The 41,388-nt window shown below is 65.1% G+C and carries 37 protein-coding genes and 1 pseudogene (1 of these 38 cut by a window edge); 21 read left to right on the forward strand and 17 right to left on the reverse strand.

Annotated features, from left to right (window positions below; all coding sequences use genetic code 11):
- From E5X34_RS14930 to E5X34_RS14970, 9 genes are all read left to right on the forward strand, one after another.
- Positions 1 to 1,009, forward strand: the 3' portion of a protein-coding gene (locus tag E5X34_RS14930) for a sugar ABC transporter ATP-binding protein (protein WP_292565875.1). Its footprint begins 572 nt before the window's first position; the window shows 1,009 of its 1,581 coding nt (coding positions 573–1,581); its start codon lies beyond the left edge, outside the window; it ends in the stop codon at positions 1,007 to 1,009.
- A complete protein-coding gene (locus E5X34_RS14935) occupies positions 1,006 to 2,301 on the forward strand; it encodes an ABC transporter permease (RefSeq protein WP_292565878.1) in 1,296 nt (431 codons plus the stop codon). The genes E5X34_RS14930 and E5X34_RS14935 overlap by 4 nt, the downstream gene beginning before the upstream one ends.
- 18 nt (positions 2,302 to 2,319) lie before the next feature.
- Positions 2,320 to 3,288 (forward strand): substrate-binding domain-containing protein, encoded by a 969-nt coding sequence (locus E5X34_RS14940; RefSeq protein WP_042647345.1) that lies wholly within the window; start codon positions 2,320 to 2,322, stop codon positions 3,286 to 3,288.
- Positions 3,289 to 3,751: 463 nt separating this feature from the next.
- Positions 3,752 to 5,668 (forward strand): molecular chaperone DnaK, encoded by a 1,917-nt coding sequence (gene dnaK / locus E5X34_RS14945; RefSeq protein ID WP_292565881.1) that lies wholly within the window; start codon positions 3,752 to 3,754, stop codon positions 5,666 to 5,668.
- A 202-nt stretch (positions 5,669 to 5,870) separates the two neighbouring features.
- Complete coding sequence (dnaJ, locus tag E5X34_RS14950) at positions 5,871 to 6,998, forward strand: molecular chaperone DnaJ (protein ID WP_042647343.1); 1,128 nt, start codon at positions 5,871 to 5,873, stop codon at positions 6,996 to 6,998.
- 144 nt (positions 6,999 to 7,142) lie between these two features.
- On the forward strand, positions 7,143 to 7,748 hold the full coding sequence (pmtA, locus tag E5X34_RS14955) for a phospholipid N-methyltransferase PmtA (protein WP_140544800.1): 606 nt from the start codon (positions 7,143 to 7,145) through the stop codon (positions 7,746 to 7,748).
- Positions 7,749 to 7,864: 116 nt separating this feature from the next.
- Positions 7,865 to 8,461: an NADPH-dependent FMN reductase gene (locus tag E5X34_RS14960; protein WP_292565888.1), complete on the forward strand. Its 597-nt coding sequence runs from the start codon at positions 7,865 to 7,867 to the stop codon at positions 8,459 to 8,461.
- 23 nt (positions 8,462 to 8,484) lie between these two features.
- A complete protein-coding gene (pyrF, locus tag E5X34_RS14965) occupies positions 8,485 to 9,168 on the forward strand; it encodes an orotidine-5'-phosphate decarboxylase (RefSeq protein WP_292565987.1) in 684 nt (227 codons plus the stop codon).
- Positions 9,169 to 9,342: 174 nt separating this feature from the next.
- Positions 9,343 to 9,630: a DUF1330 domain-containing protein gene (locus E5X34_RS14970; protein ID WP_292565890.1), complete on the forward strand. Its 288-nt coding sequence runs from the start codon at positions 9,343 to 9,345 to the stop codon at positions 9,628 to 9,630.
- On the opposite strand, the gene E5X34_RS14975 is transcribed toward E5X34_RS14970, so the two are convergent.
- The 7 genes from E5X34_RS14975 to E5X34_RS15005 all read right to left on the reverse strand — a co-directional run bounded on the left by E5X34_RS14975 (position 9,627) and on the right by E5X34_RS15005 (position 17,689).
- On the reverse strand, positions 9,627 to 10,679 hold the full coding sequence (locus tag E5X34_RS14975) for a D-alanine:D-lactate ligase-like protein (protein ID WP_292565893.1): 1,053 nt from the start codon (positions 10,677 to 10,679) through the stop codon (positions 9,627 to 9,629). The genes E5X34_RS14970 and E5X34_RS14975 overlap by 4 nt on opposite strands.
- A gap of 107 nt (positions 10,680 to 10,786) precedes the next feature.
- Positions 10,787 to 11,665, reverse strand: a complete 879-nt coding sequence (locus E5X34_RS14980) for an SMP-30/gluconolactonase/LRE family protein (RefSeq protein ID WP_292565894.1) — start codon at positions 11,663 to 11,665, stop codon at positions 10,787 to 10,789.
- On the reverse strand, positions 11,662 to 12,297 hold the full coding sequence (locus E5X34_RS14985; RefSeq protein WP_292565896.1) for a 2-dehydro-3-deoxy-6-phosphogalactonate aldolase: 636 nt from the start codon (positions 12,295 to 12,297) through the stop codon (positions 11,662 to 11,664). Before E5X34_RS14985 ends, E5X34_RS14980 begins: the two co-directional genes overlap by 4 nt.
- Positions 12,297 to 13,229, reverse strand: a complete 933-nt coding sequence (locus tag E5X34_RS14990; protein WP_292565899.1) for a 2-dehydro-3-deoxygalactonokinase — start codon at positions 13,227 to 13,229, stop codon at positions 12,297 to 12,299. Before E5X34_RS14990 ends, E5X34_RS14985 begins: the two co-directional genes overlap by 1 nt.
- A complete protein-coding gene (locus tag E5X34_RS14995; protein ID WP_292565902.1) occupies positions 13,226 to 13,993 on the reverse strand; it encodes an SDR family oxidoreductase in 768 nt (255 codons plus the stop codon). Before E5X34_RS14995 ends, E5X34_RS14990 begins: the two co-directional genes overlap by 4 nt.
- Before the next feature lie 300 nt (positions 13,994 to 14,293).
- The gene (locus tag E5X34_RS15000; RefSeq protein ID WP_292565990.1) at positions 14,294 to 15,643 is read right to left on the reverse strand and encodes an EAL domain-containing protein; all 1,350 of its coding nucleotides are present in this window, start codon (positions 15,641 to 15,643) and stop codon (positions 14,294 to 14,296) included.
- 246 nt (positions 15,644 to 15,889) lie between these two features.
- Positions 15,890 to 17,689, reverse strand: coding sequence for a GtrA family protein (locus tag E5X34_RS15005; RefSeq protein WP_292565905.1), 1,800 nt, complete (start codon positions 17,687 to 17,689; stop codon positions 15,890 to 15,892).
- A 125-nt stretch (positions 17,690 to 17,814) separates the two neighbouring features.
- Between E5X34_RS15005 and E5X34_RS15010 the strand changes: the two genes are divergently transcribed.
- The 5 genes from E5X34_RS15010 to E5X34_RS15030 all read left to right on the forward strand — a co-directional run bounded on the left by E5X34_RS15010 (position 17,815) and on the right by E5X34_RS15030 (position 23,268).
- A complete protein-coding gene (locus E5X34_RS15010; protein WP_292565907.1) occupies positions 17,815 to 18,819 on the forward strand; it encodes a glycosyltransferase in 1,005 nt (334 codons plus the stop codon).
- Positions 18,819 to 19,193: a GtrA family protein gene (locus E5X34_RS15015; protein WP_292565910.1), complete on the forward strand. Its 375-nt coding sequence runs from the start codon at positions 18,819 to 18,821 to the stop codon at positions 19,191 to 19,193. The genes E5X34_RS15010 and E5X34_RS15015 overlap by 1 nt, the downstream gene beginning before the upstream one ends.
- 217 nt (positions 19,194 to 19,410) lie before the next feature.
- Positions 19,411 to 20,364, forward strand: a complete 954-nt coding sequence (gene gshB / locus E5X34_RS15020; protein WP_292565913.1) for a glutathione synthase — start codon at positions 19,411 to 19,413, stop codon at positions 20,362 to 20,364.
- Between the two features lie 7 nt (positions 20,365 to 20,371).
- Positions 20,372 to 21,493, forward strand: a complete 1,122-nt coding sequence (locus E5X34_RS15025; protein WP_292565916.1) for a hypothetical protein — start codon at positions 20,372 to 20,374, stop codon at positions 21,491 to 21,493.
- Between the two features lie 245 nt (positions 21,494 to 21,738).
- Positions 21,739 to 23,268, forward strand: coding sequence for a YifB family Mg chelatase-like AAA ATPase (locus E5X34_RS15030; RefSeq protein WP_292565919.1), 1,530 nt, complete (start codon positions 21,739 to 21,741; stop codon positions 23,266 to 23,268).
- A 52-nt stretch (positions 23,269 to 23,320) separates the two neighbouring features.
- Here the strand turns inward: E5X34_RS15030 and E5X34_RS15035 are convergent, their stop codons facing one another.
- From E5X34_RS15035 to E5X34_RS15065, 7 genes are all read right to left on the reverse strand, one after another.
- Complete coding sequence (locus E5X34_RS15035; RefSeq protein WP_292565921.1) at positions 23,321 to 23,908, reverse strand: TetR/AcrR family transcriptional regulator; 588 nt, start codon at positions 23,906 to 23,908, stop codon at positions 23,321 to 23,323.
- A gap of 155 nt (positions 23,909 to 24,063) precedes the next feature.
- Positions 24,064 to 24,651: a DUF308 domain-containing protein gene (locus E5X34_RS15040; protein ID WP_292565925.1), complete on the reverse strand. Its 588-nt coding sequence runs from the start codon at positions 24,649 to 24,651 to the stop codon at positions 24,064 to 24,066.
- 620 nt (positions 24,652 to 25,271) lie between these two features.
- Complete coding sequence (locus E5X34_RS15045) at positions 25,272 to 25,787, reverse strand: OmpA family protein (protein WP_042647319.1); 516 nt, start codon at positions 25,785 to 25,787, stop codon at positions 25,272 to 25,274.
- 10 nt (positions 25,788 to 25,797) lie between these two features.
- Positions 25,798 to 26,457, reverse strand: coding sequence for a L,D-transpeptidase (locus E5X34_RS15050; RefSeq protein WP_292565930.1), 660 nt, complete (start codon positions 26,455 to 26,457; stop codon positions 25,798 to 25,800).
- A 256-nt stretch (positions 26,458 to 26,713) separates the two neighbouring features.
- Positions 26,714 to 28,879, reverse strand: coding sequence for a malate synthase G (locus tag E5X34_RS15055; protein ID WP_292565932.1), 2,166 nt, complete (start codon positions 28,877 to 28,879; stop codon positions 26,714 to 26,716).
- 250 nt (positions 28,880 to 29,129) lie between these two features.
- Positions 29,130 to 31,151, reverse strand: a complete 2,022-nt coding sequence (locus tag E5X34_RS15060; RefSeq protein WP_292565934.1) for a hydantoinase/oxoprolinase family protein — start codon at positions 31,149 to 31,151, stop codon at positions 29,130 to 29,132.
- Between the two features lie 105 nt (positions 31,152 to 31,256).
- On the reverse strand, positions 31,257 to 31,883 hold the full coding sequence (locus E5X34_RS15065) for a CDGSH iron-sulfur domain-containing protein (RefSeq protein ID WP_292565936.1): 627 nt from the start codon (positions 31,881 to 31,883) through the stop codon (positions 31,257 to 31,259).
- Positions 31,884 to 32,233: 350 nt separating this feature from the next.
- Here E5X34_RS15065 and E5X34_RS15070 point away from each other — a divergent pair, with 350 nt between their 5' ends.
- Entirely contained in the window at positions 32,234 to 33,160 is a 927-nt protein-coding gene (locus E5X34_RS15070; protein WP_292565939.1) for an ABC transporter ATP-binding protein, read from the forward strand.
- Complete coding sequence (locus tag E5X34_RS15075; protein WP_042637317.1) at positions 33,157 to 33,918, forward strand: ABC transporter permease; 762 nt, start codon at positions 33,157 to 33,159, stop codon at positions 33,916 to 33,918. The genes E5X34_RS15070 and E5X34_RS15075 overlap by 4 nt, the downstream gene beginning before the upstream one ends.
- Before the next feature lie 4 nt (positions 33,919 to 33,922).
- Here the strand turns inward: E5X34_RS15075 and E5X34_RS15080 are convergent, their stop codons facing one another.
- Complete coding sequence (locus E5X34_RS15080) at positions 33,923 to 34,960, reverse strand: phosphatidylglycerol lysyltransferase domain-containing protein (protein ID WP_292565943.1); 1,038 nt, start codon at positions 34,958 to 34,960, stop codon at positions 33,923 to 33,925.
- A gap of 231 nt (positions 34,961 to 35,191) precedes the next feature.
- On the opposite strand from E5X34_RS15080, the gene E5X34_RS15085 reads away from it, so the two are divergent.
- A complete protein-coding gene (locus E5X34_RS15085; protein ID WP_292565946.1) occupies positions 35,192 to 35,677 on the forward strand; it encodes a MarR family transcriptional regulator in 486 nt (161 codons plus the stop codon).
- Positions 35,674 to 36,354 (forward strand): GNAT family N-acetyltransferase, encoded by a 681-nt coding sequence (locus E5X34_RS15090; protein ID WP_292565949.1) that lies wholly within the window; start codon positions 35,674 to 35,676, stop codon positions 36,352 to 36,354. The genes E5X34_RS15085 and E5X34_RS15090 overlap by 4 nt, the downstream gene beginning before the upstream one ends.
- A gap of 243 nt (positions 36,355 to 36,597) precedes the next feature.
- On the opposite strand, the gene E5X34_RS15095 is transcribed toward E5X34_RS15090, so the two are convergent.
- On the reverse strand, positions 36,598 to 38,595 hold the full coding sequence (locus E5X34_RS15095) for a PhoX family phosphatase (RefSeq protein WP_292565952.1): 1,998 nt from the start codon (positions 38,593 to 38,595) through the stop codon (positions 36,598 to 36,600).
- A gap of 249 nt (positions 38,596 to 38,844) precedes the next feature.
- Here E5X34_RS15095 and E5X34_RS15100 point away from each other — a divergent pair, with 249 nt between their 5' ends.
- From E5X34_RS15100 to E5X34_RS15110, 3 genes are all read left to right on the forward strand, one after another.
- Positions 38,845 to 39,183, forward strand: coding sequence for a hypothetical protein (locus E5X34_RS15100; protein ID WP_042637321.1), 339 nt, complete (start codon positions 38,845 to 38,847; stop codon positions 39,181 to 39,183).
- A 13-nt stretch (positions 39,184 to 39,196) separates the two neighbouring features.
- On the forward strand, positions 39,197 to 39,907 hold the full coding sequence (locus tag E5X34_RS15105) for a phosphatase PAP2 family protein (protein ID WP_292565955.1): 711 nt from the start codon (positions 39,197 to 39,199) through the stop codon (positions 39,905 to 39,907).
- Positions 39,908 to 39,985: 78 nt separating this feature from the next.
- Positions 39,986 to 40,255: a helix-turn-helix transcriptional regulator gene (locus E5X34_RS15110; RefSeq protein ID WP_292565958.1), complete on the forward strand. Its 270-nt coding sequence runs from the start codon at positions 39,986 to 39,988 to the stop codon at positions 40,253 to 40,255.
- Positions 40,256 to 40,277: 22 nt separating this feature from the next.
- On the opposite strand, the pseudogene E5X34_RS15115 reads toward E5X34_RS15110, so the two are convergent.
- Positions 40,278 to 41,203 (reverse strand): annotated as a pseudogene (locus E5X34_RS15115) (DMT family transporter).
- Positions 41,204 to 41,388: the final 185 nt, after the last annotated feature.

Raw genomic sequence — 41,388 nt, forward strand, 5'->3', positions numbered from 1 at the left:
CGAGTGCGAGCGACTGTTCCGCATCATCCGCCAGCTTGCGGCAAGCAGCGTCGCCATCGTCTACATCTCGCACCGCATCGACGAGGTCATGCATCTGGCGAGCCGGGTGACGGTGCTGCGCGACGGGCGTCACGTGCTGACCAACGACATGGCGGCGCTGAACGAAGACGCCATTATCTCGGCCATGGTCGGCCGCGATCTTATGGCGTCCTCCGATCATCAGCGCGGCGCCGGCGGTAAGGCGGTGCTGTCGGTCAGCGACCTGTCGCTGTCGAAGCCGGACCGGCATGGCTGGCGCAGCGTGATCGAGGGCGTGAGCTTCGATCTTTCGGCGGGCGAAATCCTCGGCATAGGCGGGCTGCTGGGTTCCGGCCGCACCGAAATCCTGGAAGCGATCTTCGGCTCCAGCGACGGCCGCACGGGCGGCGAGATCAAGCTCGACGGCGCGCCGGTCGAGATCGGCTCGCCGCGCGAGGCGCGCCGGCTGGGCATTGCCTTGGTCACCGAGGACCGCAAGACGCAAGGCCTGCATCTCACGGCCTCGATCACCGACAATGTCGCGCTGCCGCTGGTCGGCGCGCTGGCGCGCTTCGGCCTGCGCTCGCGCTCGGGCGAGCAAGGCCTGGCGCGCGAAGCGGTGAGCGCGCTCGGCATACGCTGCGAGAGCATCGAGCAGGCCGCCGGCACGCTGTCGGGCGGCAACCAGCAGAAGGTGGTGATCGGCAAATGGCTGGCGACGCGGCCGCGCGTGCTCCTGCTCGACGAGCCGACGCGCGGCATCGATGTCGGCGCCAAGCGCGAAATCTACGACCTCATCTTCAAGCTCGCCGGCGACGGTCTGGCGATCGCCGTGATCAGCTCGGAACTCCCCGAGCTCCTGCATCTGGCCGACCGCATCCTGGTCATGGCGGAGGGCCGCCAGCGCGGCATCCTGTCCCGGACCGAAGCCAGCGAGGAGGCGATCATGCGGCTTGCCGCGCCCAGAAGGACCGCGAGACCTGCCGCATGAACCTCATCAGCCTTGTCTCCCGCACCAAGCTTTACTGGGGGCTGATCGCCATCTTCCTGATCGGCGTGTTCGGCTCGCCGATCAGTTCCAAGGGCAACAACATCTTCCTGTCCTACGGCAACCTGCTCGACGTGCTGCGCCAGGTGTCGACCACCGGCCTCATCGCCACAGGGATGACGGCGGTGATCCTGACCGGCGGCATCGATCTGTCCGTCGGCTCGCTGATGGCGATCTGCTCGGTGGTCTGCGCCATGCTGCTCACGGTGCCCGGTGTCACGCCGTCGGCGGCGCTCGGCGTGCCGACGACCGCGCTGGTGGCTCTCTGCCTCGGCGCGCTCGTCGCCCGGTTCATCCTGCTCAACATCCAGAAATCCCGCGCCGGCGGGGACGCCGGGCGCGACGCGCGGCTGGACACGACGCGCGGGCTGATCATCCCGGGCGTGGTCGGCGTGATCCTTTGCTGCCTCTCGCTGTGGTACCTGCTGCCGCAGGTCGAGACCAAGTTCGGCGTGCTCGGCGTGCTTCTGGTGGCGCCTTGCGTCGGCCTTCTGTTCGGCACCATCAACGGCTTCATCATCGTCGCCGGGCGGCTGCAGCCTTTCATCGTCACGCTGGCGATGATGGTGACCGCGCTCGGCATCGCCAGGCTGACGGCCGGCCAGAACAACGCGGTGCTGCCGGTCTATACCGGCTCCAACGCCACCGAGGAGTTCGAGATCCTGCGCTCGCTGGTGTTCGGCGTCGTGCCGATGCCGGGCCTGTTCTTCCTCGGCGCGGTCGTGATCTACGGCGCGGTGCTACGCTTCACGCCCTTCGGCCGCTATGTCTACGCCATTGGCGGCAATGAGGAGGCGGCGCGGCTTTCGGGCATCGCCGCCGGGCGCGTCAAGATCGCCACCTATGCGGTGTCCGGCCTGCTCGCCGGTATCGCGGCGGTGCTTTACGTGGCGCAATACCGGCAGGGCAAGCCGGATGCCGGCGCCGGGCTCGAGCTCGACGCCATCGCCGCCGTGGTCATCGGCGGCACCAGCCTGATGGGCGGGCGCGGCAGCCTGGTCGGCACCTTCTGCGGCGTGCTGATCTTCGGCCTGCTGTCCAACATCCTGCAGCTGCACAACATCAATTCGAACCTTCAGCTGGTGCTGAAGGGGGCGATCATCATCGGCACCGTGCTCGTGCAGGAGCGCAACGCCGGCGACATCTTAAGCTATCTGCGCCTGCCCGGCAGACGGGCGGCGCAAAAGGAAACGGCCGCGGCCAAGCGGCCGTCACAGGAGACCTCGTCTCTATAATCCGGAGGAAACAGGACCATGAAACGACGTGAAATGCTGAAGCTCGCCACTTTCGCGGCGGCACTTCTGACGACCACCGCTCTTCTGTCTGGCAACCATGCCTTTGCCCAGGACAAGAAGTGGAAGATCGGCTTCTCGCAGGTGACGACCATCGAACCCTGGCGCGCCCAGTTCAACAAGGACATCATCGCCGAGGCCGCCAAGCATCCGGAAGTCGAGCTGATCATCACCGACGGCGAGGACAAGACCGAGAAGCAGGTCGCCGACGTCGAGAACCTGATCCGCCAGGAGGTCGACGCGCTGCTGGTGTCGCCGAAGGAATCGGCCGGCCTCACCGGCGTCGTGCAGCAGGCGATCGACGCCAAGATCCCGGTCTTCGTGCTCGACCGCAACGTCGACACCAAGGACTACACGCAGTTCGTCGGCGGCGACAACAAGCTGATCGGCCGGGCTGCCGGCGAATATGCCGTCGAGCTCCTAGGCGGCAAGGGCAAGGCCGCCGGCAACGTCGTGGAGATCTGGGGCGGCATGGGCACCCAACCGGCGCATGACCGCCATGACGGTTTCCATGAGTTCACCGACAAGGAGCCGGGCATCAAGTATCTGCTCGACCAGCAGTCGGGCGACTGGAAGCAGGACCAGGCCTACAACATCATGGCCAACGCGCTGAAGACCAACGAGAAGATCGACCTCGTCTACGGCCACAACGACCCGATGGCCTATGGCGCCTATCTCGCGGCCAAGGATGTCGGGCGCGAGAAGGACATAAAGTTCATCGGCATCGACGGCCTGCCCAACGAAGGCGTGCAGATGGTGAACAAGGGCGAGCTGACGGCGACCTTCACCTATGTCACGCCGGGCGCCGAGGGCCTGCGCCAGGCGATCAAGTTCCTCAACGGCGAGAAGGTCGAGAAGACCATCACGCTGCCGACGGAAAGGATCACCAAGGAGAACGCCGCCAAGATCCTCAAGGACAACGGGCTCTAAGTCCGGAACCCTGCCGGGCCACGCGCCCGGCAGGGTTTTGCCCGAGCGCGAGGCGCTCCCCATTCCTTGCCGGCGGATGCGCGTAGCGTCGCCGAGACGCCGATTTTCCGGCCTTTCGCGACCGAAAGTCACGCCCGCCGAGGCAAGCGTTGCCCTCGCCGGATGACGGCTGCACGCACCGCCAGCGGCGCCACGTCCAAAAAAGCCAGCCGGAACAATGCAATAGCGCGGGCTCGCGCCCATCGCGCCGCTAAGCGCGGCGGATCGCCTCCCAAACCTTGCCCGAGACAATGAACAGCTTGCGCAGAATGCTTGCGCCCCGTATCGGCTGTTCTTATATACGCCCCAGCCGTCCCGGCCCCCGAAAACCGGTGACCAAGACGGGATTTCTTGTGAACAGGGGCTTTCGTCGGAACGCCTTTTGAAGGGTCCTGAGAGCCTGCTTAGAGGAGAGACTAGAACAATGGCAAAAGTTATCGGTATCGATCTCGGCACCACCAACTCCTGCATCGCCATCATGGATGGCAAGGACCCCAAGGTGATCGAGAATGCTGAGGGCGCGCGCACGACGCCTTCGATCGTCGCCATCTCGAATGACGGCGAACGTCTCGTCGGCCAGCCGGCCAAGCGCCAGGCGGTCACCAATCCTGAAAACACCATCTTCGCGGTCAAGCGCCTGATCGGCCGCCGCTATGACGACCCGGTGACGGAGAAGGACAAGAAGCTTGTCCCCTACAAGATCGTCAAGGGCGACAATGGCGACGCCTGGGTCGAGGCCGGCGGCAAGAAGCAGTCGCCCAGCCAGATCTCGGCCATGATCCTGCAGAAGATGAAGGAGACGGCGGAAGCCTATCTCGGCGAGAAGGTCGAGAAGGCGGTCATCACCGTACCAGCCTATTTCAACGACGCCCAGCGCCAGGCGACCAAGGACGCCGGCAGGATCGCCGGCCTCGAGGTGTTGCGCATCATCAACGAGCCGACGGCCGCAGCCCTTGCCTACGGCCTGGAAAAGAAGGACGGCAAGACCATCGCCGTCTATGACCTTGGCGGCGGCACGTTCGATATTTCCGTGCTCGAGATCGGCGACGGCGTCTTCGAGGTGAAGTCGACCAATGGCGACACCTTCCTCGGCGGCGAGGACTTCGACATGCGGCTCGTCGAATATCTGGCGGCCGAGTTCAAGAAGGAACAGGGCATCGACCTCAAGGCCGACAAGCTCGCGTTGCAGCGCCTGAAGGAAGCGGCCGAAAAGGCCAAGATCGAGCTGTCGTCGACGACGCAGACCGAGATCAACCTGCCCTTCATCACCGCCGACGCCACTGGCCCGAAGCACCTGACGATGAAGCTCACCCGGGCGAAGTTCGAAAGCCTGGTCGAGGACCTCGTGCAGCGCACGATCGAGCCCTGCAAGGCGGCGCTCAAGGACGCCGGCCTGAAGGCCGGCGAGATCGACGAAGTGGTCCTGGTCGGCGGCATGACCCGCATGCCCAAGATCCAGGAGATCGTGAAGCAGTTCTTCGGCAAGGAACCGCACAAGGGCGTCAACCCCGATGAGGTCGTCGCGCTCGGCGCCGCCATCCAGGCCGGCGTGCTGCAGGGCGACGTCAAGGACGTGCTGTTGCTCGACGTGACGCCGCTGTCGCTGGGCATCGAGACGCTGGGTGGCGTGTTCACCCGACTGATCGAGCGCAACACGACGATCCCGACCAAGAAGAGCCAGACTTTCTCGACCGCCGAGGACTCGCAGTCGGCTGTGACGATCCGGGTCTTCCAGGGCGAGCGCGAAATGGCGGCGGACAACAAGCTGCTCGGCCAGTTCGACCTGGTCGGCATCCCGCCGGCGCCGCGCGGCGTGCCGCAGATCGAGGTCACCTTCGACATCGACGCCAACGGCATCGTCAACGTCTCGGCCAAGGACAAGGGCACCGGCAAGGAGCACCAGATCCGCATCCAGGCTTCGGGCGGTCTGTCCGACGCCGACATCGAGAAGATGGTGAAGGACGCCGAGGCCAATGCCGACGCCGACAAGAAGCGCCGTGCCCTGGTCGAGGCCCGCAACCAGGCCGAAGCGCTGGTGCATTCGTCCGAGAAGTCGCTGAAGGATTATGGCGACAAGGTCTCGGATGCCGACCGCACCGCGATCTCCGACGCCATCGCCGCGCTGAAGACCGCTGCCGAAGGCGACGATCCGGCCGATATCGAGGCCAAGTCGCAGTCGCTCGCCGAGGCTTCGATGAAGCTCGGTCAGGCCATGTACGAGGCCTCGCAGAAGGAAGCGGCCGAAGCCGACGCCAAGGCGGATGCCGCCAAGGATTCGGACGTGGTCGACGCCGACTTCGAGGAAATCAACGAAGACGACGACAAGAAGAAGTCGGCCTGAGCCGGCTGATGGCGAATAAGTGCAAAAGCCCGGCGCAAAGCCGGGCTTTTTTGCAACCCCAATCGAAAAAGTGACGGAAAAACCCGGAGCGACCCTGGCTTGGCTCTAGCATCCGGGAAACATCGCTCCTAAATCCAAGGCCATGCCGGCAAACGTCGCCAACAATGCTTGAAGACATTGAGCATCCGGACAGCGGGAAAAAATGAAAGCTGATTTCTACGAAACGCTGGGCGTGCAAAAAGGCGCCGACGAGAAGGAACTCAAGAGCGCTTTTCGCAAGCTCGCCATGCAGTTCCATCCCGACCGCAACCCCGGCGACCATGCCTGCGAGCACAAGTTCAAGGAAATCAACGAAGCCTACGAGACGCTGAAGGATCCGCAGAAGCGCGCCGCCTATGACCGCTTCGGCCACGCCGCCTTCGAGGGCGGCATGAACGGCGCCGCGCACGGCTTCGGTGCCGGCGGCTTCGCCGACATCTTCGAGGATATTTTCGGCGACATGATGGGCGGCCGCCAGCGCCGCTCGTCGGGTGGCCGCGAACGCGGCGCCGACCTGCGCTACAACATGGAAATCACGCTGGAAGAGGCCTTTTCCGGCAAGACCGCGCAGATCCACGTGCCGGCTTCCATTTCCTGCTCGGAATGCTCCGGCAGCGGCGCCAAGCCCGGCACGCAGCCGGTGACCTGCTCGATGTGCCACGGCCACGGCAAGGTGCGCGCCACGCAAGGCTTCTTCTCGATCGAGCGCACCTGCCCGCAATGCCAGGGCCGCGGCCAGACGATCAAGGACCCCTGCCCGAAATGCGCTGGACAGGGCCGCGTCACCGAGGAGCGTTCGCTGTCGGTCAACATCCCGGCCGGCATCGAGGACGGCACCCGCATCCGGCTTGCCAATGAGGGCGAGGCCGGCCTGCGCGGCGGACCGTCCGGCGACCTTTACATTTTCCTGGCGGTGAAGCCGCACGAATTCTTCCAGCGCGACGGCGCCGACCTCTATTGCAAAGTGCCGATCTCGATGACGACGGCCGCCCTTGGCGGCTCGTTCGAGGTCACCACGCTGGACGGCACGCAGACCAAGGTCAAAGTGCCGGAAGGCACCCAGAACGGCCGCCAGTTCCGCTTGAAGGGCAAGGGCATGCCGGTGCTGCGCCAGCCCAATGTCGGCGACCTCTACATCCAGACGGCGGTCGAGACGCCGCAGAATCTTTCGCGCCGCCAGCGCGAATTGCTGGAAGAATTCGAGCAGCTCTCCTCGAAGGACAACTCGCCTCAGTCGAGCGGCTTCTTCGCCCGCATGAAGGACTTCTTCGAGTCGTTCGGCGAAAACTGATCGTCACGCCCCGCATTGCGCACGGCTTGGGAGGGGCGATCCGCTTCCCAAGCGTCATCAACATCTTATGCCAGCTTGACGCCTTGCCTTGTCCCCCCCACCTGCTAAGTAGCGGATCGGGGGCGAGCATTGAGGAGAGCTCTGATGGCACGTAGTCCCGGATTGCGCAAAGCGCTGGCGGAAAAATTCGACGACGAGCTGAAGTTCTTCAAAGGCTGGATCGACAAGCCGAAAACGGTCGGCTCGATCGTTCCGACCAGTTCCATCACCGCCCGCAAGATGGCCTCGATCGTCAATCCGAGATCTGGCCTGCCCGTGCTTGAAGTGGGGCCCGGCACCGGCGTCATCACCCGCGCCATCCTCGCGCAGGGCGTGAAGCCGGAAAACCTCTACGCCGTCGAGTATTCGACCGATTTCGTGCGCCACCTGCGCGGACTCTATCCCGGCGTCAACGTGATCGAGGGCGACGCCTTCAATCTCAATGCCACGCTCGGCGACAAGCGCGACATGGTGTTCGATTCGGTCGTCTCCGGCGTGCCGCTGCTCAATTTCCCGGTCGCCCAGCGCATCGCCTATATCGAAAGCCTGCTCGACCGCATTCCCGCCGGACGGCCGATCGTGCAGCTGACTTACGGTCCGCTGTCGCCGATCCCCGCCGGCCGCGGCGACTACACGGTCGAGCATTTCGATTTCATCTTCCGCAACATCCCGCCGACGCAGCTGTGGATTTATCGGCGCGCGGCGCATTAGGGATAAGGGAGCAGGGGAGTAAGGCAGTAGGGGAGTAGGGGAATGAACGTTCAGCTTCCGCACTTTCCCTACTGCGCTATTCCCTTACTCCCCTACTCCCTTAGCGAAGCAGGCCAATGGCAGTGATCCCACGAATCCTGGTCTTCGCCGGCTCGGTCCGGATCGGCGCCTATAGCGGCCGGACCGCCGATGTGGCGCAGAAGGAATTGGCCGTGCAGGGCGCGGAAGTGACTCGCATCTCGCTTGGCGACTATCCGCTGCCGATCATGGACGAGGACCTCGAAAAGGAAAAAGGCATCCCCGAGAACGCGCTCAGGCTCGGGCGTCAGATCGCCATGCATGATGGGCTTTTGATCGCGACGCCCGAATATAACGGCTCGATCCCGCCATTGCTCAAGAACGCGATCGACTGGGTGAGTCGGATACGGCGCGATGGCGGGCGTACGTCGAGGCCTTTGGCCGGCAAGCCGGTCGGGCTGTGCTCGTCGTCGGAGGGCAAGTTCGCCGGCATACGCTGCATCAACCATCTGCGCGCGGTGCTGGTGCGCTGCCAGATGGAGGTGATCACGCCGGAATGCTCGGTCTCCGAGGCTGACGAAGCCTTCGCCGAGGACGGACAGTTCAGGGACGCCAGACTACACCAATCGATGGAGCGCCTATGCCGTACACTGATGGAAACCTCGCGCATGCTGTCGACCCGGATCGAGGCGTGATCAATTTCGCGGAGGCCAACACGATGCGAGACAGGCTGATCGTCGGGCTCGACCTGCCGACGCTGAGCGAGGCCGAGAAGGCGGTGCGCGAGCTCGAAGGCGCCGTTTCCTTCTACAAGATCGGCTACCAGCTGGCCTTTGCCGGCGGGCTGGACTTCGCGCGGGAGCTCGCCAGCGGCGGCACAAAAGTGTTCCTCGACATGAAGCTGCTCGACATCGACAACACGGTCGCCAAGGGCGTCGAGAACATCGTCAAGATGGGCATGACGATGCTGACGCTGCACGCCTATCCCAAAACCATGAGAGCGGCTGTCGAAGCGGCCAAGGGCAGCGAGCTCTGCCTGCTCGGGGTGACGGTGCTGACCTCGATGGACGAGCAGGACATGATCGATGCCGGCTATGAATACGACCCGCACACCCTGGTGCTCAGGCGCTCCGAACAGGCGCTGCATGCCGGCATGGGCGGCGTCGTCTGCTCGGCGGAGGAGGCCGAAGCGGTGCGCCGGATCGTCGGACCCGACATGGCGGTGGTGACCCCGGGCATCCGCCCGTCGGGCAGCGACCATGGCGACCAGAAGCGCGTGGTGACGCCGGCGCAGGCGATCCGCAACGGCTCCAGCCACCTCGTCGTCGGCCGGCCGATCATCAAGGCGCCGGACCGCCGCGCCGCGGCCGAGGCGATAATCGCCGAGATGCAGTCGGCCTGAGGACCGGTTCTGAAACTCTACTCCGGCGGTCATCCGGCGGCGTTTTCTTCGCTTCCGGTGCTCACGTACTTTAAGTACGCTCCGCTTCGGTTCTCGAAAACACCACCAGCTGCCTCACCGGAGCGACTTTCGGAACCGGTCCTCGCTCCGGGCGCGCGCAAACAGGAGGAACGCATGCCCAAGGGTTATTGGATCGCTCGCGTCGATGTGCGCGACGCGGAGGGATACAAGGATTATGTCGCCGCCGCGAAGCTCGCCTTCGACCGCTTCGGGGCGAAATTCCTGGCGCGCGGCGGCGAGCACGAAAAGGCGGAAGGGCCGGGGCGCGCCCGCAACGTCATCATCGAGTTCGAAACGCTGGCCGTGGCGCATGACTGCTACCACTCACCGGAATACCAGCGCGCCGCCGCCATCCGCCAGAAAGTCGCCGATGGCGAGATCGTGCTGGTGGAGGGCGTTTAGCGAAAGAGCCTGTTGGCGGCTGCCTCCGCCATCGCATCGGCAAGGGTCATGCCCCATTGTCTGCGGCAGTAGTCGCGAAAATCGAAGCAGGGCAGGCCGGGGCAGACCTCGAACTCGATGAGGTGCACGGTGTCGTCGGCCTCGACCCTGAAGTCGACGGAAAAGACATCTTCAAGGCCGAGACCGCTTATCAGCCTCTGCGCGATGGCGCGGATTTTCCGATCCGCCTCCGGCTGGCTGGCGCCGACAGCCTCCAGCTCCGGCTCGACATAGGTGCCCGCATCCTTCGCGGCCTGGCCGGTCTCGCCATAAAGCGCCATCGAGTCGGCCATGGTCTGAAAATCGCCGCCGGAATCGACGAAGAAGATGCCAAGCGCTTCGATGCCGGTTTCGGGCTTCAGCCCAAGGAAGCTCGCGCGCACGTTGCGGCCGGCGACATAGGGCTGGACGACGACGTCGTCGCGATAATGGGAAAAGACGCGCCGGCTAAGCTCCAGCGCATGGCCGAGATCAGTGATGCGCGAATCCGGCCAGATGCCGATCTTGGCGCCGAGCCGATTCGGCTTGACGAACCAGCCCTTGGGCGAGGCCGGCGGCTCGACCAGCCATTCGCCATTGCGCGCCAGGCCGGCCTGCGGCGCCGGCAGACCGAGCGCGCCGAGCACGGCGCCGCAGCGCAGCTTGTCCTGGCAGAGCGCGAACAGCGAATCGTCGGCGCCGACGGTGCGCAGCCCGTTCAGCCGCGCCAGCGCCGGCGAAGCGCCGCCACGGAAATAGGCAATGCCGTCGGTCAGCGTCCAGACCAGCGTTGTGGCGGGATCGGCCTTTGCCAGAACCGGCGCCGCATCGTCGAGCTCGACAGGCTTGAAAGCGAGACCGCGCTTCTCGCAGGCGGCGGCGAGCAGGTTGAATTCGGGCGCAAGGTCGGTCGACTGCGCCAGATAGGAGGAGATTTCCAGGGCACGATCCGCCGGGTATCCGTCGGCGGACAGGCGGGCGAGACAGGCCTTTTCCGGCTCGTAGACGAGGATGAGGGTCGGCTGTGGCATCGAATGCTCCGGGCGAAATCAGGCGCTACCATCGCATGGCCGCAGCGGCCGGCTTGCGGGAAACCGACCGGCCTAAGGCGATTGCCTGATAGTAGTGTTCAACCGCCTTATGCGATCAGCACGCGCGGCTCGAAGCGGCCGTTGACCGGGATATCGAGCAGGAAGGTCATGCCGGCTTGCGGATCGAGCGCGCGCTGTTTTTCGTCCTTGCCGCTCCAGGCCGAGGTCACAGCGAGGCGGTCGGCTTTCGCGCCGACAAAGGCGGGGCAGGAAGCCTGCGTCACCGGCATGTCGATCTCGCGCAGCAGCGTGCCGTCCGGCGCATAGGCCTTCACCGCGCTGCCGCCCCAGACGGCGTTCCACAGCACGCCGTCGCGGTCGACGACCGAACCGTCGATATAGCCTTTCGAGGAGCGATGATCGACGAACACCTTCACTTCGCCGGCCGGCAGGCCTGTCGTCGGATCGCAGGCGACGCGCATCAGCAGCCCGGTCGCGGTGTCGGTGTAGTAGGCGATCGTGCCGTCCTGCGAAAAACAGATCGAGTTCGAGACGGTGATGCCGGAAAACAGCCGGCGCAATTCGCCCTTGAAGAACCAGTAGATCGAGCCCGCGCCCTTCTCCTCGCCCTTGCCCATCGTGCCTGTCCACAGCGCGCCGCAGGGATGGACGCGGGAATCGTTGGAGCGCGTCACCGAATTATCGGCTTCGATCGGCGTGTGCAGCGTCAGCCTGCCGGTTTTCACGTCCCTCACCTGCAGGCCGATCTCGGTGGCGATGAGCTGGCGGCCGGCGTCGATGACGGCGATGGCGCTGGCCATGACGCCGAGGTCATGCACCTTCAGGGCGCCGGCGATCGGCTTTTCCAGGAGCTTGCCGTTGACGATGTCGAACCAGAACAGCGTGTCGATGGCGGGATCGTAGCTCGGGCCTTCGCCGAGCTCGCAGATATGGTCGGAAAAAACCGAAACGCCTTCCATTGTCATCCTCCGAAAGCTTCATCCCAGGCGGCGACCGCGGCGCTGGCGCGCCGCGCCACCTCCTCGACCGTCGCGCCCGGCTTGTAGAGACTGGATCCCAGGCCGAAGACGCTGACGCCGACCGCCTTGTAGCTGGCAAAGTCCTTGTCCGAGACGCCGCCGACGGCGCCGATCAACGTCGTTGCCGGCAGCACAGCGCGGATCGCTGCGATGCCGCTCGCTCCAAGCACGCTTGCCGGGAAAAACTTCAGCGCCGAAGCGCCGAGCCGGATCGCCTGGAAAGCTTCCGTGGGCGTGAACACGCCAGGCATCGTCACCATGCCATGATGCATGGCGCGGCCCATGACCTCCGCATCGATGTTGGGGCTGACCAGTAGCCTGCCGCCGGCCTTGTGCAGGTCGTCGACGTCCGCCGCCGTCAGCACCGTGCCGGCACCGATCAGCGCGCTTTGCGGCAGCGCCTTGACCAGATCGGCGATGGAGACGAACGGCTCCGGCGAATTGAGCGGCACTTCGATCGCCTCGATACCGGCGTCATGGATCGCCTTGCCGATCGCCACCGCCTCGGACGGCTTCAAGCCGCGCAGAATGGCGACAAGGCCGCGCTTGAGCTTCGGGAAGGGTGCGGTCTCAATCATCAAGCGCCTCCAATCATGCCGTTCTCGCGCGCGGCCTCGACAAGGCCGGCACGCACCGCTTCATCGGCGTCGACGCTGCGGAAGGCAAGGCCGGCAAAGCCGAGCGCCGTGCCATAAAGCGTGGCCAGCGCGCCCGAGGCGACCAGCACCACCGGCGCTTCGCCGGCGCCATAGCGGCGCCTCGCCGAGGCGATCTCGCCGCCGATCAGCAGTCCGGACAGGCATGCCGCCGCGTCGGCGGGCTGCAGGTCTTGCAGAAGCCCCGCGGCGCGGATGGCGAACAGCTTCGAGGTGACATCGCCGTCCTCGGCCAAGGCGCGCTCGCACCATTGCCGGAAGAACGGACTGTCTGGGGCGACCGGAGCGGGATGCTCGCCCAGCGAATGTTTCAGGATCGAGTGCCTGGCCAGGACGGAGAACAGTTCGCCGGTCGGCCAGGTGCCGAAACCTTCGACGGCGCCGTCCTCGACCGCGACCCATTTCGAATGGGTGCCCGGCATGCAGACCAGATGCCTTCCCTTTGCCGGCAAACCGGCGCCGGCAAGCTGGGTCTCCTCGCCGCGCATGACATCCGGCGCGTCGGCCAGGCGCTGCGCGAGGCCAGGCACGATGCGGATGTCGCGGCGCGTGCCCTCGATGCGGGCGGCGCCGCGCAGGATCGCGCCGATCGGCGCCGGCACGGTGACATAGGGTGCCTCGATCCAGCCCTGCCGGGAGCCGGCCATGCCGCAGATGATGACCGGCAGCGCCTCCGGCGCGCCCATGGCGGCAAGGTGGCCTTCCAGCACCTTGGCAAAACCTTTTTCGCGGGCGGTGATCAGCCCGTCGTCGCCGCGCCGCTCGGCAAGCACCTTGCCGGAGCCGTCAAGCAGCCAGGCGCGCAGCCTGGTGGTGCCCCAGTCGAGCGCTGCAACCGCCGGTGCCGAACTCACAGGAAGCCCCCGTCGACAATCAGCATCTGGGCCGTCAGCATGCGCGAGGCGTCGGATGCCAGGAACAGCACCGTGCCCACCATGTCGTCGGGCTGCATCACGTCCTTGATGCACTGCTTGGCGACATGGGCCGCGAGGCCCGCATCGGTCACCCAGAGCTCGCGCTGGCGCTCGGTGATGACCCAGCCCGGCGCCACCGCGTTGACGCGGATGCGGTCGGCGCCGAGCTTGCCGGCCAGGCCTTTCGTCAGGCCGAGTATGCCCGCCTTGGCCGCTGTGTAGGCCGGCATATCGGGGTGGTTGATCAGATAGGAGGTGGAGGTGAAGTTGATGATCGAGCCGCCGCCGGCGCGTTTCATGCCGGGCGCCACCGCCTGGGCGGTGAAGAAATGCGGCCGCAGGTTGATAGCGAGATTGTTGTCCCAGAACTCGACGGTAACGTCTTCCACGGCGTGGCGGTCGTCGAGCGCGGCGTTGTTGACCAAAACGGTGACATCGCCATGCGCTTCGGCCGCCTTGGCCGCGGCGGCGCGAAGCGCCTCGATGTCGCGCAGGTCGGCCTTGAGATAGAGCGGACGGCGGCCGAGCTCCTTCTCCAGTCGGTCGGCAAGGGCCGTGCTTGGCTTGTCGGCGATGTCGATGAAGGCGACCCTGGAGCCCTGGCGCATGAAACCTTCGGTCAGCGCCGCGCCGATGCCGGAGCCGCCGCCGGTAATCAGCACCGAGGCGCCGTCGAGGTCGGCAAAGCGTGCCGATGGCATCATGATTTCTTCTCCCTTTGGCCGGCGCGCATCCTAGCCAGACCGGGCCGAGGGGCAAGGGCGAAATGGCGCATTCGGCAGCTTATGTCCGACAAATGAGATCTGCACCTCCGTCTCTCCGGAAGCAGCTCAGGTTCGTTGAGATTCAGGTCAGGCCGAGTCGGAGTCGAAGACGGGCGCGAAGCGACCAAACTGGGTGGGTACCGATAACCGGAGCGGAGCGTGCGTGAAGTACCTGAGCACCGGAAGCGCAGGAAGCCGCCATTTGCAGACCGGCCTCACCTGAATATCGACAGACCTTTGTCAGATCGCCTTGGCATGCAGCGCGCCGCGATAGGAATCGCGCAGATAGCCGAGCGTGGCGTCGGCATCGACCGGCTTGCCGAACAAATAGCCCTGGCCGCCGGCGCAGCCGAACTGGACGAGGCGATCGGCCTGCGCCTCGTCCTCGATGCCTTCGGCGACGACGTCCATGCCGAGCCCCTCGCACATGGCGAGGATGGCGCGGATGATATGCTCCGAGGGCCGGTCGTCGAGAATGGAGGAGACGAAGGCGCGGTCGATCTTGAGCTTATCGAAATGGAATTCGCGCAGGCGACCGAGCGAGGACTGGCCGGTGCCGAAATCGTCGAGCGAGACGCGGATGCCGACGCGGCGCAGGTCCTCGACGATCTTCTCGGCCGAGGCCGGATCGTTCATCAGGCCGGTCTCGGTGATCTCGATCTCCAGCCGGTGCGGGTCGAAGCCGGTGCGCTCGAGGATGGCCAGGATATGCAGGCCGGTGTTCTGGTCGACGAGCTGCGAGGGCGACAGGTTGAAGGACAGGAACAGATCCTTCGGCCAGCTGCGCGCCGCTTCCGTCGCCTTGCGCAGCACCAGCTGCGACAGCGGGCCGATGATGCCGCGTTCCTCGGCGATCGGGATGAAGACGGATGGCGGCACGACGCCGAGGTCGCGGTCGGTCCAGCGCGCCAGGGTCTCGAAGCCGATGGTGCGGCGGCTGTTCAAATCGACGATCGGCTGGAAATGCGGCTCCACCTCGCCGGCCGAGACGGCGCGGCGCAGCGCCTGCTCGATGCGGGTGACGCGCTTGGCCGCCTCCTCCATCTCGCGGGTGTAGACGACGACGCGACCGCGGCCCGAGCGCTTGGCGTGGTAAAGCGCCGTCTCGGCCTTGTTGACAAGGATCTCGGTGGTCTCGTCGCCGGAATAGAAGAGCGAGCAGCCGACCGAGGCCGACAGCCTTGCGGTGCGCTCACCGACATCATAGGGCGCCGACAATATCTCGATCAGCATGCGCGACTTCTCTGCCGCCTGCTCCTCGGAGAACACCATCGGGTAGAGATAGGCGAACTCATCGGCACCGATACGGCAGACGGTGGAATAGCCGTCCATCGAGGCGCGCAGGCGCATCGCCACCTGGACCAGGATGTCGTCGCCGGCCTTGTGGCCGAACAGATCGTTGATCGGCTTGAAGCCGTCGAGGTCGAGGATGCCGACGGTGAAGGGCGCGGGGTCGTCGGCACGGTCGCTGATCAGGCGATCGACCTTGTCGAAGAAGCGACGATGGTTGCCGAGCCCGGTCAACGAATCCGTGAAGGCCAGATCCGTGTTTTCCCTGCCTGGCTGACCGGTGCCAAACGTCGTTTGCATCATGTCCCTGTTCTGATGTCGGTATTTCTCATCAGACTGGCACCAAAGCGTTTAGGAAAAGTATCGGAAAATCGATTTTCCTTTGTCCAGGAGTTGCTTGCGCCGCCGGCAACGGTTCAGCCTCGGACAAGGACTTCCAGCCCGCTCCCAAATATTCGTTCATTCGAAACTTCTAATATAGACATCGAATACTCTTTCCGGGCTGGCTCCGGTGGTGCGACCGCGCACGCCGCTCGCGCTTTCCTTTTAACCGGCTTGCCTGACGCGATAGAGCTCGATCGGGCTGCCCTTGGTCTCGTTGACCGGCTCGAGCCAGTCCGGCACGCTGCCGCGCAGCAGCCCGGCGAGGAAGCCCTGTGGCGCCTTTTGAGTCAGGGTCCGGCTCTCGCCATTGCCGGGGCAGATGGCGACGAGGCCGACACGATGCGCCTCGACGATCCGCCGCGCGTCATCGGCCGAGCCGAGAAAGGCATCCAGCGCAAGGAGGTTGCCGGCGACATTGCGATGATAGGGGCCAGCGAAGACCTTGTGGCCGCTATAGAGGAGGATCGGCGCGCCGAGATTGGAGATCGCAAGCACGGTGGTGCCGTTCATCCCGCCAAGCGGCGCGAAGGTGGCCTTCTTCTCGCAGGCCTTGTCCGTCGTGCCGCGGTCGGCGACAGCCGGGCTTTTTTCGAACGCCACCGAGGCGGCGGCGGCAACGCCTGTCCAGACCGGGTTGATCGAGACCAGCCAGACGGCCGCAAGGCGCAGCGCCACGCCGGGCGAAGAGCCGGCTTCGGCCCGCGCCCGCCATTTCGCGATCCAGGCCGACAGCGGAATGACCGCGAAGGCGATCGAGAAGGTGGTGCCGCGCAGCTGCCAGGCGCCGACCACGAAGGAGACGGCAAGCAGCGCCGCGACGAGGCTGTCCTGCCGCCGCCAGCCGCCGCGGCGGAAGCGCAGCACTATCAGGATGATCGCGACCAGTGGCGTCGCATAACGCGCCGCCACGCGCGCCGGATCGTGGACAAGCAGCGTGAACAGCGACTGGGCCTCGTCGATATGGTCGAGCCACAGTTCCTTGAGGCGCGGGTCGAGATTGGCATAGGGGGCCGAGAGGCATTGCGGGAACAGCGCCGCCACGACCACGCCGAGGACCAGGCCCAGCGCGGCAAGCGACGCCAGCCGGCGCTGCCGGCTGCTGGCTGCGGCCGGCACAGAGGCGATCGCCGCCAGCCCGATGCCGGCGATGGCGGCGACGGCGAGCTGCGCGACCGAGAAGGCGTCGCATTGTGCCGCGCCCCATGCGGAAGGCGGGATGGTGGCGACGAAGGCAAGTGCTGCGACGCCGGCGAAGCCGAGGCCGAAATCGCGGGCGATTGTCCGCTCGCCGCTCGGATCGGCGACGAACAGCAGCGACACGCAGACGCCCATGGTGGCGACGTAAGGCACGGTTTCCATGCCGACGGCGAGCGTCAGCGCCGCGCAGAGGCCGGACAACAGCGCGGCCCAGCGCCGGGCAGGCGCCTCGAGCAGCAAAGCGAGGCTCGCCATGGTGAGCATCAGCTGGACGTTATGGTGATCGAGCGCGCCGGGGTCGTAGATGCCGAGGAAATAGCAGCCAGCGCCGCCGACCAGGATGGCGGGCAGCACCGCGCCGGCGCCGCCGAAGCTGCGCGCGGCGCGCGCGGTGAAGAACAGGGTCGACCAGAAGAGCAGCGCCGGCCACAGCACCTGCGCCACGTCCTCGGCAAGCGGCCTGCTGCCGGTGAGCGCCGAGGCGGCAAGCACGATCGCGGCGATCGGCGCATCCACCAGCCGCGACCAGTGCATGACGAAGCCGCCTTCCAGCCCCATGCGGTACTGGTGCAGGTCGAACCAGCCCTGACCGGCAAGCAGGTCGCGGACCTCGACGAGGCGCAGCAGATCGTCATTGTCGCCGCCGGCATCGGTCAGCGGGCCGAATCCCGTCCACGCGTCGATGGCGAGCGCGAGCAGGGCGGCAAGCAGCGCCAGCACCAGGTCGGATTTCCACGCGGCGGCGCCGTTGTCGGCTGTGCCCATTGCCGTGACCTTTGACGGGAGAGGATCGGTTTAAACCTAGCCTTAACGGCTTCAATAAATAGTAAAACGGCTCGACGGGACCGGCATCAGGCCGGCCGGTGGCTTTCGGGCGTCCGGAGACAGACATGCCGCATGCAGTCCGCCACGAGCCGGTCATCGCCGTGCTCCTGCCTTGCTACAATGAGGAGCTCACGATCGGCGAGGTCGTGCGGCGCTTCCGCGAGACCCTGCCGTCGGCCGCGATCTATGTCTACGACAACAATTCCAAGGACCTGACGGCGCTGAAGGCCCGCGCCGCTGGCGCCATCGTCGTGCGAGAGCCGCGCCAGGGCAAGGGCAATGTGGTGCGGCGCATGTTCGCCGACATCGATGCCGACATCTATGTGATGGCCGACGGCGACGGCACCTATGCGCCGGAAGACGCGCCGCAGCTGATCAACGTGCTGCAGACCGAGCGCTCGGACATGGTGGTGGGCACCAGGCGCGGCGTGACCGACGATGCCGGCCGCAACGGCCACGCCTTCGGCAACCGCATCTTCAACCGGCTCTACAAGGGCCTGTTCGGGACCGATTTCACCGACATCTTCTCCGGCTACCGGGTGTTTTCGCGCCGCTTCGTCAAGAGCTTCCCCGCCGTCTCCGGCGGCTTCGAGATCGAGACCGAGATGTCGGTGCATGCCTCGCAGCTGAAACTGCCGGTGAGCGAGATGGCGCTCGATTACGGCCGCCGCCCGGAGGGCTCGTCGTCGAAACTGTCGACTTTCCGCGACGGCGCCAGGATCCTGTGGATGTTCGCCATGCTGGTGAAGGAGACGCAGCCGCTGCGCTTCTTCGGCACCTTCGCGCTGTTCTTCCTGGCGGCGAGCATCGGCCTGATGGTCCCGGTGGTCATCGAATTCGCCGAGACGGGGCTCGTGCCGCGGATGCCGACATGGGTGCTGTCGATCGGCATGCTGCTTCTGGCCATGCTCTCGATGATGACCGGGCTGATCCTCGATTCGGTGTCGCGCGGCCGGGCCGAGCAGAAGCGCATCTTCTATCTGTCGATCTCCTCAGGCCGGGCAGAGCGCGGGGTACCGGCGCAGGCCTCGCCGAAAAGCGAGCCGGGCAAGGCCCCAAGGGCGGCATAGTGGGCCGCCTCTTCCGCTTCACTCTTGCCGGCGGCGTCGGCTTTGCCGCCGACGCGGCGGCGCTCTGGCTGCTGCTTGCTGCCACGCCGCTTGGCGCGCTTTCGGCGCGCGTGCTGTCGATCGGCTTCGCGCTCTGCGTCACCTGGCAGATCAACCGCCATGTCACCTTCGCGCCGTCGAGCCGGAGCATCGCTGAGGAAGGCGCCCGCTATGGCGGCGTCGGCATCGCCACCAGCATCGTCAACTACCTGGTCTACTGCGCCGTCCTGCTCGCGCTGCCGGCCCTACCACCGCTGGCCGCGCTCGCCATCGCCTCGATCGTCGCCATGACGCTGTCCTTCCTGGGTTATTCCAGGCTGGTCTTCGACCGCTGAGACCGCTTGGAAATTCTACTCTGGCGGCCATCTGATGGCGGCTTCTCCGCTTCCGGTGCTCACGGACCCGAAGTCCGCTCCGGTTCTCGAAGCCACCACCATACGACTCGCCAGAGCGAATTTCGAAACGGTCTCTGAGCGTCTGCACCAAGCAAGCACGATTGGCAGACGCCGCCGATTTCCTTATATCGGCGACTGAGTTTGCCGGAGACCCGAGATGCCGCTGAAAATCGCCGTCCAGATGGACCATGTCTCCACCGTGTCGATCGCCGGCGACACCAGCTTCGCGCTGTCGCTGGAAGCGCAGCGGCGCGGCCACAAGCTTTTCCACTACACGCCCGACCGGCTGTCGATGCGGGACGGCAAGGTGTTCGCGCGCGTCGAGGAGATGCAGGTGCGCGACGAGAAGGGCAACCATTATTCGCTGGGCGAGAAGGTGCGCACCGATCTCTCCGAGATGGACGTGGTGCTGCTGAGGCAGGACCCGCCCTTCGACATGAACTACATCACCACCACGCATATATTGGAGCGCATCCACCCGAAGACGCTGGTGGTCAACGACCCGGCCTGGGTGCGCAACAGCCCGGAAAAGATCTTTGTCACCGAATTCCCGGACCTGATGCCGGAAACGCTGATCACCAAGGACCCCCAGGAAGTGGCGGCCTTCCGCAAGGAATTCGGCGACATCATCGTCAAGCCGCTCTACGGCAATGGCGGCGCCGGCATCTTCCACCTGCACGAGGCCGACCGCAATCTTGCCTCGCTGCTCGAGATGTTCGGACAGTTGTTCCGCGAGCCCTATATCGTGCAGCGCTACCTCAAGGACGTGCGCAAGGGCGACAAGCGCATCATCCTGATCGACGGCGAGCCGGTCGGCGCCATCAACCGCGTGCCGGCCGAGCACGATTCGCGCTCCAACATGCATGTCGGGGGCCGCGCCGAGAAGACGGAGCTGACGGAGCGCGAGCGCGAGATCTGCGCCCGCATCGGGCCTTCCCTGAAAGAACGCGGCTTCATCCTGGTCGGCATCGACGTGATCGGCGACTACATGACCGAGATCAACGTCACCTCGCCGACCGGCATCCGCGAGGTCAAGCGCTTTGGCGGCGCGGATATCGCCGGCCTGTTCTGGGATTGCGTCGAGGGGAAGCGGCTGAAGTCGGCCGCGTAAGTGCCGCATGTTGACGCGACAGCACGGCTACCGCCCTCCTACCGTATTCGAGATTGTCGCGGCAATGTTGCGCCATCGCCGCTATCTCCGGAAAGGGTATCCTACCGCGAAGTCGCAACCTGCTCTTCAGGCAAGTTTGCTGTCGGACGATCCCTTCATATCCTATTCGGGAATGTCCGGCACACCGCTCGGACTGGCAAGTCACATGCCTGTCCTTCCACGCAGCCACCGTGCCTGGTTTCTCATCTCGCCAACCTGGTCCATCGAAAACATTTCCAGCGTCAAAACGATCCGGACCTATGCCGTTCTGCATAGGCTTAGGAACCCCCGTCACACGCTGATCTTCCTGTCCAACACACAGGCCGAGGCTGATCTCTTGAATCAGTCCGGTGAGGCCGCCGTCCTGCACAACAAGACTTCAACAACCTCCGAACACATATTCAGGCCCCTCGAGGACGTCCCCGTAGAATTTGATGCAATCTACAATGCGCAACTGGCTCCGTGGAAACGCCACGACTTGTCCCTTGGCATCGAGCGTTGCGCATTTGTCTTCTATCGCGATTCATCCGGATCATCCACGACGGAGTCGGAAAGGGCGCGAATAAATCGGCACAGGGAGCTCGCGCCGGGTCACGTGTTCATCAATGAGTTTGACAGCACCGGCAAGCCTGTCCGGTTGGCGTCGGCTCAGGTGAACATGCATCTAAACCGTGCAGCCGTCGGAATTTGTCTCTCTGAAATGGAGGGACCAATGTTCGCCAGCACAGAATATCTTCTCGCGGGGCTACCTGTTGTCACGACCCCGAACCAGGGTGGCCGGGACCTTTATCTGGATGACGATTATTCGCTTACAGTTCCACCCGATCCTCGATCCATCGCGGAGGCTGTCTTAGCGCTGAAGGCGCGACGCATCCCCCGGGCTTATATTCGTTCGCAAACTTTGAAGCGAGTTGAACGAGACCGCGGGCGGTTCATAGACCTTGTAAATGAGATTTTTCTGGAAAGCGGTTCTTCGCGCCGGATCGCCATGCCTTGGCCCTTCCGATATCCTGTCATGGAGTGGCTTCCACCCCACATCGCAATCGATCGATCGCTTTCAGGTACGGTCGATGCTTTCATCACCGCTTAGACGGCAACAGCCCCGGATTGCCGGAGGGACTGTTCGCCTTTTCGACGGGTCGAGAGTCTGCGGCGATAGCCGTTTTCCTTTTGCCTTAACGATGTTCCGCTTTTGCACCCGGGGCACAATCCGCCTGCAACCACAGCGTTTGCCTGTTCTCGTAATGTTCTTGATTTGACGGAAGAACTGTGATTGTCTCAACGAGGCTTCATTCTTGGACAATCGCAGGGGTTGCTGCCGGGGGCTTGAGACAAATGGTGGCGCGGGTTCGCACGGTGGCTTTCCAGGGCATCGAGGCCTTGCCGGTCGATGTCCAGGTGATGGTCGGGCCGGGCAAGGTCGGCATGCAGATCGTCGGTCTGCCGGACAAGGCGGTGGCCGAGAGCCGCGAGCGCGTGCAGGCGGCGCTGCACGCATCGGGACTGTCGATGCCGTCGAAGAAGGTGACGGTGAACCTCGCGCCGGCGGACCTGCCCAAGGAAGGCAGTCATTACGACCTGCCGATCGCGCTCGGCCTAATGGCGGCGCTGGGCGCCATCCCAGGCGATATGCTCGCCGGCTATGTGGTGCTGGGCGAATTGTCGCTCGACGGCACGATCGCCGGCGTGGCCGGGGCGCTGCCGGCGGCGATCGGCGCCAATGCCGAAGGCAAGGGCCTGATCTGCCCCTTCGCCTGCGGACCGGAGGCCGCCTGGGCCGGCAAGGATTTCGATATCCTGGCGCCGCGCAGCCTGATCGCGGTCGCCAACCATTTTCGCGGCACGCAGGTGCTGTCGCGGCCCGAGGCCGGCATTCAGCTCGCCGCGCGCGACCTGCCGGACCTCGCCGACATCAAGGGCCAGGAAAGCGCCAAGCGGGCGGTGGAAGTGGCTGCCGCCGGCGGCCACAATCTCCTTATGGTCGGGCCGCCCGGCTCAGGCAAGTCGATGCTGGCGCAAAGGCTGCCCTCGATCCTGCCGCCACTGGCCCCGAAGGAGCTCTTGGAAGTCTCGATGATCGCTTCCGTCGCCGGCGAGCTCGGCGAGGGCAAGCTCACCGACCGGCGGCCGTTCCGCGCGCCGCATCACTCCGCCTCGATGGCGGCGATGGTGGGCGGGGGCTTGCGCGCGCGTCCGGGCGAGGTGTCGCTCGCCCATCACGGCGTGCTGTTCCTCGACGAGCTGCCGGAGTTCACGCCGCAGACGCTGGATGCGCTGCGCCAGCCGCTGGAAACCGGCGACTGCATGATCGCGCGTGCCAACCACCGTGTCACCTATCCGGCGCGCATCCAGCTGGTGGCGGCGATGAATCCGTGCCGCTGCGGCATGTCGGGGGAGCCCGGCTATCGCTGTCTGCGCGGCGACCGCTGCCGCACCGAATACCAGGCGCGCATTTCCGGCCCGCTGCTCGACCGCATCGACCTTCGGATCGAAGTGCCGGCGGTGTCGGCGAGCGACCTGATCCGGCCGGACAAGGCCGAGACAAGCGCTGCGGTGGCGCAGCGCGTGGCGCGTGCGCGGGCCATGCAGCGCGAAAGGCTGGAAAGGCTGGGCGCCGGCGCCACCACCAACGCGCACTGCCCGCCTTCGATCATCGAGGAGATCGCCAAGCCCGATGCCGCCGGACTGACGCTGCTCAAGGACGCCAGCGAGAAGCTCGGCTTTTCGGCGCGAGCCTATCACCGCGTGCTCAAGGTGGCGCGCACGCTGGCCGACCTCGACGCCAGCGAGACGGTCGGCCGTATCCATCTCGCCGAAGCGATTTCCTATCGCATGAGCGCCGAGCGGATGGCGCAGGCGGCGTAGTCAAGGAACTCGCAAGGAGGCCGAGACGGTTTCTTCGCTCCTGAGTTCCTCTTCAATCGGCCTCGGGGATCAGCTTCTGCAGCGTCGGCGCCAAGATCATGCTGAAGGTCAGGACATCGCCATAGGCACGGGCGGAAAGCATCGCTCCGTGCACGGTCGCCATGAAGGCCTCGGCCTCGACGCGAGGCGCGGCGGCGATCGTCAATGTACCTTGCCAGGCGCCGCGCTCGATCACGCCTGTCAGCCAGCCTGACAGAAACTGAAAATACGCACGGACTTCCACAGCAACCTCCGGCGGCAGGGCGGGAAGCTCGCTGGCGAGCAGCGCGCAGACGCAAAACGGCCTGCTGGCGTCCTCGATGCACTGGGCCCAGAAGCCGGCATAGGTTCGCAGCAGCTCGGGCGGCTCAGGCACGTTGCGCTCAAGCTCCGTCATGCCCGTCACGGCATCCTCGAGGTAGCGCCTGACCAGGGTCTGCACGAGGTCGACCTTGCTCGGGAAGTGATGATGGATGCTCGCCTTGCGGATACCGACCACCTCGGCGATATCGGCGTAGCTGAAGCCGTTATAGCCGCCGGCGACGATGAAGCGTCGCGCGGCGGCCAGGATGTCATCGGCGGTGTTCGAAGGCCTGTCCATAAGCATGCCTAGAGCGTTTCACCGTTTCACGGAAACGGCGAAACGCTCTATCTCCTTGTTTTGACGCAATTCCCGCCGGAAGGCTACGGCGAAGATGCCGAGCCTAACCGCGCACACTTTTCCTGGAATTGCTCTAACCTCCGGCGGAGGAAATCTCAACGCGCGGCCTGCGGCGACCTGCGAAGCATCTCGCTCACCGAAAGCCACACGGCGGACACCAGGAAATAGAAGGCGCCGAAAGCGGCGTAGGGCGCGACATTGGCGATGCCGATGGCCTCCGCGCCGCCCGCCATCTTGACGAAGAAGAGACCGGCCAGCGCCGACTGGGCGCCGCTCAGGATCATCGCCCACTGGGCGCCATTGGTCTTCCAGCGCCGAACCGCCGTCAGAAGCTGAAACACGCCGGAGAAGGCGGCCCAGACACCATAGACCGCGAGCACCGCGTTCATGCTGTAGCCAAGCGCGATAGCGACCGCGATCGCGGTGACGATGCTCACCACGAAGTTGAGCAGTTGCGACCTGTTGCGGCCGAGGCCGCCGCTGCGCTGCGCATCGAGGTAGTTCGCAAGCGCGTCCCATAGGGGATAGGCCACCAGCATGACGGCGGCGAGCGGCGGGCTGTTTTTCGCGACGGTGAAGGCCGCCGCGACCCAGGCGGCCGATACGGCGAACCGCAGATAGTAGTAGGTTTTTAGCCAGGCGTTCGAAGACTGGGCCGGGCTTTGATGCATTTGTGCAGACATGGCGATTCCTCTTATCAAGACTACTACCTACCAACTAGTAGGTAGACAGATATCGTCAATGCCTTTCGGGTTAGTTTCCGATCACCTCGGTATCTCGTTTATGTGATCGGCGGCTGCTTGCGCCCGTCGGGTCGCCGACGGCGTTAAGCGGCCAAGTCTGTCATCAGCGATCGTTTGCAACGGCCCGAACTGCGGCCGATAGCGGTTGGTTGGCTTGTGAGCCTCGGATTCTTAGTGCGTTTCACCGTGCGTTTCACCGTTTCATGAACCGGCGAAACGCCCTATCTCTTTGTTTTTACGCAATTCCGGACGGAAAACCGCCCACACTGGAATTGCTTTAGAAGCAGACCCTTGAGCCCCCTGCTGCGTCGACGTGATTTGACCAATTGGCGACGGACGAGGTCCTAGGGCGAATGCGACAGGAGGGACCGCATCGGAGCGCGAACGTCGGCCGCGTCGCCGAACGGGCATTGATGGCGCAACTGCGTCCCCCGGCTCGGGGCAATGTCTGCTTTCAGGCGGCGGCAGTGCTCACATCAACGCACGAAATTGTGCGCAAAGCAGCCATGCCGGCGTCACGTTGCGAGACTCTGAGCTGGTAACAAGCAAACAGCAGCGCCCTACGACTCGTCTCTCTCATCGCGCAAATTAGATACAACGCGGCGATTCTGCGACCTGCAGGCGGCGTCGGGGCAGTCGCGGACGAGCCTGTCCTTGCCGTAACCCTTGGCCCACATGCGATTGCGGTCTATGCCGCCGGCGGCGAGGTAGTTCATCACCGCATCGGCGCGCTGCTGCGACAGCGCTGTTTCGCTGGCGCCGGGATCGTCGGCGAAACCCTGCAGCTTGAGCAGCCAGCGCGGATACTTTGACAACCAGGCGATCTGGGTGTCGAGGGTAGTCTTGGCGACAGAATCGAGCGCGGCCGAACCTTTCGTGAAATAGGTGCGGCGGCCGACATTGAGGATAAAATCCTCCTCGCTGCCCGGCTGCACGTTCTGGAAGCCGGCAATCTGGGTGTTGGTGACGTCGGGCGTCATGGAAGGGGCCAGCGTTTCGCTGGTCGAGCAGGATGCGGTCAGCACCAGCAGGCTGGCGGCGAGCAGCCGGCGCGTGTTTTCAATCATGCGGTCCATGATGCGCCAATCATTCGACAGTGGTGGAAGCGGGCGCCTGGTCGGCGATGTGCGGCAGGACCTCCACCGCGGTGCCGATAGGGCACCGCTGGTAGAGGTCGATGATATCTTCCGGGAACATGCGAATGCAGCCGCTGGAAGCGTCGGTGCCGATGCTCCATGGCTCCAGCGTGCCATGCAGACGGTAGCCGATGTCGGCGCCGTCGCGGTACAGGTAGAGCGCGCGCGGCCCTAGCGGGTTGTTGGGCGCGCCGCCTTCGATCATGGCCGGCAGCTCCGGCCTGCGCTTACGCATTTCGGGGGGCGGCACCCATTGCGGCCACAGCGCGCGGCGGTCGATCGTCGCGCGGCCGTACCATTTGAAGCCTTCCTTGCCGACGCCGACGCCGTAGCGGATGGCGGTCTTGTTTTCCATGATGAGGTAGAGGAAGTGGTGGCGGGTATCGACCACGACAGTGCCGACCGGCTCGCTGCTGAAATACTTGACGATCTGGCGATGCCATCTCTTGTCGATCTTGGCGAAGTTGGTCTTGCGATAGACAAAATTGTTGTCGATGGCGGTACCGGCGAAAAAGGATTTTGCCGCCGCGGCTTGAACAACAGTGCCGGTTGCACCGACCGCGACCAGCGCCACGCCGCCGAGCACGACATCCCTGCGGGATAGAACCATCGGCAATCCCCCATGCCTTAGCTCGGCGGACCATAGTAGAGAATTATTTCGCCTCAAAGTGGAAAATGCTGCGTGGGCCGCCGCTTCCGAACCGGCAGCTTTGTAGAACACATTCGACTGAAGTGGCCATTTTCCCCGCCACGATTAGCCGGCCATTCTCTCGGGAAGATTCAGGCCCGGCAGGGAACGAGGGGGCGGCGCCAACCGATGAGAATGATCGCGCCGGTTTAACTCGCCCCTTCTTCCAGTGTTCCGTTCAGTCGCGTGCCTTCAGCTCCAGCCGCCGCGCATGCAGCACCGGCTCGGTATAACCGTTGGGCTGGCTCGTGCCCTTGAACACCAGGTCGCAGGCGGCCTGGAAGGCGATGGAATTGTCGAAGTCGGGCGCCATCGGGCGGTAGAGCGGGTCGCCGACATTCTGGCGGTCGACGATCGCCGCCATGCGCTGCAGCGAGTCCCTGACCTGGATTTCCGAGCACACCTTGTGGCGCAGCCAGTTGGCGATGTGCTGCGAGGAGATCCGCAGCGTGGCGCGATCCTCCATCAGGCCGACATCGTTGATATCGGGCACTTTCGAGCAGCCGACGCCCTGGTCGATCCAGCGCACGACGTAGCCCAGGATGCCTTGCGCGTTGTTGTCGAGCTCGCGCTGGATCTCGTCCGGCGTCCAGTTCGGCCGCCTTGCTACCGGCACGGACAGGATGTCGTCGAGCTTCGCCTTCGGCCGGCTCTTCAGCGCCGCCTGCACTGCGTGCACGTCGACCTTGTGATAATGCGTGGCGTGCAGCGTCGCCGCCGTCGGCGACGGCACCCAGGCGGTGTTGGCGCCGGCCTTGGGATGCGCGATCTTCTCAACCAGCATCGCCGCCATCAGGTCCGGCATCGCCCACATGCCCTTGCCGATCTGGGCATGGCCGGCGAGCCCGCATTCGAGCCCCGTGTCGACGTTCCAGGCCTCATAGGCGGAAATCCAGGCGGCCTGCTTCATGTCGCCCTTGCGGATCATCGGGCCGGCTTCCATCGAGGTGTGGATCTCGTCGCCTGTCCTGTCGAGGAAGCCGGTGTTGATGAACACCACGCGCTCCTTGGCCGCGCGGATCGCCTCCTTGAGGTTGACGGTGGTGCGCCGCTCCTCGTCCATGATGCCCATCTTGATGGTGTTCTTCGCCATGCCGAGCAGCGCCTCGACGCGATCGAAGATCTCGACGGCGAAGGCAACCTCTTCCGGCCCGTGCATCTTCGGCTTCACCACATACATCGAGCCCGCGCGGGAATTGGCGCGGCGGCCGTTCTCGCCAACATCATGCAGCGCGATCAGCGCGGTGAGCGCGGCATCCATGATGCCTTCCGGCACCTCGTTTCCATCGCGGTCGGTGATCGCCGGGTTGGTCATCAGGTGGCCGACATTGCGCACCAGCATCAGCGAGCGTCCAGGCAAAAGCAGCTGGCCGCCATTGGGTGCGGTGTAGCGGCGATCGGAATTGAGCTTGCGGGTAAAAGTCTTGCCGGCCTTGGTGATCTCCTCGGTGAGATCGCCCTTCATCAGGCCGAGCCAGTTGCGGTAGACGACGACCTTGTCCTCGGCATCGACGGCCGCAACCGAGTCCTCGCAGTCCTGGATGGTCGTCAAGGCCGATTCCAGGATGACGTCGGCAATGCCGGCCGGATCGGTCCTGCCGATCTGGTTGGCGTGGTCGATCACGATCTCGATATGCAGGCCGTTCTTGACCAGGAGCACGGCTTCGGGATTCTCGGCATCGCCGCGATAGCCGGCAAACTGCTTCGGGTCGGCGAGCGTCGTGGCGCCGGCGCCCTCGCCCGCCTTCAGCGCGCCATTCGCCACCGACAGCCCGTTGACGCCGGCCCATTTGCCCGTGGTCAGCGGCACGGACTGGTCGAGGAAATCCTTCGCCCAAGTGATGACTTTCGCGCCACGCGCGGGATTGAAACCCTTGCCCTTCTCGGCGCCGCCGGTCTCGGGAATGGCGTCGGTGCCGTAGAGCGCGTCATAGAGCGAACCCCAGCGCGCATTGGCCGCATTGAGCGCATAGCGCGCGTTCATCACCGGCACGACGAGCTGCGGCCCGGCGACGATGGCGATCTCGGGGTCGACATGCTCCGTCGAAACGCTGAACGCCGGGCCTTCCGGCACCAGATAGCCGATCTCCTTCAGGAAGGCCTTGTAAGCCTCCATGTCGATCGGCGCGCCGTTTTCGCGGTACCAGCCGTCGAGCTTCTCCTGCATAGCGTCGCGCTTGGCGAGCAGCGCCCGGTTCTTCGGCGCGAGATCGTGGACGATGGCGGAAAAGCCTTCCCAGAATTTTTCCGGATCGATGCCGGTGCCGGGCGTAGCCTCCTCGGCGACGAAGTCATGGAGCTCCCGGGCAATCCGCAACCCGGCGATCTCGATGCGGTCGGTCATCAGCACGTCTCCAGATAGGTAGCTTGCCGGGGCCTTTGGCATGTTTGGGGTTGCGGGGTCAATTCGGCTTAGGGTGAAGGGCGGGGCGGTTTGTCCTTCTCCCCTTGTGGGAGAAGGTGGATCGGCGCGCGAGCGCCGAGACGGATGAGGGGTGTTCCAGCGGACTGAGACGCCGGCTTTCCCTGGAGCACCCCTCATCCGTCGCCTACGGCGACACCTTCTCCCACAAGGGGAGAAGGAGGAGGTCGCGCTACACCGCAATCCGCGGCCGTCCCGACGCCACGGCAACCACATGCGCCTCGATGAACATGCGCTGGCCTTCGATGGTCGAGACCTTGAACTCGGTGGCGACGTCGATTTCGGCGCTGTCGGTGCCGGCGTCCTTCGCGCGCTCGGCGGCGATTGACCGCACATCGGCTTCGGCCGCCTCGATCGCCTTCGCCTCTTCGGTGAAGTCGCGCACGGTCTGGCCGGAGGCGAGGCGGAACAGGCCCTCCTTGGGCTGGCTGACGCGGGCTTCGGCAGAGACGCGCACCTGGCCGACCACGGCGCCGAGCGCGTTGGCGACGTCGGTGTCTTCCGGGACGATGCAGCCATTGCCGACCAGCACGGCCAAGCCGGCGTAATGCAGCGGCGCCGAGGCGCCCAGCCCGATGACCGGACGGTCGAGCGCGACGGTGAAGCGGGCGATGCCCGGATGGCCATCGACCGCGCGCTGCACCAGCGCATGCGCGACGGTCGCCGCGCCATCCAGCCCGTCCTCGGCGAAGGCGGTTTCGAGGATGTATTCGGCCGACCAGCGGGTGAGCGTCGTCAGCACGCGCTCGGCCAGGGCTTCCGGAGTCGCCGCGATCGCCTGGCCGCGGCCGTCGCGGCGGCGCGAAAACAGCTCGGCGCCCAGGCGGGCAGTGGCGGCGTCCCAGTTCGACTGCTTGCCCAGCACATGGGCGGCGTCGGACGGCGTGAAGCCGCAGATATGCACCAGCCCGCGCGCGACCAGACGGTTCAGCGTGGCGTTCTGCGCGTTGGAAGAGAGCAGCCGGTCGAGCGCCAGCGGCGTGGCGCCGATCGCCTCGTAGAGCTTCGCTTCCGGCGCGGTCAGCCCCGCGGCGAGCCTGTCCGGCACGCCGGTGCGCAGGGCAAACCGCCCGTCCATGCGGCCGGGGTTCGGCGCGCGCAGCTGCCGTTCCAGCTCGGCAGTGACTGCCTCGCCATGCGCCATGCCGGCCAGCGCCAGCGGGACCAGGCGGCGCGGCCCGAGCAGGATTTTCGGGTCGAGCGCGCCGTCTTCCAGCGTCACTTCGGAGTCGCCGCCAAGGCCGAAGGTGCGCATGGCGACCGCTTCGACCATGGTGCGGAAGCCGCCGACGGTGGCGCCTTCCGGATCGAGGCGCGGGCGGCCGCCATCGAGCACGGCGACGTCCGTGGTGGTGCCGCCGATATCCGAGACCATGGCGTCGTCCAGCCCGGTCATGTGGCGGGCGCCGACAAGAGAGGCAGCAGGGCCGGAGAGGATCGTCTCGATAGGCCGCTGGCGCGCGAACGCCGCCGATACCAGCGCGCCGTCGCCGCGCACCACCATCAGGGGTGCGGCGATGCCGCGCTTGGCCAGAAACCCCTCGGTCGCCGCGACCAGCCGGTCGATCATCGAGATCAGCCTTGCGTTGAGCAGCGTGGTGAGCGCCCGGCGCGGGCCGCCGAGCTTGGCCGACAATTCATGGCTGGCTGTCACCGGCAGGCCGGTCTTCTCGCGGATCAGGTCGCGGGCCGCCAGCTCATGCGCCGGGTTGCGGGTGGCGAAATAGGCGCAGACGGCGAAGCCCGAAACCGAGCCGCCCAATTCCGGCAGCGCCGCCTCGAGGCCGGAAAGATCAAGCTTGGCGGCATTGCCGTGCACGTCGTGTCCGCCGGGGCAGAACACCACCGGGTCGGTGCCCAGCGCCGTCTTCAACCCGTCGCGGGCCAGGTCGGCCTCGGAAAAGCCGACCATCACCAGCGCCACGCGCCCACCCTGCCCCTCGACCAGCGCGTTGGTGGCAAGCGTCGTAGACATCGATACCAGCTTGATCGCGGCCGGATCGGTGCCGGATTGCTGAAGCACCGCATCGACCGCGCCGGAAATGCCGACGGCGAGATCGTGACGCGTGGTCAGCGATTTTGCCTTGGCCAGAACCTTGCCTTTCGGTCCGCCTTCCTCCGACCACAGCACCGCATCGGTGTAGGTGCCGCCGGTGTCGATGCCGAGGAAGAGGGGGTGAGGCTTGGCGGTCATGAGCGGGCGGCAGTCCGGGGTCGAGGGCTTGGTCGCGAAGCCCTTAGCCGATACGGGCTGGCGGATAAAGCTGGGAGGGATGGGCCAGGCGATTCGGCTCCGTAATTACCCCTCAAACTCCACCCGCTTATGCGATCCGTCGCAGAACGGCTTGTTCGCCGAATGGCCGCAGCGGCAGAGGAACACCTTGGTCGTGCGGGCGATCGTATGCCCCGTGCCGGTGACGAGCTCGGCATTGCCTTCGACCTTCAGCGGGCCGTTGCTGGTCGGGGTTACGGTCAGCGGGCCATTCCTCGCGTCCAGCATCTGCGCTTCCTTCAGCGGCGGCTCGCCGGTGGCGGTGAAGCCGGCCTTGATGTGGCTGTTGTCGCAGAACGGCTTGTTCTGCGAGGCGCCGCAGCGGCAGAGCGTGGCGCGGAAGAACGTCTGGTCACCCAGCATGATCTCGGCATGCACCGCCAGCGGGCCGTTCTCGCGCACGCGCACCGTGTTGACCACCGGCGGCTTCTCCTGCGGCCCGCCATCCTTGCGCTTGTAGGTGACGGCGCCCGACGGGCAGTTCTCCGCCAGCGCCACCACCCGTTCTACGCTCGCGGCATCGGGATGGATCCACTCGCCCGGCGCGTTGGGCACGAAGACATGCGGGTTGCCGAGCACGCAATTGCGCGAATGGATGCAGCGCTTGCCGCTGAAGGAAACGTCGATCTTCTCGCCTTCGACCGTGCCTGCCATTTGGGTGGGGTCTCCTGTTGGGGGTGGAGACCAGGCTTAGGGCGCGGGAGCGAAGGGCGTCAAGCTGGGAGGATGGGCAGCCATGCCCTGCGACATCGCAGGTGAGCCACCGAGAAAGCGCAAGTTTCAAGCCATGCCGACGCTATCTTGCCGCCTATGCCGTTTACGGGGACAAGAAAGCTGCCGCCAGCGCCGGCCCTCCAGCCGCCGGGACCCGGATACGGCTCGGGCAGGACCATCGGCTGCGATGCGACTGTCCAGAGCTGTCAGGAGCCGCATCGATTTGCGGTTTGCCTTGAGCGGCATCAGGCCTATATCAGGTCACCTTTTCCAGCCGGCCGTTTTTCAGCATGTCATCCATCATCTCGATCTCCGGTGTCACGAAAACCTATGCCACCGGCTTCAAGGCATTGAAGGAAATCAATCTCGATATCGAGCGCGGCGAGATCTTCGCGCTGCTCGGGCCGAACGGTGCCGGCAAGACGACGCTGATCTCGATCGTCTGCGGCATCGTCAACCGCTCGTCGGGCAGCGTCACGGTCGACGGCCACGACATCAGCCGGGACTATCGCGCGGCCCGCAGCCTGATCGGGCTGGTGCCGCAGGAACTCACCATCGACGCTTTCGAGACGGTCTGGGCGACGGTGAACTACAGCCGCGGCCTGTTCGGCAAGCCGCCCAACAAGGACTTCGTCGAGAAGGTGCTGCGCGACCTGTCGCTCTGGGAGAAAAAGGATTCCAAGGCGATCACGCTGTCGGGCGGCATGAAGCGCCGGCTGATGATCGCCAAGGCGCTGTCGCACGAGCCGCGTGTGCTGTTCCTCGACGAGCCGACGGCCGGCGTCGACGTCGAGCTGCGCCAGGACATGTGGGCGATGGTCAGGCGGCTGCGCGAGGACGGCGTCACCATCATCCTCACCACGCATTACATCGAGGAAGCCGAGGCGATGGCCGACCGCGTCGGCGTCATCAACAAGGGCGAGATCATCCTGGTCGAGGGCAAGGCCGAGCTGATGCGCAAGCTCGGCCGCAAGCAGATGCGGCTGGAGCTGCGCGCGCCGCTTGCGGCCTTGCCGGAGAGCCTGTCGCGCTATGCGCTGGAGCTGTCGGGCGACGGGAACCAGCTCACCTACACCTATGACAACCAGAGCGACCGTCCAGGCGTCGCCTCGCTGATCCGCGACCTCGAGACGGCCGGCATCCAGTTCCGCGACCTCGACACCAAGAACAGCTCGCTCGAAGAGATCTTCGTCAGTCTTCTGAGGCAAGAGCCATGAATCTGCGCGCGGTATGGGCGATCTACAGGGTGGAGATGGCGCGTGCCTTCCGCACGGTGCTGCAGAGCATCATCTCGCCGGTCATCTCGACATCGCTCTATTTCGTCGTCTTCGGCTCGGCCATCGGCTCGCGCATCAACGAGATCGACGGCATCGCCTACGGCGCCTTCATCGTGCCGGGCCTGATGATGCTGTCGCTCTTGACGCAGTCAATCTCGAACGCCTCCTTCGCCATCTATTTCCCGAAATTCGTCGGCTCGATCTATGAGCTTTTGTCGGCGCCGGTGTCATACTTGGAGATCATCATCGCCTATGTCGGGGGCGCGGCGACCAAATCGATCATGCTCGGCCTGATCATCCTCGCCACCGCCGCGCTGTTCGTGCCGCTCAGGATCGAGCACCCGTTCTGGATGATTGCCTTCCTGGTGCTGACGGCGGTGACCTTCAGCCTGTTCGGCTTCATCATCGGCATCTGGGCGAAGACCTTCGAGCAGCTGCAGCTGGTGCCGCTCCTGATTGTCACGCCGCTCACCTTCCTCGGGGGCAGCTTCTATTCCATCCACATGCTTCCCGGCATCTGGAAGACGATCACGCTGTTCAACCCGGTCGTCTACCTGATCAGCGGGTTCCGCTGGAGTTTTTACGGCAAGGCCGACGTCTCGGTCGGCGTCAGCCTCGGCATGACGCTGGTGTTTTTGGCCATCTGCATCGCGATCGTGGCGTGGATATTCAAGACGGGATATCGGTTGAGGAACTGACCGGCTAAATCGCCTTGGTCAGGCGCAGCAGCCCCAGCATTTCCACGAAGGTTCCTTTGCGGAAGGCGATATAGGTCGGCTCCTCGAGGCCGTGGAAGCGGCGCTTGAAGGCCGCCTGGCCCTGCAGGTTGAAGCGCGAGCGGTTGACCCAGGGCGAGTTGTAGGCGCGCTGGAAGGTGTTGCGCCAGAAATCCGATTCGGCGAAGCCGCTGGGCTCGATGTCGAGCAGCGGCGAGAGGCCGAGCGTCACCTGCGAGATACCTTCCTCGCGGAAGCGATCGACGGCGAATTTGGTCAGGCCGACCTCGGCATGCGGCGTCGCGTCGGTCTGCTTGCGCTTGAAGGCGGTGGTGTAGCCGATCACCTTGCCGTCGCGAAACAGCGGATCGAAATCCAGGATCGCGAGAAGCCGGCCTTCGGGGCTGTGCAGGAGGAAGCGGCGCATGCCGGCGCCGAGCTCCTCGGAGAAGCGGCGGTTGAGGAAACCCATCTCCCAGCGCTTGATGATGCGCTTTTTGCGCCAGTCGGCGGAAAGCTGCTTGATCTCTTCCTGCAGCATGTCGCCCGTGCCCTCCGCGAGGAGAAAGCCCTTCTTCGCCAGCCAGCGCTCGGAATAGCGCACCGTCTCGTTGCGCTTGCCGGAAAAATCATGCGCCGGCAAAAGCAACCTGGTGTCGATGCCGAGCCGGTTGACCTGGTAGCCGAGACCGGCGAGCACCTTGGCCGTGTCGGCGCCGATCTGCACGAACCAGGGGCCGCCGGCCGCCTCGACGAAGCGCTTGATGTAGCCCGGGCGGTCGGCCGGGTCGGCCACCGGATCGCCCAGCGCGAAATGACGGCTCATCTTGGTGCCGAAGGCGATGTAGCCGTCGCCCTCGCTGAAATAGGACAATTTCTGCTGCACGGCCGTGGAGTAGGCGAGCGAGAAATCGCCGTGGCGGCGCACCAGAGCCAGGCGCTCCTCATCGCTCAATTCGCGCCGCGGAACCTTGGGCGCCACGGCGTCGAGAAGCCGGTCGAAATAGATGCGCAGGGGCGCCATGAGCTCCGCGTGCCAAGAAGTGATGACCTGCCGCCCTCAGGTCGCGAATCGCTGGCGACCGCTGCCGGCCACGTCGCGTCAGCGATATAGGATGCAATTGACGGCGAATGAAGGGCAAACGTCCGAAAGCCTCCGGCATCGGCGGTCGGCCGCCGGAACGTCCTGGGGGCATCGGCTTGATTTTTCCATGCAATGTTATATATCACGTTATCGATAATTGGTGAGCGCGCTATGGAAGACATTCTGCGATCTCTCGGCTTTCTCTGTCTCGGCAGCCGGATGAAGCGTATGGGCGAGCAGTTGCAAGCCGACACGCAGCGCGTGCTCGACCGCCTCGACATGCGCATCCAGTCGAGCCAGTACCCGCTCCTCGCCGCGCTCGACCGGCTGGGGCCGCTGCCGGTCGGTGAGCTGGCGCAATCGCTGGGCGTCGCGCAACCGGGCGTAACGCGAAGCGTGGCGCTGCTTGCCGAGTTGGGGCTGGTCGAAGTCAACCCTGCGGATGACGACCAGCGGCGCAGGATCGTTTCGCTGACCGGCAACGGCAGGCGGCTGGTCGACCGCGCGAAACGGGACGTCTGGCCGAGCATCGAAAATGCCGTCGCGGATCTGTGCGCCGATCTTTCCGGGCCGCTGCTCGGCCAGCTTGCCGCCATCGAGGACCGGCTGGCCGAGACGCCGCTCCACCGTCGCGCCGAAAGGATCGCCGCGTCATGAAGCACTTCCTCGACCGTCCTGTCTGGAGCGCGCTCGAAACGCGGCAAAGAACCTTCGCCGAGGGTGACGATCTCGCGCGCCGGTACCGGCCATCGATCATCCCGTTCGCCGCCACGGCAACGGACGATCCGGAAAGCCTGCACGCGCTCGGAAGGCTTGTTCCCGCCGGCGAGACCGTCATCCTGGCTCAGGCCGAGAACATTGTCCTGCCGCCGGAGCTTGTCGCCACGATGACCGCCGATGCCGTGCAGATGATTGCCGAGCAAGCCTTGCAGACGGTCGCCGACCCCCGGATCGAACAGCTGACGCGACAGGACGCCGCCGAGATGCTCGCGCTCGCCTCGCTGACGAAGCCTGGCCCGTTCACGCTGGAAGCCTTGAGCCTCGGCGAATTCTGGGGCGTGAAGATCGACGGCAGGCTGGCCGCGATGGCCGGCGAGCGCATGAAGCAGCCCGGCTATTCGGAGCTCAGCGGCGTGTGCTCTCATCCGGATTTTCGCGGCGGCGGCCTCGCCAGGCTGTTGTCGCTGTTCGTTGCCAACCGCATCATGGCGCGCGGCGAAGTGCCATATCTGCACGCCTTCGCCAACAATGCAGCGGCGATAAAGCTTTACGAGTCGATCGGCTTCCGGCTGCGCAGCGTGATGAACATCGCGGTGGTTCAGCGGGCGGGGTGAACCGCCGGATTCGTCATCCACGGGCGGAGCAAGGAGCGTAGCGACGCAGCGCAGACCCGAGGATCCATTCCGTGATGTCGACGCGCCGCGACGGCGCAGAATTCTACGCCGCAGCGCCCGACGCCCGAGGTAACGGAATGGATTCCAGGGTCTCCGCGACGGAGCTACGCTCCTGCTTCGCCCTGGAATGACGACGTTGGGGGGGCTTCCGCCAGTCCCCAACGTCTGCGCTACCTCAGCGCATCACACCGCGATCTTGCCGCCGCCCTGCTTCGTGATCGCAACGACGGACGGCCGCACCGGCATGTCCGGCTTGAAGTCCGGCCAGCGGGTCGACGGATCCTCGTAGTAGGACGGGCGGCCAAAGGCTTCCCAGTCCTCGCCGCCGTCGCCCGGATGCTGGACGGCGACGAAAGCCGTCTGGTCGTCCGGCGCGAAGAGCGGGCCGCACATTTCGGCGCCGATCGGCACGCGGAAGAACAGTTTTGAGGTCGCCCGCGCCGCGCCTTCCGTGTCGACCGCCCAGAGGCCGTCGGTGCGGCCGGTGGCTTTCGGGCCCTGGCCATCGGTGGCGACCCACAGGCGCCCGGCGGAATCGATGGCGCAATTGTCCGGCATGCCGAACCAGCCATGGGCGGTGGTCGCGGTCGAGAAAGTGGCGCCGACATCGGCGACGGAAGGATCGCCGCATTTGAGCAGCACTTCCCACTTGCCCTTGGTCGCGGCGAAGTCGCCGCCATCCTCGACGATCTCGATGATGTGACCAAAGGCGTTGGAAGCACGCGGATTGGCGGCGTCGACCTGCTCGGCCTTGCGCTTGGAATTGTTGGTCAGCATGACATAGACCTTGCCGTTGCCGGCATTGGGCTGAATGTCCTCCGGCCGGTCCATCTTGGTGGCGCCGAGCAGGTCGGCGGCGCGCCGCGTCTCGATCAGAACGTCGGCCTGGGACGCGAAGCCGTTCTCCGCCGTCAGCGGGCCTTGCCCGAAGACGATCGGCATCCATTCGACCGAACCGTCCTCGGCGAATTTCGCCACATGGAGCGTGCCTTCGTCGAGCAGGTTCATGTTGGCGGCGCGGTCATGGGGGTTGAACCTGCCGGCGGTGACGAACTTGTAGACATAGTCGAAGCGCTCGTCGTCGCCGAGATAGAAGACGACGCGGCCATCCCTGGCGACGATCGACTCCGCGCCTTCGTGCTTGAAGCGGCCCATGGCGGTGCGCTTCCTCGGCACGGAGTTGGGGTCGTTGACGTCGACCTCGACGATCCAGCCAAATCGATTGGGCTCGTTCGGCTCCTTGGCGAGGTTGAAGCGGTCGTAATGCGCGCCCCATTCATAGGCGCCTTCCGGGATGCCGAGGCGCTTGTAGTTGGCGGCTTCCTTGTGGCCTTCCGGCAATTCGCCCGAGAAATAGCCATGGATGTTCTCCTCGGCCATCACATAGGTGCCCCAGGGCGTGACGCCGCCGGCGCAATTGTTGAGCGTGCCGATGACCTTGGCGCCGGAGGGATCGGCATTGGTCTTGAGGCGGTCATGACCGGCGGCCGGGCCGGAAAGCATCATCTCGGTGGTGGACATGATGCGGCGGTTGAGCTTGCCGTCGCGCACCACCTGCCATTTGCCGCTTTCCTTGCGGATCTCGACGATGGTGCCGCCATGCGCGGCCATTTCGACATCGACCTGCTGCTTCGACAGCGGTGCGACCTCGGCGGCCTTCTTGCCGTCCTTCTCGACGATCGAAACGATGCCGGGGAACATCAGATGCGGGTTTGTGTATTCGTGGTTGACGACCAGAAGCCCGTGCTCCGCCGAGCCGTCGATCGGGATGTAGCCGACATAGTCGTTGTTGTAGCCGAACTGTTTTGCCTGAGCCTCGGCCGACTGGTTCAGCGGATCGAAGTCGGGCGAATCGGCAAACAGCGGATCGCCCCAGCGCAGCAGCACGTCGGCATCATAGCCGGGCGCGACATGGTGCTTGTCGTCGATGCCGGCTTCGAGCTCGTCGAATTTGAAAGCGGAGCCTTCCGCCGCGCGCGCCTCGTCGGCGGCGACGAGCGCCAGCGGGCTGACGGTGGCGGCAATGGCCGAGACGGCCAGTGAGCCCATGAGAAAGCCACGGCGCGAGAAGCGCGCGGCGATGATCTCGCCCATGGTTCGGTTGTCGGTCGGGTTGACGGACGGACCGTCATTCTCCTCGAGCTGGCTGGTGCGGAAGCGGGTCTCAGGGGTCGCGGTCATAGGCTGTTCCTCTGGCTTCTTGAGGTGGCTGGGGTTGACCTTTCGACCCCTAAAGCGTGCCGATCACATTTTCGTGACATCGCCATGATCAAACCGCAAGATTGGTTTGCTGGCTGAGCAGCGGCTGGTCCAGCTTCAATCCCTGACGCGCATGTGGGATCGACCGCGCCCAGCTTGACGGTTTCGCCCGCTTCGGAAACAAGGGCTGCGGCCGGCGTGGCGACGGCGCTTCAAAAAAGGGGACGGCGAGTGAGTTTCTGGGGACTGGCGCAGCTCGGTATTTCGACCGTGATGTTCCTGCTGGCGGCGATGGCGGCCAAGCAATGGGGGTTGGCGCCGAGCCTGGCCAAGCTCCTTGTGACGCTGGCGCTCTATACCGCCGGCAACCTGATCATGCTGAGGCTGGTGCGCGAGTTCGGCATGTCGGTGGCGTTCAGCCTGTCGGCGGTGATCCAGCTTGTCGCGGTCAATGTCGTGGCCATCGCCTTTTTCGGCGAACGGCTCAATGCTTTCCAGGCAACCGGCATGGTGCTGGCGATCGCAGCCGTCGCCCTGATCACGCTCGGGCCCTATATGCAGAAGCTCTAACCTCGAGCCTCTCATGAAACCATCCGTCGGCGCGCTGCTTGCCAAGATCGAATTCCCCCTGCTTCTGGCCGGGTTGGTCATCGCCGGCGGGCTGTGGGGTTTCGAAGAACTGATGGAGGTGGCGCGGGCGACGACGCCGCACGCCTTCGACACCGAGATCCTGCTTGCCTTCCGCCATGCCGGGCAGCCGGACAGCCCGATCGGTCCGCTTTGGCTGCAGGGCGCGATGCGCGACATCACCGCGCTCGGCAGCACCGTGGTGCTGGTGCTGGTCACGACCGCGACAATCGTCTACCTCATGTTGATCCGCGAGCCTTCGACGGCGCTGTTCGTGTTCGCGGCGGTGGCGGGCGGGCAAGTGCTTTCCACCTTGCTCAAGCACGAAGTCGACCGGCCCCGGCCCGACCTCGTCTCGCACCTGGCCACCGAAACGTCGCTGTCCTTTCCAAGCGGACATGCCATGCTGTCGGCGGTGACCTATCTGACGCTCGGCTGTTTAGCGGCGCGCTTCCTTCCGGATCGCCGGACGAAGATCTTCGTGCTTTGCCTTGCCGTGCTGATCACCGTGGTGGTCGGCACCAGCCGCGTCTATCTCGGCGTGCACTGGCCGTCCGACGTGCTTGCCGGCTGGTGCGCGGGCTTCGCTTGGGCCATGCTGTGCTGGCTCGCGGCACGCCTGCTGCAGCGGCGCAAAGTGGTGGCCGACAGCGACGTCGATGGTTGAAGCATTCAAAATGATGCTTGAGACATTGTAATATCTAAAATATACATCTTTCACATCTTCAGAAACAGGTTTCGGCCGATGATCACTGCCGCACAGATGCGCGCCGCGCGGGCGTTGACCGGCATCGACCAGAAGACGCTTGCCGAGCGTGCCGGGGTTTCGCTTCCGACGATCCAGCGGATGGAAGCGAGCGAGGGCGTGGTCAGGGGCGTGGTCGACACGCTGATGAAGGTCATCCAGGCGCTCGACGAAGTCGGGGTGGAGCTGATCGGCGAGAACCAGGCCAGCGAGCGCGGCGGCAGGGGCGTGCGCCTCAAGGCCGCCGCGGCGCAGAACCCGCAAGGTTAAGCCGCCGGCCTGGAAGACCGTCTCACATCGCCGCTTCGATCGGCTCGGCAAGCTTCGGATTGGCGCGCGCGGCGATCAGGCAGCCGGCGACGATGAGGCATGCGCCCGCCAGCGTTGTCCAGGCCAGCTTCTCGCCGAAGAAGAACCAGCCAAGCGCGATCGCCCAGATAAAGGCCGAGTATTCGGTCGGGATCAGATATTGCGCTTCGGCACGGGCGTAGGACCAGCTCATCAGGAATTGCCCGGCGAGCGACAGCAGCGCCACCCCGACCACGGGAAGCCAGAGATCGCGCGGCAGCGCAACGGCGAGCCAAGGTGCTGCGAGACCGAGGATGATCGCGACGAAGAGGTTCTGGAACAGCATGATCTCGACCGGCCTGGCCAGCAGCGCCTGCTGCCGGAAGAGGATCAGATTGTAGGCGTAGAACACCGTCGATGCGAGCACCGCGGCCGTGCCGAGCAGGGCATCCGGCGAATGGCTTGCCGCCCCGAACTGGCCGGACAGTATGATCGCGACGCCCGCCATGCCGGCCAGCGACGCCCAGACCGCCTGCCGCCTTATGCGCTCGCCCAGCAACAATGCCGCAAGGAAAAGCGCGAACAGCGGCGCGACGAAGCTGAGCCCGATCGCCTCGGCGATCGGTAGCCTGGCCAGGCCCCAGAAGAACAAGACCAGGACGATGCCGACAATCGCGGCGCGCAACGCATGCAGGCCCAGCACCGGAAGACGCGGCTTCGAGCGCGGCCCCGCCGACCAAGCAGCGCCGGCGACCAGGGTCGAGACCATGCTGCGCCACAGCAGCGTGTTGTAAACACCGACCGCGATGGTCAGGGATTTCATCGCCGCATCCATGCCGGACAAAAGAAAGATCGCCAGCGCGCATATGAGCACGGGGATTGTCGGCGAAACGGCGCCGGTCAGCTGGATGTCTTCACGGCATCGCTCATGGCAGCCGGATATCGCGGGGCGGGCGGAGCAGCCAGATGGCAGCGCCACCGATATGGCGGTCCAATCGCTATCGGCGAAATTCGAAACGCTGGCGGGACAGCGCCCCCCTCTGGCCTGCCGGCCATCTCCCCCACAAGGAGGGCTTTGCACGGAACTGAGTTGGTGATTCGGTAGGTCCGGAATG

Source organism: Mesorhizobium sp., assembly GCF_004963255.1.
GTDB lineage: Bacteria > Pseudomonadota > Alphaproteobacteria > Rhizobiales > Rhizobiaceae > Mesorhizobium.

What these genes read in the sequence shown, in the direction of transcription:
- E5X34_RS15070 (WP_292565939.1), top strand. Translation starts at nt 32,234, where the DNA reads ATGTCATCCATCATCTCGATCTCCGGTGTCACGAAAACCTATGCCACC.
- dnaJ (WP_042647343.1), top strand. Translation starts at nt 5,871, where the DNA reads ATGAAAGCTGATTTCTACGAAACGCTGGGCGTGCAAAAAGGCGCCGAC.
- E5X34_RS14975 (WP_292565893.1), bottom strand. Translation starts at nt 10,679, where the DNA reads ATGCCACAGCCGACCCTCATCCTCGTCTACGAGCCGGAAAAGGCCTGT.
- E5X34_RS15075 (WP_042637317.1), top strand. Translation starts at nt 33,157, where the DNA reads ATGAATCTGCGCGCGGTATGGGCGATCTACAGGGTGGAGATGGCGCGT.
- E5X34_RS15030 (WP_292565919.1), top strand. Translation starts at nt 21,739, where the DNA reads ATGGTGGCGCGGGTTCGCACGGTGGCTTTCCAGGGCATCGAGGCCTTG.
- E5X34_RS14940 (WP_042647345.1), top strand. Translation starts at nt 2,320, where the DNA reads ATGAAACGACGTGAAATGCTGAAGCTCGCCACTTTCGCGGCGGCACTT.
- pyrF (WP_292565987.1), top strand. Translation starts at nt 8,485, where the DNA reads ATGCGAGACAGGCTGATCGTCGGGCTCGACCTGCCGACGCTGAGCGAG.
- E5X34_RS14970 (WP_292565890.1), top strand. Translation starts at nt 9,343, where the DNA reads ATGCCCAAGGGTTATTGGATCGCTCGCGTCGATGTGCGCGACGCGGAG.
- E5X34_RS14935 (WP_292565878.1), top strand. Translation starts at nt 1,006, where the DNA reads ATGAACCTCATCAGCCTTGTCTCCCGCACCAAGCTTTACTGGGGGCTG.
- E5X34_RS14960 (WP_292565888.1), top strand. Translation starts at nt 7,865, where the DNA reads ATGGCAGTGATCCCACGAATCCTGGTCTTCGCCGGCTCGGTCCGGATC.
- gshB (WP_292565913.1), top strand. Translation starts at nt 19,411, where the DNA reads ATGCCGCTGAAAATCGCCGTCCAGATGGACCATGTCTCCACCGTGTCG.
- dnaK (WP_292565881.1), top strand. Translation starts at nt 3,752, where the DNA reads ATGGCAAAAGTTATCGGTATCGATCTCGGCACCACCAACTCCTGCATC.
- E5X34_RS15035 (WP_292565921.1), bottom strand. Translation starts at nt 23,908, where the DNA reads ATGGACAGGCCTTCGAACACCGCCGATGACATCCTGGCCGCCGCGCGA.
- E5X34_RS15040 (WP_292565925.1), bottom strand. Translation starts at nt 24,651, where the DNA reads ATGTCTGCACAAATGCATCAAAGCCCGGCCCAGTCTTCGAACGCCTGG.
- pmtA (WP_140544800.1), top strand. Translation starts at nt 7,143, where the DNA reads ATGGCACGTAGTCCCGGATTGCGCAAAGCGCTGGCGGAAAAATTCGAC.
- E5X34_RS15105 (WP_292565955.1), top strand. Translation starts at nt 39,197, where the DNA reads ATGAAACCATCCGTCGGCGCGCTGCTTGCCAAGATCGAATTCCCCCTG.
- E5X34_RS15065 (WP_292565936.1), bottom strand. Translation starts at nt 31,883, where the DNA reads ATGGCAGGCACGGTCGAAGGCGAGAAGATCGACGTTTCCTTCAGCGGC.
- E5X34_RS15080 (WP_292565943.1), bottom strand. Translation starts at nt 34,960, where the DNA reads ATGGCGCCCCTGCGCATCTATTTCGACCGGCTTCTCGACGCCGTGGCG.
- E5X34_RS14995 (WP_292565902.1), bottom strand. Translation starts at nt 13,993, where the DNA reads ATGATGCCATCGGCACGCTTTGCCGACCTCGACGGCGCCTCGGTGCTG.
- E5X34_RS15090 (WP_292565949.1), top strand. Translation starts at nt 35,674, where the DNA reads ATGAAGCACTTCCTCGACCGTCCTGTCTGGAGCGCGCTCGAAACGCGG.
- E5X34_RS14980 (WP_292565894.1), bottom strand. Translation starts at nt 11,665, where the DNA reads ATGACAATGGAAGGCGTTTCGGTTTTTTCCGACCATATCTGCGAGCTC.
- E5X34_RS15025 (WP_292565916.1), top strand. Translation starts at nt 20,372, where the DNA reads ATGTTGACGCGACAGCACGGCTACCGCCCTCCTACCGTATTCGAGATT.
- E5X34_RS15000 (WP_292565990.1), bottom strand. Translation starts at nt 15,643, where the DNA reads ATGCAAACGACGTTTGGCACCGGTCAGCCAGGCAGGGAAAACACGGAT.
- E5X34_RS15060 (WP_292565934.1), bottom strand. Translation starts at nt 31,151, where the DNA reads ATGACCGCCAAGCCTCACCCCCTCTTCCTCGGCATCGACACCGGCGGC.
- E5X34_RS14985 (WP_292565896.1), bottom strand. Translation starts at nt 12,297, where the DNA reads ATGATTGAGACCGCACCCTTCCCGAAGCTCAAGCGCGGCCTTGTCGCC.
- E5X34_RS15050 (WP_292565930.1), bottom strand. Translation starts at nt 26,457, where the DNA reads ATGGTTCTATCCCGCAGGGATGTCGTGCTCGGCGGCGTGGCGCTGGTC.
- E5X34_RS15010 (WP_292565907.1), top strand. Translation starts at nt 17,815, where the DNA reads ATGCCGCATGCAGTCCGCCACGAGCCGGTCATCGCCGTGCTCCTGCCT.
- E5X34_RS15110 (WP_292565958.1), top strand. Translation starts at nt 39,986, where the DNA reads ATGATCACTGCCGCACAGATGCGCGCCGCGCGGGCGTTGACCGGCATC.
- E5X34_RS15055 (WP_292565932.1), bottom strand. Translation starts at nt 28,879, where the DNA reads ATGACCGACCGCATCGAGATCGCCGGGTTGCGGATTGCCCGGGAGCTC.
- E5X34_RS15005 (WP_292565905.1), bottom strand. Translation starts at nt 17,689, where the DNA reads ATGGGCACAGCCGACAACGGCGCCGCCGCGTGGAAATCCGACCTGGTG.
- E5X34_RS15095 (WP_292565952.1), bottom strand. Translation starts at nt 38,595, where the DNA reads ATGACCGCGACCCCTGAGACCCGCTTCCGCACCAGCCAGCTCGAGGAG.
- E5X34_RS15085 (WP_292565946.1), top strand. Translation starts at nt 35,192, where the DNA reads ATGGAAGACATTCTGCGATCTCTCGGCTTTCTCTGTCTCGGCAGCCGG.
- E5X34_RS15045 (WP_042647319.1), bottom strand. Translation starts at nt 25,787, where the DNA reads ATGGACCGCATGATTGAAAACACGCGCCGGCTGCTCGCCGCCAGCCTG.